Raw genomic sequence first — 55,661 nt, forward strand, 5'->3', positions numbered from 1 at the left:
GCTGCCGCGGTTGCGGCGTCAATTCCGCGTACCATTCCGCGGCCGTGGTCGCCGTCGCCCGCTACCGCGTCCATGTCGCCGAGGCGCGATTCGGCGTCGTGCAGTGCTTTCCGCGCCGCCTCGAGCGCGTCCGCGCAGCTCGCGGCGTAGTTGCGCGAGTCCAGGGTGGCCGCGAAAGCGATAGCCTCAGCGCCGCCGTCGTACGCCTCCTCCGAAAGCAAACCGCCAGCAAGGGTGGCGTTGCCGCGCCGGTAAGCCGGTGTTTCAGCGGGTGCTGTCCACAGCGGTTCGAGTTCTTCGTCGAGCCACGTGATGGTGAGGGAGACGCCGGACATGTCCAGGCTCGTGACCAGTTCGCCGACCTCCGGCATGACCAAGGTGTAGCCGGCTGAGCGCAGCAACGGGGCCACGGTCAGCCACAGGACGAAGAGTTCTTCGTGCTTGGTGGAGCCAAGTCCGTTGAGGATGACGGCGAGGCGGTTGCCCGCTCCGTGCGGGGTTTCCGCCAGCAGCCGAGCGACGAGTTCCTGGCCGAGTTCCTTGGCCGGCGGGAGCTCGGTGTCGAACAATCCGGGCTCGCCGTGGATGCCCAGGCCGAGTCCCATCTGCTTGTCGTTCAGCGTGAACAGGGGCGCTTCGGCGCCGGGGAAGGTGCAGCCATGGAAGGCGCTGCCGATGGTGCGGGTCAGGTCATTGGCTTTGCGGCCCAAGCGCACGACGTCGGCCAGTCCGGCTCCCGCTTCGGCGGCGGCGCCCATGATCTTGAAGACCGTGAAGTCGCCCGCGATGCCGCGGCGTTTCGCGGATTCCGACGGCGGTGCGCTCGCGATGTCGTCCGTCACCAGCACGTTTTCCACGGCAATGCCTTCTGCAGCCAAGCGCTCGCTGGCCATGCCGAAGTTCAGGACGTCCCCGGCATAGTTGCCGTACGTGAACACCACGCCGGCCCCGGAATCCGCAGCCTTGGCCACGGAATAGGCCTGTTGGGCGGAAGGCGAGGTGAAGATGTTGCCCACGACGGCGCCGTCGGCCAGTCCCGCGCCGATGAGTCCGGCGAATGCCGGGTAGTGCCCGGACCCGCCGCCGGCCAGGACGGCCACCTTGGGCTGCTCGGGACGACGGCGGCGCACTGCGCCGCCGGGAACCTGGCGCACCAGGCCGGAGTGGAGGTCGCAGAAGCCGGCGAGGGCTTCGTCTGCGAAATCGGCGGGATCATTGAAGATTTTGGTCATCGTGGGCTCTTTCGGCTACGGATGTGGGGACTGCTAGTGGATGTGGCTTCCACCGTTGATGTCGATGGTGGTGCCTGTGAGGTAGGCGGATTCCTCGGAAGAGAGGAACGTGATGACGGCCGCGATTTCCTCGGTGGTGGCGTTGCGGCCCAGGGGAATCCCGGCGTTGATGGCGGCTTCCTGCTCGTCGGTGCTGCCGACGCGGATGTTCGTGTCCACGGCGCCCGGAGTAATGGCGTTCACGGTCACGCCGGTGGCGCCGATTTCGCGTGCCAAGGCCTTGGTGAAGCCGAGGATGGCGGCTTTTGCGGCGGAGTACGGGACCTTGCCGAAGACGCCGCCCCCGCGCTGGGCGGAGACGGAGGACATGTTCACGATGCGGCCCCAGCCGTTGGCGATCATGTCCGGCAGGAAGGCCTTGGTCACCAGGTAGGTGCCGGTGGCGTTGACGTCCATGATCTTGTGCCACAGTTCCAGCGTGGTTTCGAGGAACGGCACTGGCGAGGTGATGCCCGCGATGTTCGCGAGGGCGCCGACGGCGGGGAGGTTGCCTGCGCTGATCTCGGCGGCGACTGCGTTATACGCCGCGGTGACGGAAGCCTCGTTGGCGACGTCGATCTCGTAGCCGAACGCGGGGACGTTGAACTGGTTGCCGATTTCCGCCGCGACCTTGGCGGACTTCTCGCCGTCGAGGTCCAGGATCACGACGGCCCAGCCGTCATTGGCGTAGCGGCGTGCGGTGGTGATGCCGATTCCCCGGTCCGAGGTTGCCCCGGTGAGGACTGCGGTGCGCTGGATGGTGGTGGTCATGATGCTCCTTGAATTTGTTGGTGTGAAAGTCAGATGAGGTCTGTGATGAAGCTGGCGGCTTTGGCGGCCGCTGCCGGACGCTCGTCGTGGGTGACGTCGCGGGTTTCGAGCTCGAGCGAGAAATGGCCGCTGTAACCGGTGGCTGCGAGCGAGCTGAGTCCGGCGGCGAAGTCCGCCTGGCCGTTTCCGATGCTCAGGTTGATGTTGCCCGGAACGGCGTCCCGCAAGTGGACATGGGCTATCCGGCCCCGATGGCGTTCGATGTACTCCAGCGGATCTTCGCCCGCGGCGACAATGTGGCTGAAGTCCATGACAATCCCGACGCCGGAGCCCGCCAGCCGCGTGGCGAGCTGTTCTGCGCGGTCCAGGTTCCAGCAGAACCGGAGGAAGTGCAGCGATTCTGTCCAGAGTTCGACGCCGAACTCCGCCGCGCGCTGTCCGGCACCGACGAGTTGGGCTGCGATGGTGTCCAGGTCCTCGTCGAGGCCGCGGACGGGATCGTGGGACAACGCTCCGCACGGGAGGACCAAGGCCTTCGCCCCGGTGTTGGCCGTAAGGGTGAGGAGTGCGTCGAGGTGACTTTCGCGGGCGGCGCGCTGGCCGGCGTCGAGTACTGCGTTGAGGTCTCCTATATCGCCGTTGACCGAACGGACCCGCAACCCTGAGGCGACGACCTCCGCGGTCACGGCCGAGACGGCGTCGGAATCAAGCTCATAGGGAACGTGATCGCAGACGCCCGGCAGCGCGCCGAGGTCGATTTCCTCAAAGCCCAAACCGCCGATGGTGCGCAGGGCGGCGGGCAGATCCTGGTGCCGGAAGCTGATGGACGAGCAACCGAGTCGGGAGTTGAACATCTTTGTTTCCTCCAGTCGTGCCCGAAGGCAGTAGTGATGGGAACCACAGTAGCTAAGTTAACTGTTAACAGTCAACCCTTGAAGTTGACTGTTGACAGAAATGGATGATGCAGGTCACACTGGCGTATCATGTGTTAACAGTCGACAGTGCTGAAGCGCCTAGCCTCAGTCGCTCTTCGAAAGGGATTCACCAATGAGCAAAGAAGCTCTGACCATGCGCGGTCCGGTCCACGGCACCAAGGACGCCAGGCGCGTCGCCATCGGCTCCGGAGTGGGCGCGGTTATCGAAACCTATGACTTCATCGGATTCGGCACCGCGGCTGCCCTATACTTCGGAACGGCGTTCTTCCCCACGGGCGATCCCGTGACAGGCACCCTCGCCGCTTTCGCGACCCTCGGCGTCGGCTTCGCGGCCCGTCCCATCGGCGGCATCATCGGCGGCCACCTGGGCGACAAGCTGGGTCGCAAGCCGGTCCTCGTCGCTTCCCTCATCCTGATGGGCGTGGCCACCTTCCTGATCGGCCTGCTTCCCACCTACACCCAAGTGGGCCTGTTGGCTCCGGCACTGCTGGTGTTCGTCCGCATCGTCCAAGGCCTGGCCTTCGGAGCCGAATGGGGCGGAGCCATTCTGATGAGTTATGAGCACGCGCCCTGGAAGAAGAAGGGAAAGTACACCGGCATCGTCCAGGCCGGATTCCCGGTGGGCCTGCTGCTGGCCAACCTGGTCTTCCTTGTCAGCGTCCAGCTCGGCGGCGAACTCGCCTGGCGCATCCCGTTCCTCGCCAGCATCGTCTTGGTTGTCGTTGGCTTGATCATCCGCTCCAAGGTCCCGGAATCTCCCGTCTTCGACGAGGTCAAGGACAGCGGCGCAATCGTGAAGTCGCCCATCGTGGAGGTCCTGAAGACCGACTGGCGCAACATCGTCAAGGGCATCGGCCTCCGGATCGCCGAGACCGCAGGCTACGCCGTCTCCATCACGTACATGATTTCCTACCTGAACAGTCAGCATTTGGCCGATAAGACCCAGACGCTGGTGGCTCTCTGCATCGCTTCGGCCATCGGCATCTTCGCAACCCAGGCCTGGGCGCGGCTCACGGACAGGATCGGACGGCGCCCCGTCTACATCTGGTCCTGCGCCTTCGCCGTGCTGTTTGCCATCCCGATGTTCCTGCTGGTCAACACCGGTTTGTTCATCTTCATCATTGCCACGATCGCCGTCTCCTACGGTGTCTGCCAGAACTCGCTCGCCGGTGCCCAGGGCGCCTGGTTCCCCGAGCTTTTCCAGGCGAAGACCCGTGCCTCCGGCGCTTCACTGGCCTACCAGATCTCGGCCACCATCTCCGGCTTCACCCCCTTCATCACCACCCTGCTCTTCGTCGCCATGGGCTGGATGGGCCCGGCCGTGCTCTTCGGCCTGTACGCCGCGATCGGCCTCTGGGCTGCATTGGCTACCCGCGAAACCTGGGGCAAGAAGGAACGCCAGTTGGCCGATGAGGCCACCAAAAGCACTCCCCAGTCGGTGAATGTCTAATGACGGTGGCGCAGGAACAAAACACGGCAGGACGAATCGGAGAAACCGCGATGGAACGCATCGAACGCGTGCGCGCTGCCGCAACCCGGATCCGGCACCACGCCCTCAACATGGGCGAAGTCCAGGGGCAGGGCTACGTCGGACAGGCACTCGGTGCGGCGGACATGCTCGCCGCGGTCTACGCGGACCAGCTCCGCTACCGGGCCAATGATCCCGAGTGGGAGGGCCGGGACCGTTTCCTCCTTTCCACCGGCCATTACGCAATCGGCCACTATGCAGCCCTGGCGGAGGCCGGAATCATTCCTGTCGAGGAGCTCGAAAGCTACGGCTCGGACGATTCCCGCCTCCCCATGTCCGGGATGTCGACATACACGCCGGGCATGGAAATCTCGGGAGGGTCGCTTGGCCACGGGCTCTCCATCGCTGTCGGAATTGCCCTTGGCCTCCGGCACCGCGCTCCATCGGGAGAGGGCTCCAGCGCGAGGGTGTACAACTTCCTCTCCGACGGTGAGCTTGACGAAGGGTCCACGTGGGAAGCCGCCATGGGCGCGCACCACCACCAGTTGGGCAACCTGACCGCCATGGTGGACATCAACGCCCTGCAGGCGGATGGCAAGACGGACACCGTCCTCCGGACCGAACCCGTGACGGAGAAGTGGGAAGCCTTCGGTTGGTACACGCAGCGGGTGGACGGGAACGACGTCGGTGCGTTGCTGGCTGCGTTCGACAACGCGGCCGGCCAGGCCGCCGCCGTCGGGCGTCCTTCCGTCATCCTGTGTGACACGAAGGTGGGCCGCGGCGTGCCGCTGCTCGAAGAACGCGAAAAGGCGCACTTCATGCGCATCGAAGAACACGAATGGCAGCTCTGCCGCAAGCAATTGACCGCAGGATCCAACGGGAAGGCCGGCCGATGAGCACCGTCACCGCTTCGAAAGGCGCAGCTTTGAAAGGCGCAGCATCCAAGCTGAAAACGTCGGCCATGATCGCGTCCTTCGCCGACCCGGGCCAGAAGACTTCGTCGGCGCCTTTCGGCCACGCGTTGGTGAAGGCCGCCGAGGCCGACCCGCGAATCGTCGGACTCACCGCCGACCTCGGCAAATACACGGACATGCATATCTTTGCGAAGGCGTTCCCGGAGCGGTTTTTCCAGATGGGCATGGCCGAGCAGTTGCTCTTCGGTGCGGCGGCAGGCTTGGCGGAGACAGGTTTGATTCCGTTTGCCTCAACCTATTCTGTGTTCGCCGCGCGCCGGGCCTACGATTTCCTGTGCCTCGACATCGCCGAGCCGAACCTGAACGTGAACATCGTGGGCGGGCTCCCGGGCCTGACCACGGGCTACGGCCCCAGCCACCAGGCCACCGAGGACATGGCGATCTTCCGTGGCATGCCGAATCTGACCATCGTCGATCCGTGCGATTCCGTGGACATCGAACAGGCCGTGCCGCAGCTGGCAGCCAGCGACGGGCCTACGTACCTGCGCCTCCTCCGCGGCAACGTCCCCACCGTGCTGGACGAGTACGACTACACGTTCGAACTCGGCAAGGCGAAGGTGCTGCGCGGCGGAAACGACGTCGTGTTCGTCTCGAGCGGGCTCATGACCATGCGTGCGCTGCAGGCAGCGGAGGCGCTCGCCGCACACAAGGTGGATGTCGCCGTCGTGCACGCGCCCACCATCAAGCCGTTCGACGCCGCCACCGTCCTGGCGGAACTGAACACCGATCGCCTGGCGGTCACGCTGGAGAACCACAGCGTGGTGGGCGGCTTGTTCGAAACCGTGGCCTCGGCCGTGGTCACCGCCGGGCTGGGCAAGCGCGTGGTTCCCGTTGCACTTCCCGACGAGTTCCTCGACGCTGGCGCGCTGCCCACCCTGCACGAGCGCTACGGATTGTCCGTGCAACGGATCGTGGCAAAGGTCCTCGCGGAACTGGGCTGACCCGGTTCTTCAAAGGACGCAGGAGCGCGGAGCAGGCGTGGGCCGGTTCCGCGCTCCTGACGTAAGATCAACAGTTAACACACCGACTGTAAACAGTCGACCACTGACATTGAGGACGGACATGATGGCCGGAGCAACAGCACCCCTCCTGGGACTGGAAAAGAAGAGCCTCCGCGAGCAGGCGCTCTCTGCCCTGCGCACCGCCATCACGAGCGGCGAGCTGGCGCCCGGCCGGCACTTGGTGGAGACCGAGCTGTCGGACATGCTCCAGATCAGCCGCGGAACGCTCCGGGAAGCCCTGCGTCAACTCGAGCAGGAGGGTCTGCTGTCTGCAGGACCCCGCGGCCGGCTTTCCGTCCGGCACCTCGATGCCAAGGAAATCCGCGATATCTACTCCGTGCGGGCGGCCCTCGAGTCCCTTGCGGCGCGCACGCTCTGTGAGCTGCCGGACCGCCAACAGGTGATCACTTCGCTGCGTACCGCCATCGATGCCATGGCGGCCGCCGCCAAGGGAAGCCTCGAGGAACGGATCGAGTCCGATCTGGAATTCCACCGCACCATGTGCCGCCTCACCGGCAACGAGACCCTGCTCCATTCCTGGGAATCGCTGGAGGGATCCATCCGGATGTCCATCATGTTCGCCGGCCTTGAAAAGGGCGTCAAGAACATGAGCGTCGAGCGTCACCACGACATTGTGGCCGCCATCGAGACCGGCGACGTATCCCTGGCCCGCAAAACCATCCTTGAGCACATGGACAGCGCTGCCGCGGAGCTGGTGGCTTAGCGCTCGACGGCGGCACATCGAGTGAGGGCATCTCTGAACCTGTCGCCACAGCGGTGTTACATGTAACATGGATTCCATGGCAGTTCGAGATCGGGTCAGCGAGTACCGTAAGCGGATGCGCGAACACGGCTTCCGCCCAATCCAGGTGTGGGTACCGGACGTTCGGGCCGACGGTTTCGACGCCGAAGCACACCGGCAAGCCGCTGCCGCAGCAGCTGCTGATCGCCAGTCCGATGACCAGGAGTTCATCGAGGCTGTGTCAGCGCCTTGGGACGAAGAGTGAACCGTGGCGAACTCTGGACCGTGGCTGGCGGTGTCTACGCCTCCAAGCCGCGGCCAGCGCTTGTGATCCAGGATGACCGATTCGACGTCACCGATTCCGTCACGGTTCTTCCTCTGACAACAAACCTCATTGATGCACCCCTCCTTCGGGTCAGTGTCTCAGCCTCAGAGCTGTCCGGCTTGCGGCAGGAAAGCCACGTGATGATCGACAAGTTGACGACGGTCCGGCGTTCCAACGTGCAAAGCCGCGTCGGCCGTTTGACATCCGCACAGCTCGTAGAGATTGAAAGAGCTTTGCTGGTGTTCCTTGGACTTGCCGGTTAGCGCATCGCCGGGTGGCGGCACCTCCTTTGGGGGTCACTTCCAGTACCCCTCAAGACAGAGACTCCCTGATGTTCTCAACACGCTGTTTCCTTAAATCATGACTCGTCACGAAACCACGTTGCCGGCTCCGGTTCCTCCCTCGTCCATGGCCGATGCGCCCCGCGCACGGCTCACGCTCATGATTGCGTCGCTGGGATTTTTCCTGATCACCCTCGACATCCTGATCGTCAACGTCGCGCTCACCAGCATCGGCAAGGAACTCGGGGGCGGAACAGCCAGCCTGCAATGGGTCATCGACGGCTACACGCTGATGTTCGCTTCGCTACTGCTGTTCGCGGGTAACCTGTCGGACCGGATCGGCGCGAAAAGAGCGCTGGGATGGGGCATCGCACTGTTCCTGGTGGCGTCGGTCGCGTGCGCACTCGCGCCGACGTCGGAGATCCTCATTGCCGCCCGCTTCCTCCAAGGAGGTGCGGCATCGATCATGCTGCCGGCGTCGATGGCGCTGATTCGGCAGGCCTTTCCCGATCCCCGCCGTCGCGCACATGCGCTGGGGATCTGGGCAGTCGGCGGGGCAGTTGCAGGAGCCGTGGGACCGCTTGTCGGGGGCCTCCTCACCACGCTGGACTGGCGGCTCGTGTTCGGCATCAACCTTCCCGTGTGCATCGCGATGCTGGTGCTCCTGGCTTCCGTTGCCACGTCGCCCCGACGGCCGACTCCGTTCGACTGGGCAGGGCAGGCCGCGGCGATCGTTGCCCTGACCGCTTTGATGTACGGCCTCATCACGGGAGGAACCGAAGGCTTCGGCACGGTGCCCGTCATCGGGAGCCTGGTACTGGCAGCAGTAAGCCTCACGGCCTTCCTCTTGATTCAGGCGCGCGGCCGGCACCCGATGATGCCGCTTGAACTGTTTCGCTCCACCGGCATGAGAATCTCGCTCTCGGTGGGCTTCGCGTTCATGGTGGGCCACTTCGGCACGGTGTTTGTCGTCAGCCTTTTCCTCCAGCAGCACCTCGGGCTGACGCCACTTCAGGCCGGTTTCACGTTCCTTCCGTCCGCGGCGTTCAGCATCGTCGGCAACATCATCAGCGGAACCCTCTCGAACCGGTTCGGGACGCGGGTGCCGGTGGTTGTCGGATTGACGTCCATGGTGGTGGGACTCACCGCGATGCTTCTCACCGCGCCGTTGGGATCGCCGCTACTCGTCGGTGCCTTCCTGATTTTCACGGGTTCCGGCGGATCGATCGCGATGCCGCAGGTCACCGCCGTCGTGCTCGCGAGCGTGCCGAGCGAAAAGGCGGGCACGGCCAGCGCAGTCTTCAATACTTTCCGCCAAGTGGGCGGCGCCGTCGCCATCGCAGTCTTCGGCGCCCTCATCGCCGATCGCAGCAACTTCGTCCACGGGATGCAGGCCAGCTTCATCATCGCGGCGTCGCTGCTCCTCCTTACCGCGTTCGCCAGCCTCTTCCTCCATTCACCGGGCGCCGCCAAAAGCTAGGGAGTGCCCTCCCGCGAGCTCACCGGCCGATGTAGGCCGCCAAATGCTCGCCGGTGAGGGTGGAACGCCCTGCGATGAGGTCGGCGGGGGTGCCCTCGAAAACGATCTGTCCGCCGTCGTGACCAGCGCCGGGGCCAAGGTCGATAATCCAGTCGGCATGCGCCATGACCGCCTGGTGGTGCTCGATGACGATGACCGACTTCCCGGAGTCGACAAGCCGGTCCAGCAAGCCGAGCAGCTGTTCGACGTCGGCCAGGTGCAGACCCGAGGTGGGCTCGTCGAGAACCAGCACGCCGCCCTTTTCGCCCATGTGGGTGGCCAGCTTGATCCGCTGCCGCTCGCCGCCGGAAAGGGTGGTGAGCGGCTGGCCGAGGCTGAGGTATCCGAGTCCGACGTCGGCCAGCCGCTGCAGGATTGCGTGCGCTGCGGGGATCCTGGATTCGCCCGCGGAGAAGAACTCCTCGGCCTCTTTCACTGACATCGCCAACACCTCGGCGATGTTGCGGCCGCCGAGGCGGAATTCGAGCACCGACGCCTGGAACCTCTTGCCTTCGCATTCCTCGCACGGAGTGGAGACCGTGTCCATGAACCCGAGATCCGTGTAGATGACGCCCGCGCCGTTGCAGGTGGGGCATGCGCCCTCGGAGTTGGCACTGAACAGCGCAGGCTTCACGCCATTGGCCTTCGCGAACGCTTTCCGGATGGGCTCGAGCAGACCGGTGTACGTCGCGGGGTTGCTCCGCCGCGAACCCTTGATCGCCCCCTGGTCAATCGAAACGACGCCGTCCCGCTTGGACAACGAGCCGTGGATCAGCGAGCTCTTGCCGGATCCGGCGACGCCCGTGACGACAACCAGGACCCCGAGCGGAATGTCGATGTCGACGTCGCGCAGGTTGTTCTCGCTCGCGCCACGGATCTCCAGTGCGCCGGCGGATGCCCGCACCGTCTTCTTGAGGGTTGAGCGGTCCTCGAGGTGGCGCCCGGTCAGGGTGCCGCTGGAACGCAGCCCTTCGAGGGTGCCTTCAAAGACCACTTCGCCACCGGCGGTGCCCGCGCCGGGACCGAGGTCGACGACGTGGTCGGCGATCGCGATCGCCTCCGGTTTGTGCTCCACGACGAGTACGGTGTTGCCCTTGTCCCGCAGTTGCAGCAGCAGCTTGTTCATGCGCTGGATGTCGTGCGGGTGCAAGCCGATGGTGGGCTCGTCGAAGACGTAGGTGACATCGGTGAGCGAGGAGCCCAGGTGCCGGATCATCTTGGTGCGCTGTGCCTCACCGCCGGACAGCGTTCCGGCCGGCCGGTCGAGCGAGAGATAGCCGAGCCCGATCTCCGCGAAGGAGTCGAGGAGGTGCCGCAGTCCCTTGAGGAGTGGTGCCACGGAGGGTTCGTCGAGGCCGCGCACCCATTCGGCAAGGTCGCTGATCTGCATCGAGCAGGCGTCCGCAATGCTGATTCCCTTGATCTTGGACGAACGGGCCGCCTCGGTGAGCCGGGTTCCGTTGCAATCGGGACAGATCGTGAAGGTGATGGCCCGCTCCACGAAGGCGCGGATGTGTGGCTGCATTCCCTCCGGATCCTTGGAGAGCATGGACTTCTGGATCTTGGGAATCAGGCCCTCGTAGGTCAGGTTGATTCCCTCGACCTTGATCTTGGTGGGCTCCTTGTGGAGCAGGTCGTGGAGTTCCTTCTTGGTGTACTTGCTGATCGGCTTGTCCATGTCGAAAAAACCGGAGCCGCTGAAGATGCGCCCGAACCAGCCATCCATGCTGTAGCCCGGGATGGTGAGCGCGCCCCCGCTAAGTGACTTGCCGGCGTCGTACAGTGCGGTGAGGTCGAAGTCGGTGACCGAGCCCCGTCCTTCGCAACGCGGGCACATGCCGCCGGTGATGCTGAAACTCCGCCGCTCCTTCGTGGTGGTACCGCCGCGCTCGACAGTGACCGCGCCCGCGCCCGAGATCGAAGCGACGTTGAACGAGAACGCCTGGGGCGATCCGATGTGCGGCTGGCCGAGCCGGCTGAAGAGCATGCGCAGCATGGTGTTCGCATCCGTGGCGGTACCCACGGTGGAGCGGGGGTTCGCGCCCATCCGCTCCTGGTCGACGATGATCGCCGTCGTGAGCCCCTCGAGCAGGTCCACATCCGGCCGCGCCATGGTCGGCATGAACCCTTGCACGAAGGTGCTGTACGTCTCGTTGATCATGCGCTGCGACTCCGCGGCGATCGTGGCGAACACGAGGGAGCTCTTGCCCGAACCGGAGACGCCCGTGAACACCGTCAACCGACGCTTCGGCAGCTCGATGCTGATGTCCTTGAGGTTGTTTTCCCGTGCGCCCTGTACGCGAATCAGATCGTGGGTGTCGGCAGTATGAAGCTCAGGCGACTGGGTGTCCGTGCTCGTGGCCGTGCTCATCGTGTCTCCATCTTTTACGCGGGGTCGTCTTCGGTCTTCGTCGGCTATTGCTTGGCTAGTGAGGATCCTGAAGTAGCCCGAGGACATTGCCGTCCGGGTCGGTGACGGTGGCCACCAAACGGCCGCCCCCGACGTCGCGGGCTGCTTCCTTCAGCGTAGCGCCGGCGGCAGTCACCTCTGCCAGCTTTGCCTCGATGTCCGAAACGTGCCAGTAGGCGACGGGCGAGGTCATGGCTTGCGGTCCGCTTCCAGGGACGAGCCCGATGTGCTGGCCCGCGACGTCGAAGCCGACGTAATACGGTCCGTCGGCCTGCGGCGGCGTCCCGAGCAAAGCGGTGTACACCGCCTTCGCGGCGGCGAGGTCGGAAACGGGATGCAGCACGGTCTTGATTCCCTCGTTGGAAGAGTCGCTCATGATCACTCCTGAAGTCATTAGGGGACGAACCTGGCGTGGACGGTGTTGTCCATGACCGCCATTCTAGGCGCGGCCCGGGAGCGGCGCTTCTCCATTCCTGACCGGTCTTGTTGCGGGATATTCGTTGTATGGACATCCCCGGTGAGTGGTGCCACCATGGCCGAATACGGGGCCTTGGCGCCGCGCCAGGGCAAGAGCGTGGCTGGAGGAAGCAATGCCGGAATCCGATCTCGACCTGATGGTGGAGAAGTACCACCGAGCGCTCGATGCATTCATCAAGGGAGACCCGGAACACCAGAAGAAACTATTCTCGAAGCGCGACGACGTCACGCTCGCTAATCCTCTCGGCCCGCCTGCGCGGGGCCCGAGTGCAGTCGAGGCGACCATGGATCGGGCGTCTTCCGGGCTCAGGGAGGGCGAGCCGATCAGGTTCGAGCGAATCTCCGGCGATGCCGGGACGGAGCTTGCGTACATCGTCGAAATTGAATGGGCGCGGGCCAAAGTTGGCGGATCTGATGAGGTGTCCCCGATTCCCCTTCGGGTGACGACGATTTTCCGCCGGGAAGACGGTGAGTGGAAGGTCGTCCACCGGCACGCGGATCCCATTCTTTCCCCGCGGCCAATCGAGTCGCTCGTCCAGAGCTAGTGTGGCCCAAGGTGCCGGATCAACGCGTCGAGGATCGGCACCTGCCCGCTCACCAATTTGGTGCGGGCGACGGCTTCCGTGGCCCACATGGCGTCGTCAATCTCCGGATAGCTCCGGATGACACCTGATCCGCGCGGCCACTCAAGCTCGAACGTGTTGCTCACGATGTTCTCCGGTTCAAAATCCGACTCCGCCGTGAAAGCCGCAACGAGTTTGCCCGACGGTTGCCGGAAGATGCCCAGCTCGTGATAATCGACGGCCGGCGGGGGAGTGCCTATCTCCTCGGCGAATTCGCGCTTCGCGGCCATCAGGGGGTCCTCATCCTCGAGGTATTCGCCTTTGGGAATTGACCAGGCGCGTGCATCCTTGTGGGCCCAGAAGGGTCCGCCCATGTGGGCTATCCATACTTCCAATTCCGTAGTGGAGCTCCGGCGGAACAACAGAATGCCCGCGCTTCGAACTGTCATTTGCCCTCCCAGGCACAGGTTATCCGCCGGGCCGGGAAGCCGGAACCCGCAGTACGCCAACGGCCTCCGCCAGGTAAGGCCCCGGATCCGGATCCGTGCCGGCGGCCCATTGCATCCAGGCCTCGAACGTCGCCCCGAGATAGGCGGCGCACAGATAGCGTGCCGCGCTTTCGCGGACGCCGTGCGCAACGAGGTAAAGCCGTGCCCGGTCCCGTTGTGGAGCCAAGGCATCGTAGCTCCTGCTCGCCAGCTCCGGGTGCTCTGCGATCAGGCGCAGGCGCCCTCGCGTTACGGAAAGATCCGGGATCGCCGAAATTCCGGCGATGGCGGCCGCCCGCAGTCCTGCGAGGATACCGCCGTCGGACGCTCCGCCGTCGGACGGCTCCGCTGTGCGGGCGGCCTCCAGCACACGGCCCGAAGCTTCCACTACCGGTTCCATGCCGCCCCAGACGAGATCAGCCTTGCTGGGGAAGTAGCGGTACAGGCTCTTCCGCCCGATTCCCGCCTCGCGCGCGATGTCCTCCATTGACGTCCGCTCGTAGCCGTTCTCGGCAAAAAGCCGGAGCGCGACGCCGGCCACGGCGTCGGGATCAATCGTCGCCGGGCGTCCGGTGGAGCGCCCGATGACGGGCTTCGTATGGTCTGAGGGCATCTCTCCAGTATCCACTCTTACATAATGACACGGAGTGTCATAAAGTGGACGGAAAGCCACCAGCACCTTCAGGAGGAACAACATGGGCAACGAAACTCCATGGCAGGAAGCCGCCATCAATGGCCGTTTTGCCGGGAAGACAGTCATCGTCACCGGAGCTGGCTCGGGCATCGGCCAAGCTACGGCCCTGCGCATCGCGAAGGAAGGCGGCAGGGTCATCGCCGCCGACATCAGCAAGGAGCGCCTTGACGCCTTGGTGGAGGAAAACAGCGGCCTGGACCTGCTGCCCGTGGCCGGCGACATCTCAACCGAGGAGACCGTTGCCGCCGTCGTCGTCGCTGCCGGCGGCCGTGTGGATGCCCTCGCCAACATCGCCGGGATCATGGATAACTTCACCCCGATCCACGAAGTGGACGACGCCATGTGGGAGCGCGTTTTCCGGATCAACGTCACAGCCCTCATGCGCCTGACCCGCGCCGTGGTGCCCTTGATGTTGGAGGCCGGCACCGGCTCCGTGGTCAACGTCGCCTCCGAGGCCGGGCTGCGCGGCTCCGCCGCCGGCGCGAGCTACACGGCCTCGAAGCACGCCGTCGTCGGACTGACCAAGAACTCGGCCGTGATGTACGGGCCGAAGGGGCTTCGCTTCAACGCCGTTGCCCCCGGGCCAACCATCACCAACATCGAGGCAACGTGGGGCTCCCAATTGGCCGCCGAACGCCTCGGTCCGCTCATGCAGGCCACCGTCCCCACGCCGGCGACGGCCGCCCAGTTGGCGGCATCCATCACCTTCCTGCTCAGCGACGACGGCACCAACGTCAACGGCGCCATCCTCGCGTCCGACGGCGGCTGGTCGGCGCTGTAAGGCGGCTCTCTAGGCAAGACGACGACGGCGGGAGCGTCCCGCCGTCGTCGTCCTTCGTTTCCTGCGGCTTCAGCCCGTGTAGCCCTCCACCTGCTTTGGGGGCCGTGGCTTGGCCTCGTTCGGGTTCTCGCCGTATTGCCTCTTGGCCCGCCGCTGGCGCAGCAGGTCCCAGCTCTGATCCAGGTCCTGTTCGATGCGCTCGAGCCTTGCCCGGTCGGGGGCATGCGCAGGACCCGGCGGGGCCGCCTCTGCCTTCTCCCGGAGTTCCCGCTCCTCCTCCACAAGTGACTGGATGTGGTGCAGAATGCCCTGTTCGTCCATGGTTACCTCTTCCTGAACTAGCCGTTACCAGTCAGGTTAGTGAGCTGCGCTAGGCGTGAACAGAGGCGGTGTTTGTAAGTGCCATCCCGCCAATGTCCCATTTGCGGAATACTTGGACGCAGATCCAGGATTTCCGCAAGCGAAGGCGGTGATTAGCCGTGAACGGCGAAAACGGTGCGTTCAAGCGCCGGCTGGAGCGAGCCATGGAGCTGCGGAATGTCCGCGCCACCGGCATGACGGCCGGGGAAGAAGCGGAACTCGAGGCCGCCGACGACGAAGAGCGGCGGAAACGCAAGAAGGTGGACGACGCCGCTCGGGTGGAATACCTGATCCGCGACGCCATGGCGCAAGGGAAGTTCGACAATCTGAAGTACGCAGGCAAGCCGATACCAGGGCTGGGGGAGCGCTACGATCCCGATTGGTGGGTCAAAGGCCTCATCCAGCGCGAACATCTCAGCGGCCTCGGCCCAAAAGCCATTCTGCTCCGCACCGAGGATGCCGAATTGGATGCGAAGCTTGACGCCCTGTATTCGGAAAAGCAGGTGCGCGATCTGGTGGAGGACTTCAACGCCCGGGTCATTGACGCGCGGCGCCAGCTCCAGGGCGGTCCTCCAGTAATCACGAAAACCCGCGATATCGGCGTCGAGCTGGAACGCTGGCGCGAGCGCCGTGCTGCGGCTGCCGAGGCAACCGCGGCCCAGGAAGCCGTGAACCAGGAGCTTGTGGACACGCGCCCGTGGTGGCGCCGCATTTGGAGCGGCTCGGGGTAAGTGGGGACCTCAGCGATTTCTGCCGGTGTTGAACGCAGGCGTTCCGGCCAGCCGGCCGCCGTCGACTGCGAGCACGGTTCCAGTGACGAACGAGGACTGCTCCGAGCAGAGCCAGACGGCGGCAGCGGCAACCTCGGCCGTGGAGCCGATCCGCCCGAGCGGCACGGCGGCGGCCACCCGATCCTGGGCGGATTGGCCGGCCCCGGCCAGCCGCTCGGTGAGGATAGGGCCGGGAGCGATCGCGTTGACCCGGATCCCGTGCGAAGCGTAGTCGAGCGCGGCCACCCGGGTCAGGCCGCCGACGCCGAACTTGCTCGCCACGTAGCCGCTCATGCCGGCGACTCCTTGTTCGCCGGCCGTGGAGGACATGTTGACGATCGCTCCGCCGTTCCCGCTCGCCAGCATGAGCTCGATTTCGTATTTCAGGCAGAGGAACACTCCGCGCAAGTTGACTGAGATGGCGCTGTCGAACTCCGCGCTCGCCCATTCGGCCAGGGGCGCCGGCGTCCGCCCGCCGCCTGCGGCATTATTGACGGCGACGTCGAGCCGGCCGAAGCGGTCCAGGATCTGGGCCAGCAGCGTCTTCACCGAATCCTCATCGCCCACATCCACGGACATCGCTACCGCTTTCCCGCCACCCGAGCTAATGGCGGCGAGCTGCCGAGACAGTCGAGCGCTGTCGCGGGAGGCAAGGACGACGTCGGCACCGGCGCCGGCCAGCGCAGCCGCGATCTCCGCACCGATTCCCCGGCTCGCTCCGGTCGCAAGCGCGACCTTGCCTGACAGGGGACGGGTGGGATTCGCCGTCGTCATGGCGTTGTCCGGGTTGTCCGCGGCGTATGCGGCCGGGGCTCTTGGTTCGCGGCCGCCCGGTTGCGGGGGAGCAGGAAGCCTGCGGCAACCAGCCAGAGCAGCCCGCCGAAGCGTCCGAGCGGCAGAAGGAACTGAAGAGGCTCGATCGCCATCGACAGGAAGCTCAACTCTGACAGTGCGGCGACGACCAGGCCGGTCCAAGCCAACCAACGGGGCATGAAGCCAAGGATCAGGGCCGGGACGGCGATTCCCGCCATGAGGAGGCCGGTTCCGACGACGAAGCCGACCCCACCGGTTACGAATGCGAGGAACGTGAGTGCGTGCGTCAGCGTCACATCCGTGGTGATTTCCGGCCGGCTCAGCAACCAGGTCAGGGAGCCCGACACCATGAGGAAGATGGCCGCGCTGACTCCGCCAAAGAAGCTGATGGCCGGTCCGGGAACGCGTACGCCGAGCCGGAGCTGCCGGGCGTAGACGGTGGCCGCGTAGATCCCCAAGGGCACGGCAGAACCGAATTGGAGCATGCCGCCGACCCGCACCGCGGCGACGTTTTGCTGGAAGAAAGCGGCCACCTGTCCGGTTGAAGCAAAGGGCGAGACGAACGTTTGGCCGCCTGTCAGGATTGCGGACGTGATGAGGCTGGCGAGGAAGATGCCCAAGCTGACCAGGGCGAGAATGCCGGGGTGCGGGCCGCCTGACCTGGCTGGACGGCCGCCCTCGCCGGGAATCGAACGACTACTCATGGCTGAACCTTTCCTAATTGAATCACTACTGAAATAGTTCACCTATAGAATTATTCTGTCAAGCATGTATTCTGAATCCATGGACTTAGCCACACCGGGCCGGCCGAACCGGACCGCTTTTCTCTTGTCGCAGTTAGGCGCGGTCGCGTCGTCGCGCTTTGCCGACCGCACACGGGAGATCGGCCTCACGCCAAGCGACGCCGGCGTCATCCGCCTGCTCGGACGCGCCCCCGGGTTGAGCCAGCGCTCCCTCGCGGACAGGCTCGGCGCCGTCCCCAGCCGGGTGGTTTCACTCATCGACTCGCTGCAGGAGCGCGGCCTTGTTGAGAGGATCCGCAGCAGTACGGACCGGCGGAACTATGAACTGCACCTCACGGACGCCGGCAAACGCGTGTTGCGTGAACTGCGAGGTATCGCGGAACAGCATGAAGCGGAGCTTCTGGCCCCGCTGACAACGGAGCAGATTGGCCAGCTTGACGTGCTTCTCGCGCAACTCGCCAGCGGCCACGGGCTGGACAAGGACCTCCACCGCGATGTCGGCCGCCAGGCCGGAAGCGATGCCGGATCCGACGGCGTACGCAAGGCCTGATCGGGCGCCCGGGTCCCGTGCCGCCGTCGGGAGCTCTCATGACGATCGGGCCACGATTTTTGCCACTATGTGGGGAATAGCAGCTGAATGGTGTATGTTGCACATTCGCCAGCAAATATACAAGAGAAGAGATAACCCCAGGTGGCAACCGATTACGACGAACTCCGCTCCGACGTCGCGGAATCCCAAAGCACGTCACTCCAGGCCCTGCAGTCTGCCAATGCTCCGGACGCCCGCAGCGTTGTTCGGGAGCTGGACGAGGCCGATGCTTTTGAAGGCAATGAGGTGCCAGGCGGCGAATTCGTAGCCGAGGAACTCATCATTGCAGTCGTTCCCCAGAAGGAAGACGAGTTCACCTGCTACTCGTGTTTCCTCGTCCGTCACCGCTCCCAGATTGCCCGTGAAAAGAACGGCCACGCGTACTGCGTGGAGTGCGAAGGCTGAGCCTCTGAGGCCCAGCCCCGTGCCGCTTAGCCGCCTTTCCCGCAGTTGCGTTCATCACAGGGAATTCAGGCGCTTCTTGGCGAGCTTTTCATAGCGGGCCCCGGAGTCCGCTGCTCGCTGCTCTTCGGCAGCGAGCAAGGGAGCGAATGGTGAGTTGTCCTCCACCGATCCGTCGGTATCGCTTGCGAGCCGGAGCAGTATTGAGCGGCTGACAACGCTGTCCTGGTGCTCTCCCAGGACCTTCTGGATCTTCTGGGCATTCCGTGCCAGCTTCACGGCGGGTTTCTTGTGGACGTCCGCCAGTGCTTCGGCCGCATGGCGCAGCCGTTTCGCGTCTTTGCGGACCTGATGCAATGCCCTGTCGCCTTCGACGCCGGTTTGCCCTGCGGCTGCCTTCTGGGACCGGCGCAGCCGCTTGATCGCCCTACCGGCCAGCTTGGCCGTGACGGGACGGGCCTTCTTCCCGGCGCGAGGCTTCGTGGGAGGCTCGTCGCGGAATTCCTCAAGTGACTCCAGGAGCCGGAAATAGCGTTTCGTTCCTAGAGAGCGGAGCATGTTGCGATACCCGGAGTTGAAGGCTGTCTCAAGTTCGTCATTGATCCTGCTGGCAGCTGAAGCGGGCACTAGGCCGTCGGGTTGCTCATTCATCAGTTCCCCGATCCGGTCGCGCAGCACCTCGGCATCCCGGGCCTTGCCCAGGACCTTGCCCAGCCATTTCAGTTCGGTCTTGAGCTGATCCGCGGCGTCGGCGTCGAAGAGCTTGCCGTAGGCGGACAAAGTTGAGCGGAGCCTCCGCGTAGCCGAGCGCATGCCGTGAACGGCGTCGTCGGCGCCTTGCCGGACTCCGGAGTCCAGTTGGGTGATTTCAGCTATCTGCGCGGCGATGTAGGAAACTATTGCATCCCCGGCAGAGCCCTTCGGACGGGCTTTGGGCGGCGCCGGTACCGCAGCTGGCCAGGACGTTCCGAATGCGCGGGCCAGCTTGGACGCGTGCCCCGATGGGGTTGCGCCGGCCCCGGACAAGACGCGGTCCGCGCTCTCAAACAGGGCTTCATCGCCGTGCACCAGCTCGATTTCCCATTCCCGCCATTGCCTCTCCAATTGAGTTGGGTGCAAGGTCTCGGCGGTCACGTGGTCATCCACGAAGTCGGCCAGGGTGACGTCCTCGCTTCCGTGTAGCCGGTGAAGAGTGCGGCGGGTGTGGATCCGGGCCACAGGCCTGAGCTCATCGCCGCGGGTGAACACAAGGAGCCTCTCCGCGAGTTCCTCGGGGACAATCTCGGGCTGACCCAGCGGCGCATGGATCTCCACGCGATTGTCCCGCTCGGCCGGCAGTTTCAGGTGCCAGCCTGAATCGGTGCCGCCGGTGCGGCGCCGCAAGGTGATGCGGTGCTTGGCAAGGATGAGGCCTTCGGTGTCGAAGTAGACGGCTTCGAGCTGATGATCTGCAGGGTCTGCGACCTGTTCGACGCCGGCAATGTCCTCGAACGCGGGAAGAGGCGTTTCCAGGTCAGCGTCGTACTTGCGTTCTGTTTCCACGGATTCCTGGGTCGACATTCCGTTTCCCGTCCTTCTCGTAGTTGCTCGCGCCTATAGGCATCCTCCCACCAGGCCTTCTGCAGGGAAAGACCAGGCGAAGGGATCTCATCGGGTCCCTTGCGGGCGCATCGATCTGGGGAAGAATGTGGGGCATGACTTCGACGCCGAGCCTTGGTCCGTTCGTCCATGATTTCTTCGGGGACGCCTCGTGAGCGCGTTCGTGCTGGTGAACGCAATGATTCCCAACCCGGGTGAGACCCCTGGAACATGGTGGGACAACACCGGCTGGGAAGACGCACGCAAGCGTGCCGCCGCGGCCGGCGGTTACGGCAAAGAGTTCGATGTGAACGAGTACTTCATCCATGACGTTTCACCGGAGGTCGCGGCCGAGGGAAAACCGCACCAGCGGCCCGAGGCAAACGCAGTCTTCGCGTCGAGCTGCGACTTCGTGGAGTGGCCGGCCGTGCCCATCAGGGTGCTCAGCGGCGCGGGGGACCGGTTCTTCCCGCTCGAGTTCCAGCAGAGGGTCGCGCGGGATCGCCTCGGGCTCGAGCCGGATGTGCTGCCCGGCGGGCATCTCCTTGGGCTGTCGAATCCGGTTGGGGTGGGCGACTACCTCTTGCACCGCTGAGCTTTTATCACTCCGGGCGTCCGATTCCCTAGACCGGAATCGACGCAAGCCCTAAGATCACTCTGACGGCACCAGCCCTGGCTGATCGATGTCCGTCGCGGTCTCACCCTTTAGCGTGAGCGCCGGGTCCGTTCCGCGACTCCTGGGTCTTCGAACGGGCCCGGTCGACCTCCGCTGGGACCATCTATCCAGGGGAGGCCTTCCTATGAGTGAAGCCAACAAGGAACTGGTACGGCGCCACTTCCAGGAAATCTGGAACCAGAGACAACTGGACGTTTGTGAGCAAATCATGGCCGATTCATACGTCGAGCACGCCCAGGCTCCTTTCGGGACGACCGAGCCGGGCGCCGTCGTCGGACCCCAAGCGATGCGCGCGACCGTACAGTGGCTACTTGCCCAGTTTCCCGACATGACCATGACGCATGTCCGCGCGTCAATCGCACTGGTTCAGGATCGAGGACGGCAAGCTGGCTGAGCATTGGGCCACTCGCGATGACCTCACCGCAATGCTCCAACTTGGCGTCGTCAGGCAGCTTGGTCCGCCTAAAATCGTGACGATCATCCAGCGAATAGCAGGGCGCAGAAGCGGGACATGACCCAACGCCCTCGCTGCGTTCGACGCAACCTCGCGATAGTTAGAGAGTAATTACTCGTAGAGGGTGACTGCGGCCTTCCAACGGAGGATGCTTGATTGTTGGGAGGGAAAATCATGACACGAGATGTGACTCATTTCGAGCGACTTTCGGCGTGGACCGAAAACGACATGAAGCCAGCCGTCGGCAAGTTGTTGCGCGGTGAGGGTTTGCCTGCCGAAGCCCGGGAAAGCAACCATCCCTCGCCCCTGGATTTCCAGATCCCTGAGGAACTGGACCGTGCCTTGGAGTCGGCTTCGCAAACGCTCAGCCTCACGCCCAGCGAGATCCTGCGCGAGGCCCTGTCCGAATGGCTGGGGAGCCACGGACAGCCAGCCACGGGCCACCATCCGTTCGGGAAGCACACCGCGCTTTAACGTGCGCTGGGCTGCGGGTTGCGGAGCTGCAGCTGTTACTGGTGGCTGCCCTGAACGGCGTCTCCGTGCCGCGCAGAGCGGAAGGGCGAGGCCGCCCGAGGACTGGGCGGCCATGCCCAGTCCTCGGGGAGGTAATGCAAACTGTCTTTAGCCGCCGCAATACTTGCTGTAATTGGTACCCGCGTTCTGGTAATCGTTCTTCATGGCATTGAGCTTCGCGGTATCCGGGTTGTCCTTCGAGGACTCGTCCAGGTAGTCCACAAGCGTCTTCAGGGTGGGCTTCAGCTCATCCGAGGACACGGCTTCGATCGGGCGGAGCTGGTTGGCTACCCGGATGGTTCCCGTTTTGTCCGTGGTGTTCGTGGGGTTCGAGATGACGGTCTTGACCCTGCTGCAGGTGTCCGCGGTGCTCAGCTGCTGCGATGCCGAGCAGGCTGAAGCGGAGAGGAGGAGCCCGGCCGCGAGCAGGGTTGTGGTGATTTTCTTCATGGTTCCCTCAGTAGTTGCTGACGTTTGATTGTAAGCGGACGGGGCGTCGCGCCCAATGCAGGCTTAGCCAGCGGACCGGTCCATTTCGTCCAGCCCAGGGTCGGATGAGTACAAGGGAGGGGCCCCTCGGCCTTCCGGCCGTGGAACCCCTCCAATGATTTGAGCGCGCTGGATCAGCGCTGGGGGAGGGTTTTGGTCCCCTCGATCTGCACTGCCTGCAGCTTGTTCGGGTCCAAGCCAAGCGTCTTCAGGATGGTCGGCGCAATCTGCGTCGTCTCGACCGCGGTGGTCACGGTCCGGGCGTGTTCGTCGTTGGCGCCGGAGACCACGAGCGGCACATCGCGGTCGTCCGCACTGGCTCCGCCGTGTTCGGCGATCTTGGCCTTGCCGCCGGTGTAAACCACCCCGGTCTGCGCGATGCCGAGGATGTCCGGGTAGCGTGCATCGCTGGTTTGGGTGCCGAAGTAGTTTGCAACTTCGCTGCCCGCATAGACCTTGCTCAAGCCTGAGGTTGTCACGGTCTTGGCGGCGCCGTTGATGTCGTTACCGGCGGCAGGGTGCGCTGCCAGGTAGTCCTTGGCGAACTGCGCTGCGGCCTGCGAGTGGTCCGAAAGCCAGAGCTGCATGATGTCGTCGTCGGTGGAGAACGCCACGAGGTCTGCGGAGCCGGGGTGGGCCGACTTCCACGTTGCGTTCAGGCCGTCGATGATTGCGCTGTCAGGCACCCTCGTCAGCGTCGAAGCGTCCATCGGCGACTGCCCGTGCTTGGCAGAAAGGATCACCGTGGTGTCCTTTGCGTGGCCGGAGGCGGCAAGCGCGGACTCGAACTTACCGACAGAAGCGTTGACGAAGTCAAGGGCTTTGCTCAAGAGCGGCCCGGGAACGGTGCCGCCCTGGAGGTAACCGCCGGTGAGGCCGTCCGACGTCGGGAGCTTCTGGGCCGTCGACACGGCCTGGAAGTTCATCCCGAAGATTCCAGGTACTGCGGCCGTCTTGGTGCCGGAGTGGTCCTTGCCGTCGATTTCGTTCAGCACGGCCTGGACCTTGTAGCCGTCGTACTGCTGGGTTGCGGCGTTGTCCTTGGTCCAGTCGCCATTGAAGGGAGCGGGGGCGATGCTGTTGATCTCAGGGGTGAACAGGTCATCCAGGCCCTTGCCTGAAGGGCCGTTCAGGATCTCGTAGGCGGGGTGCTTGTCCGACCACGCCGTGGTGAGGCCGGCGCTCTTCGCCACCTCGAAGACCGTGTTCACCTTCAGGTACTGGTGCGGATAGACCGGCTTGCACGTCGCCGGGTCAACCGGGAGGGTGGCCGGGTCGAGGAGTGCGCCGGGCTGCCCCGTCATGTTCAGGATGCTGGCCGGAAGCCCGGCCAGGCCTTGGCCGGCGTCGAGGGCGTTCTGGTTCCTGTCCGCGGCTTCGGTGAAGGCCACTTCGGCGCCGGGCGCCGTGTTCTTGCAGTCCGTCGTGCCGGCCGGCAGGAGCGCCCTGTTGAACGTGTCGTCATAGTAGACGCCGGTGGTCCCGGGATTTCCGCCGGTCAGCTGGCCCACCATACCGGGGAAGGAGTCCGAAGGCACGGGAGTCTGGGCGTGCGTGTAGCTGGTGCCGTGGTTGACCAGCGACGCCAGTGCCGACGTCGGGTGGTTCTGCACGTACAAATCCAGGTCCTTTTGGTGGAGGCCGTCCACCGAAAGCAGCAGGACGTGCTTCGATGTTTCGCCCTGGCCGCCCTGGCCCTTGCTGTCTGATCCTTGCTGGCCCTGGACATCCTGGCCGCCGCGTGAAGCGTCGTCGGCCATCGCCGGCGCCACCGCGGATCCGGCCATCAGTATGGCGCCCAGAACCGCTGCTGTGGCAAGCCCGTTTTTCTTGGCTGTCTTCATCAAAATAAGATCCTTCGCTTTTGCGTTCTTATCGATCGAGAATGCGTCCCCGGATGATTCTTGTTGCGGGGAAGGGATCCGTCCCGCCGATTGGGCCCCGCTGCTGAAACGTTCATGACAGGTTCAATTGCGGGTAGCCGAACTCTTCCGAAACTCACAGGAAATCTGCGTACCCCGGGGGTGCGGATGGGGGTACGCCGGCTTCTGTCATCGGTACGGCCCCGAGAAAGACGTCGTTAGGGGCGGCCACCCAGCCAGTGGGCGGCAAAGTACCTCTGGACCCGATATCGTGGCAATCGCCGTGCATCAGTGGGCCTGGCTTCGTCCGCAGCGAGCAATTCTGCCAGCGCGAAGGCGAGAACTTCGGCGCTGAACCGGCTCCGCTCTTCGGAGGAGTTTTCAACGGAGTTTGAGACCGTCGACACTCAATGATCCCTCTCGGCACCACCTAATTTGCCCCTTTTTGCCACTCAATTGCGGGGAAACACCACTCAGTGGCCCAATTGCGACCTTAGTTTCTTGTTGGTTGCACACCGCGCGCCGGTGTTCAAGGGAATGTACCTGTCCCTTGCCGATGCAGTCACTCGCACTGTCGGCGAACCCGCCGACAACCTCGTGAAAGGAACTCCTCTTGACTACCAAACTTCGCTCCGGTCGTAAGCGTGCCCTGCTAACCGGCGGTTCGCTGCTGGGCGTCACCGCGCTGCTGACGGCTGCTGCGTTCACCGACTTCGCCAACCTGAACATTGGCAACGGATCCGCTGATTCCGGCGTTGGCGGCAACAACCGCTTCAACATCCAGGTGGTTGGAACGGACACCGCCGGCCTGCCTGTTCCGGGCACATGGCAGGAAGCAAACACTGCCGCAGGTGTGAACGTCAAGGTTCCCGGCGCGGACCTGATCACCCCGGGCGACACCGTGTCCGTGTCGATTCCCTTCCGCAATGAGAGCCCCGCCCTCGGTGCAGCAATCACCTTCGGGTTGCAGGACCGCGCTGGCTACACCTCCAGCCCCGCATTGGTTAGCGCCCTCCGCTACAGCGTCACCTTGGACGGCAAGGCAATCGCTACCAACGTCAAGCAGGCCGACGTGACCGCCCTCGACCTGGGCACCTACACCGCCGGGAAGGAAGGCGTCCTCGGCGTCAGCATCAACCTCCCCGACCAGGGTAGTGCAGCTGCCAACAACGCACTGCAGGGCCAGGTCTCCTACGTCCAGGCCCACTTCGACGCCTCCTCCGTCAAGTAGTCGGAACGACAACAGGTGGGGGCCTTCGGGTCCCCACCTGCACTTGGCCTACGGGGCCTCAATGAACGGAGCGCTCGGACCCATGAAGGACACAGTATGAGGACTCAACGCCGCGGGCGGGTGCGGCTATTACTCGCAACCGGATCTCTGGTTGCGGCGGGTACGCTGATCACCGCCGCCTCATTTACCGACAGCGCTGACGTTGACGTCGCACTGGACGGATCCCGCAATACTTTTGACATTGTGGCCGCAGGGAAAGCTGATCCCTCATGGCTGCCGACGCCCGCAGATTGGGACCAAGCCAACCCGCGAGGATTGCGCATCATCCTGACCGGAGATAACAGCGGGTACACCATGGCCCCGGGCAGTGTCCTGGATTTGAGGATCGCGGCGAAGAACAACAGCCCTCGCCTGTCCAGCCTCATTGGCCTGCGCATCCTCGACCCGCTTCCACGCGGCGCTGAGAAAAATCCGCAGACCGGCACCTACCTGGAACTCTTCGACCAGCTGGTTTTCACAGTTTCGGATGGTGGCAAGGTTCTCCTTGACCACGTCCCTGCAGGGCAGTTGACGGCAATCACCTGGCCTGATCCATTGCGTGTCGGCGAATACAAGCTTCTCGATGTTCGGGTCGAACTTCCGGACACGGTGGACAACCGATGGCAGATGGCCGCAACAGATATCCAGTTCAACTTTGAGGCGGTGAACCCATGACCAGGAGGACGGTGAAGCGTGACGGATGGAAGCGGCTGACCCTTGGGCTCGTGGCAGGCGTGCTGGTTCTCGGCGCCGGCACCACTGCGGCCGCCTTTACGGACTTCGCCCGCGTGAACCTGGGGACGGGCATCGCTGGTTCAGGGCTCGGCAATCCGAATCGCTTCGACATTGCGGTAAGGGACAGCACGGGAGTGCTTCGCGATGCTGATACGCCGGAGACGGCCGTTGTCCTGCCGCTGTCAGCGGGAACGGTCTTCTCTGAAAGCAAACCTGTTGAGTTCGATGTATCGGTAACGAACCGAAAACCAGGGGTGAACGGCAATTTGACGGTTTCCCTGTACGATCCAGACCCACAAAGCGGTGATCTGTTCGGCACGCTGCTTTTCACGGTCTACCTCGACGGCGCAGCAACGCCCGCGATCGCAAACGCCACCGCACAGCAGGTCAACCAGGCTGGCCTCACGTTCCAGGACGTCGCTCCGGGTGAACAGCGTGCTGTCCGCGTATCAGCGGTCCTGGCGCCCAACAGTGGGGCACAGGCGAGCGGAAAATCCACCCAACTTGGCGTACTGACCAACGGAGAAAGCAAATGATCGCGCCCCGTAGCATCCGCGCGCTGATCGCGGTGATTGCCGCGGTCTTCCTTGGACTTGTGCAGTCTGCCGGCGCCTCGGCTGTGGCATCGGATCTCATCGATACGGCACCGACGTCGCTAGTTATTGACGCTCCGGCTCCTGGGGAATCTCAGAAATGGGACATGTCCGTCAAGAATCTAGTCGACTCACCGGTGCCGCTTGCATTGGAGATTTCGGGACGTTCCGATGTCCTCTTCTCCGGAGCCGCGCCGATGGAACTGACGATGAATACTCCAGATGGCACTGCGGTCGTCGAGCGGATCCGTGTTGGAGAAGTGCTCGGGCGCACGATCAGACTGCCCGAACTTCAAGCCGGCGCCTCATACAACTTGGTGGGGACTGTGACGCTTCCACGCGACGCTGACAATTCCTACCAAGGCGCTGGCGGGAACCTGAAATTCCACTTCGTCACAAGCATTGATCGACCCAATGTCACGCCAGAAAAACCCGCGTCTGGATCCGATCTTGCGCATACAGGCCTCAGGAACTTGATTCCAGTCGGTGTCGCGGCCGCGCTCCTGCTGGCCGTCGGCTTTGGCCTCATCCTCGTTCGTCGAAAGAAGCCCGCTCATGAGTAAGCCTTCAAACATTTCTCGTCGGCAATGCCTCGCGGCGACGGGCCTGTTTGGGCTCGCCACGTTTGTCGGTGCTGCTCAAATTCCCGTAGCCACAAGTGCCGCGTACAAGGATAAGACGCACGCCCGTTCGGAGGCCATCCCAGCGAATGCCGGGCCTCCGTTTGCCGTCGGCGTCTCCAAGAACTCCCGCATGGTAGATACAGGGATGGGAGTCGGAAACGACGGAAACGTCTACGTGTGGGGCCTTACGTTCTACGAGATCAACGGCGATATTCCCACCTCTGGGTGGCAGAAGCCGCCGCAGAAGGTCGCCGGCATTCCCGACGGAATTGTTCGGCAAGCGACCGGCCAGATATACAACGCCAACGCACTGGACAAGGACGGCACGGTCTGGGGATGGGGCTCTTACAACTTCCGTGACGGCACAGACGCGCCGAAGCCCAATGGCAACGCGAAGCAAGTCCGGATAAACACGGCGTGGAATGGTTCCGGGGCAATCCTGGATAAAATCATCGCGATCTCCTCCACTGAATATGCCGGTGCCGGAATCCGAAGTGATGGCACCATCTGGCATTGGGGGTATCCCCTTGGCTACGGCGGAAACGCTGCCCCGGGTGCAAGCCAGCTTGCCGGACTGCCGGACCCCTCGGTCGCTGGTAACCGGCCTATTTACCTCAAAGGCGCCTACACCAACTTCTTCCTCATTCTGGAGCGCGGCGACGTCTACTATTGGGGAGGCATAGGCGGAAACAGTCTGCCCTCGGGCCTACTCGACACAGGTGCGACGCCCAGGCTCGTAAGTCCGCTTGCGCCTTGGTTCAAGCGAAACGTGGCGCCTGGCGCTCCATATATTGTTGCGGTCGACGGCGGCATCAACATGGGTGGTGCCCTGCTCTCCAACGGACAGGTACTGAGCTGGGGAACTGACGCTAGCCGTACCGGGCGAGGTCCAACCACCACACCGACGGTGCCCACTGTGGTTCCCTCGCTGTCCCAGATTAGATCCATGCAGTTCGGGTTCACCGGTGTTGCATTGCTCAACGGCGACGGAGAGCTCTGGGGCTATGGCGCCAGCGACGATTACGGTCAATTCCCGCAAAACCCGACCCGAATCGATACTGGCGTTGTGCAGTACGGATCGGGCCAAGGGTTCTACCTCTGGCAAAAATCTGATGGTTCCTTCTGGGGCAGGGGATACAACCCCCAAGGAGCGATTGGGCTCCCCATCGGAACTCAAATCGCCAACCGCAAGGTCTCGTGGGATCTCGGAATGGTGACGAAATGAGGAAGCTGACTATGAAACGACCGGTATGGCAAGGGGTGGGGCAACGGAGCGGGAAACTCCGGCTCGCAGTCACGGCAGGCGCACTTGTCGCGGCGACCGTTACGGCCACGAGCGCTGCGGCATACGACTTTGCCAATCTAAACATCGTCGGCGAGGCCCTCATCGAGACTCCGCGCTTTGATATTGGCGTTGTGCGGGACAACGGAACCGTGGAACAAGCCGATACGGAAGCCGGATTTGATTGGGCCGTCGCGGGAGCGGCTGACCTGATACCTGGCAGGTCGGTCGTCACCATGATCCCGGTGTTCAACAACACTTCTGTCTTCAAGGCGGATACGAGTTTCAAAATCATCCTTCGAAACGGCGATGGGACGGTTGCTGCAGGGGTACCGAATATTCTTCCGTTCCTGACGTTTACCGCAGCGGACGAAACGGGCAAGGTGCTGTTCACCAATGTCAGGTGGGACCAAGCAAAGGGATCGCTGGGTGTCCTTGAACCTCGCTGGGGTGCGGTGTTGAACCAGGGAGATGCTTACACTCCTGCCGCGGACGGTTCTTCGAAGAAATTGAAACTCACTATCACCTATGTAGACGGCCCGGACGTGGAGAAGTACAACGGTGGACAGACGGCGCTCGCCGTGCACTTCGACGCGGTTTCAGTTGCCCCGTGAACACTCGTAGTGGAAATCCGGAAACGCACCGGTTGAAGGGAAGCCAAGAGGACCAGGTAGGCGCCCGGATGGGCAGCCCGGCGGACCTTGAGGAAGAGCACGGCGGGATTGATGAACTGCGGAGCGAGGCAGGGGGTGAGCCGGCAAAGGGAGAATTCCGGCAGGAGGAGGTCCCTGAGGAGACGTCGGAGCAAGTGCGCCAGCATCCTGCGTTCCGGGCTTACGGTGCTTTCCGCTCGATCCTCTTGTCGCTCGGTGCGCTCCTGGGTGCCGCTTGTATTCTTGTGTTCGCTGTCTCGCTACTCTTCGGAATTCGGCCCCTTGTTGTGGTTTCGGGATCAATCGAACCGACAATACCGGTGGGGTCGGTCGTCTTGTCGCAACAAGTACCTGCCGGCGAAATCGAGGACGGCAGCATTGTCACGGTGGAGCGTCCACGCGGCTTGGGTTTGGTTACGCACCGGCTGGTCAAGTCCGTTCAACCAACACCAGACGTCTACGAGTACACGCTCAAGGGGGATGCAAACACCCAGAACGACCCCGAGCCCTACAAGGTGACTACTGCCGGAAAATACATCTGGCACATCGTTGGGCTTGGTTATCTGGCAGCCGTCCTGCAGTCCTCATACGGCATCTTCATCGCCGGCGCGGCCGGGCTTGCGTTGCTGGCCCTGTTCATTCTGGACCCGGCGCGATTGGCACAAGGTTCTGCTGCCAGAGCACGCAGGCGGAAGTGCTGATTAAATTGCAGGATCAGCTACTCCCCGGGGCCCGAATGAGTCATGTTCATGACTGGCTTGTCCGCTCCCGTCTTTCGGGACGGAGCGGACGCCACAGGTCCCCCACGGCTTCTGGTTTGCCAGCCCTTTCCTTGCTGCATTTCGCTGACAAGTACTCTGCCCGGGCTGGCGAAACCGTATCCTTCACTGCATTGATCCATAACGCTTCACAGGGGCCTGTCGCAGCAGTGGAGCTTATTTCGCGTTCATTGACCAACGCCAACGTTGAACAGCTGGCGTTCGATTCCCAGCCCGGCCCTGAGCGAATGACCATTCCATATCTCGGATCTGGCGAAAGCGTGAGCTTGGACTTTGGCTATATCGTCCGCCAATCCGATGTTCTCCATGGCGGCGAGATCGTCAGCGCCATGGAAATACGATTCGCAACGGATTGCGGATGGGCCTGGGACACATGCGAGGCCGTGGTCAACATGCGCGGTTCCCATCGCGGTAGTTGGCTGCAAGGCCCGGAGCAGACAGCCTCCAGTGATCTGTGAGTGATCGTCATAATTTCGTCCTGGTTGCCTGATTCCGCATGGAAGCGCCGCAATCTTCAGTCCGCGCCTCCTTAGCGTGTTTGAATGTTCGGGCCGGACTCGTCTCGATATCCGTGGTGAAGTACTTGCCGCGGGTTCAAATGGTAGTGGGCGGAGAGTTAGGAGTCTTCAGTGTTCCAGGAAGAAATACGCCGGGCACTAGGCTTTGCTAAACGTGGGGTTAGCGTGCGAATTGTTGGTCGCGCTGGAAGCGGGCGGTCGACTGCAATCCGCGAAATCATCACGGAGCTGGAAAAGACCGGCGCCGAGGTTTACAGCCTGTTTGGAGCCCGCCTTCTCCAACAGACGCCGCTCGCCGGAATCGCTTCCCTTGGCCTGGATATGCGAGGGCGCCATACGGGCCCTTTGGGCATGGCTGACGTTCTCGCCGAACAACTTTCGCAACGCGGATCAAGGATCATTGTGGTCGACGATATCGACCTGCTTGATAATGAGTCCCTCGCTGTCCTGGACATCGCGCAAAGACGGTCCCAGAGGCCGCTGATCATGTCGATGGACGATTCGCCCATTTATCCGAGGACCTCCGTGCTCGTCCCGGAACGATGGCCGGAAGCACAAGTCCGGCTCCCATCACTCCGCTACGACCAAGTCAATCAGCTTATCGCCGAAACACTTTCTGCCCCCGCGGACGTCGATGTCACCGCCCACATCCTGATGAAGTCCGCGGGCAACCCCAGGTTGGTGGTAAGGATCGCCCAAAGCGGCGTCCTCAACAAGCTGCTAACGCTCTGCGAGGGAGAGTGGCGAATGACCGGCCATACCCTTTGGAACGAGGATCTCCGCGGAACGGCCGAAGCACTCCTCCAAGGCCTCGAACCCGATGAGCTTCTCGCGCTGGACGCATTGTCGATGCTAGGCACCCGGTCGGTGGCTTCCTTACATTCGATCGTTGCCACAACAATGCTCGACAGGCTCGAAGGGCGTGGTCTGGTCGCTGTGTCCGAAAACATCGACGGAGAGCTCTGCGTGGCCTCAAATCCGCCCCTCCTGGTTGATTACTTTCGTGATAATCACGTTTTGTACTCTCGTCGGGTACTGGTCAAACGGATCGAAAACGTTGCCGAGGCGCTCGCGCCCGCCCCCGGGAATGGGCGATTCATGACGCCCTCCGTTGCTGCCGCCGTCGGGCAGCTGAGGGAAGAATCAGGAGCGGGGGGCACGCTGGCTGCCCGTCACTTCCAAGAACAGCTGCGCGTGCGGGAGGAAGCCCATTACGAACAGTGGGAGGCGGACCCAAGCATGGCCAACTCGGCCGCGTTCCTCAAGTTCTACTGGGGCGGACCCATAGACCCGGAGCGGATCGAACACGTCTTTGCCCACACCGTCATGGTCAACGGCAAAGCGGAGGACTCCCTTTTCTTCACTATGACGCGGGCGCTCTGGGCAATCACTCGCGGTGATGACGTAGCAGCAGCTCAAGGTATGCTCTCCGAACTTGCTGCACTCAGTCCCCAGCAGGAGGCCGAGGCCGAGGGTTTCGGCCTGTTCCTCGCCGCCTCGTATGACCGAATGCCGGCAAACCTGGGCGAGATCCTGGACAGCTACGGAAACGCGCATCCGCAGAGTGGGGTCCTGACCGTGGTGCGGGCCATATTGGAGGTCTACCGCTTCGATGGACTGGCAGCACTCAAGGCACTGGAGTCAACTGATGATTTCGGTTTGGCGTCGGGCATCGAGCCATTCGTCCGGGGACTGGCCCTGCTTGTCGCGGGGCGCTTAGACGAGGCTTTGGTGTTCTCCCTGAACAGACGCATCGAGGCCCGCCGCGGCCTTGACCGGTTCGGCTTCGTCGCGAACAGTTACGTGGCCGCGCTGGCGCTTACACAATCGGGGTTCGGCCAGCATGCCGATCTGATGATGAGCAGCGTGTTCGCGCTCGGCCGCCCAGGATTCCTCGCAAGTGCCCTGCATGACGCCATGCTTCGACTTGTGGGACTCCGGGCTTTGATGGACGAAGAGAAAGAGCCCGCCTCGGTGGGTGCCCAAGCCAGGACGCATGTAGCCGATATCGGCCCTCTTCCGGGGACTGGCAAGGGCGTTTTTGACCTCTTTGCCCAGCGGTACGACGATCCGCAGTCGTTTGACGCGAGTGCCATTACCCTCATCGACGCCCAATTGGATCGCGGCTTCCTCACGGAAGCCGCCTACACTTCGGTTTTCATCATGTGCCTGCTTCCGAGCCGTGAGGTCCTTGAGAGGGCGGAACACGTCTTTCGGAACTCGAAGGTCACATCCCACAACCAGTTTTTGGCCATAGCCGAAGCAGTGGTAGACGATGACCACGGGCTGCTCAAGGTCCTCTTGGACAAATACCGGCCGGATGCTGATCTGCACGCTGTCCGGTTGCTGCTCAAAGGCGCATCCAAGCGTCGTCTTTTGGAACGGGTCAGGACGGCGGCTGCTGCTATGCAGCAGGCAGAACGGCATTTCGACGGCAGGTTTCCGATGGCAGGCGAACACCTCAGCCTCAATATTGGTCATGAACTGTCGCCGACCTTGTCGGTCCGGGAGACCGAAGTCGCAATACTTGCCGGCAGTCAAACAAACATCGAGATTTCTGCCCGGCTCGCGATTAGCCTGCGCACGGTCGAGAACCACATCTCGAGGGCGCTGAAGAAGACAGGCATGACCACCCGTCAAGCCTTGTACCGCTACGTGCAAGGCTCGATTCGTGAGTGACCAGCCACCCGGCGTCGACGTCTCCGAAGTGACGGTCCGTGCTACTGGACAGGAATTCTGAAACTCAGGGTGAAGGACTCGGCGTGGGCGTCCCGACCATGGACGCAGGTGGCACCGGGAAGGCTGTTGCCGGATACAGCCCGGCGACCTGCGTCATGTAGTTGGCCCATTGCGGCCCTGCCAGCATGTAACCGTCGATGGCGGTGTAGAACTTGCCGTTGATGGTGACGTTCTGTCCGGCCCGGCTCTGTCCTGCCATCGTGTCGCCGAAGAAGGACGCCGTCGCGAGCCCGGTGGTGTATCCGACCACCCAAGTAGAGCCATTGCTGTTGTTCGTTCCCGTTTTTGCCGCGGTAGGGAACAAGGCCTGGACTTTCGGTTGAATGTAGATACCGGATCCCCGTTTCAGGACGTCTTGGAGAACCGAGTTGACGCCGCGGGCAACGTCGGGCTTGATGGCCGGGCGGCAGGAACTGGCTTGGGCCGGCAGCTTCCCGCCGGATGGATCCGTGATGCCCACAATCGCGATCGGCCCGCAGTACGTGCCGTCATTGGCGAAAGTGGCAAAGGCATCGGCCATCACGAGTGGGGACACCTCGGTGCCGCCGAGGAGATTGCCCAATTGGTGCATGTTCACGGGTGCAGTGTCCACGCCACTGTGGAGACCCACCGCATCCACCACTTTCTGGATGCCGCAGAAGTCCAGTTGGCTCGCCTCGGCAAAAGTTGCGGTGTTGATGGAGTTGTAGAGCCCGTAGTTGACGGGCATCGGGCGGTAGTAGCCCTCGTCGTTGTTGCGGAGATCGTCAGCCGTGCCAAGGCCCGCGATTTTCTGGGCCGTGCTGTAGCCGCCGAGTACCTTCCCGCAGCTGTCCCTCCAAGGGAATCCGAGCGGATAGACCCTCCGCGACGCGTCCACCACCGTGGTCAAGGACTTGCCCTCGTTGAGCCACTCCGTGAAAGTGAATGGCTTCATTGCGGAACCTGGCTGGAAGCCCCCGGCTCCGTTGAGGTCATTGCCGTTGGCGTCAACGGAATCAACGTTGAAGTTGAGTTGGGTATCGAATTTGCCGGGCTCGGCCAGGAACACCGTGTTCTGTGCCATGGCCAGGATCTTTCCCGTGCCGGGCTGCACCGAGACCAGGGAGGCGCCCCATTTGTCCGGGTTCGCTCCTGCCGTGGCATCGACCTGCTGCTGGGCCACCGCCTGCAAGCGGCTGTCCAAGGTGGTGCTGATCGTCAGGCCGCCGCGATACAGGAGCTCTTCCCGGTCAGCCACGGTGGCACCGTATGCAGGGTCGTTGAGGATCAGGTGGGAGATATAGTCGCAGAAGTACACTGCCATGTCCGCAGCCGCGCAGCCCTGCTTCCCCGGCGTGATGTTGAGCTTGAGGGGAGTGGCCACCGCGGCCGCGTAGGCTGCCTGCTGGATCTTGTGCTGGGCGAGCATATCGGCCAGCACCAGGTTGCGCCGTTTGATGGAGTTGTCCGGATGGACGGACGGGTCGTAGTAGCTGGGGCTGTTGACCAGGCCGGCGAGCAGGGCCGCCTGCGGAAGGCTCAGGTCCTTCGCGGAAACGCTGAAGAAATGCTCCGCCGCGGCTTCGATGCCGTACGCGTCCCGGTTGAAGAACACGATATTGAGGTAGCCCTCCAGGATCTGGTCCTTCGTGAACTTCTTCTCGAGTTCGACGGCGAGTTTCATCTCCCGCACCTTGTCACCCAGGGTTTTCTGGCCGCTCAGCACCACTTGCCCGGTCTGGCCTGCCGCCAAACGGGACTCGTTGAGTACGTTGGTCACGTACTGCTGGGTCAGAGTCGACGCACCCTCGTTGGTGCCCTTGGTGAAATTCGAGGCCAATGCCCTGAGGATCCCCTGGGGATCGATGCCGCCGTGCTCGTAGAAGCGGTTGTCCTCGACGGCTACAATCGCTTCCTTGATGTACGGCGACATCTGGTCCAGGCTGACCCGGACACGGTTCTCCGCATAAAAGGTGGCGATCGTCTTTCCGTCTGCGCTGAGCACTTTGGTGGACTGCGACGGCGAATTGACCACCAGATCACCCGGGAGGTTGTCGAAGTACTGGATCGAACCACTGACGGCCATCCCGGCCGACGCCACGCCGGGGACTACTAGCCCGGCGGCCAAGACGCCACAAACAGCACTCACCAGGAAGAATCCGAAGATCCTTCGCAGGACCCTGGCCAAACCATTTTTCGGGTTGTTTTTCCGAGCCATTTTTCCAGCTATCAACCGTGCGTCTTTTCAGATTACGCCGCCATTCCACCCGTCACATAGGCTCCCGAATCCGTGGCGACACGCCCCCCTTGGTTATGTTCGTCACTTCGCCCGCGCGCTGGCCGTGTCCGGCGTTTTTCCGGATGCATACTGAAGTTATTCGGGCGCGGTGATGGAAGGCAGGTGGCAGCCGGTGGAGACGCTGATGGCTGTTGTGAGGAGCGAGTATTTTCCGGCGGGAGCAGTGCTCGTGGGAGTGGTTTTGTTCTGGACAATCGGCTTGCTCGGCGGCCTCTCCTGGTTGAGCGGAGCGCAGCAGCCCTTGGCCATCCTGACGTGGATGATCTTCATCTACGGCGTGGTCGTGCTGTCTCCCCTCGCCGGAATCTGGGCCGCAGTGGACCTTGCCCGCCGTTGGCTGCGGAACCGCCAGGCCCGCCGGCAACAGCTCGGAACGGCCGACGTCGAGTCCCTCTAAGCGTGGGCCCGGTAAGCGATAGCCTGAGGCTAGCGCCTGCCCAGGATCTGACTGCACGGAACGAGGACCTACCATGATCACACGCGTCGACGTCGATGAAGCTGCCGCCCGGATTGCGGGGAGGGTCCGCCGCACGCCCGTTTTCGAGGCGGATGCCGGGACGGTGCCAGGGCAATTGTGGTTCAAATGCGAGTTCATGCAGCACACCGGGACGTTCAAGGCGAGGGGTGCCTTCAACCGCGTGCTTGCCGCCCGGGAGCGCGGCGAGCTGAAGGACAATGTTGGAATCGTCGTCGCCTCGGGAGGCAATGCAGGGCTTGCGAATGCCTACGCCGCGGCGCAACTCGGAGTGCCCGCAACCGTTTTTGTCCCCGAAACCGCACCTGCCGTGAAGGTCAAGAAGCTCAAGGCCAGCGGAGCCTCGGTGGTCCAGCGCGGCAGCGAATACGCCGAAGCGTTTGAGGCCGCCCTGGACTACGCCGCGGAAACCGGCGCCGTCTACTGCCATGCCTACGACCAAGCCGAAATCGCCGCCGGCGCCGGCACTGTCGGCTCGGAGCTGCTGGAACAGCTGGGAGAGGTGGACACCGTTGTAGTGGCCGTTGGAGGCGGCGGGCTCATGGCAGGAATCGCGGCCGCCGTCGAAGGTCACGCCAGGGTTGTCGGAGTCGAGCCGGACAACGCTCCCACCCTCTATTCGGCCCTCGCTGCAGGGGAACCTGTTGATGTGGCCGTCTCCGGGATCGCCGCGGATTCCCTGGGTGCCCGGCAGATCGGCAGGATCGGTTTCGAGGTGGCCGTCCGCACAGGCGTCCGGACGGTCCTGGTGTCCGACGACGACATCGCCGCGGCGCGCTCACTGCTCTGGGAGCAGTACCGGATTGTCGTGGAACATGGCGCAGCCGCCGCTTTCGCGGCCGTGAACTCCGGAGCGTATGTTCCGGCAGCAGGGGAACGGGTGGCCGTGATCCTGTGCGGTGCCAACACCGACCCCGCGACGGTCTGAAGCACGCTGCCTTGGCCCTGCCGCGAGCGCTCCACAGTTGCTAAGCTCGAGCCACAATGCCGGGGCACGCAAACCGCTTCACGAACGGACAGTATCATGACGCGATTGATCATCATGGGCCCTCCTGGCTCGGGCAAAGGTACCCAGGCTGAGCACATCGCCGGTCATTTCGGCATACCTGCCATTTCCACGGGAGACATCTTCCGCGCGCACGTCGGCGGCAAGACGGAACTCGGAGCCGAGGCCAGCAAGTACATGGACAGCGGCGAATTCGTGCCGGATCACGTCACCAACGCCATGATCCGCCAGAGGCTTGGCAACACCGACGTCCTGGCAGGATTTCTCCTTGACGGATATCCCCGCACCACGGCGCAGATCGAGGCTTTGGACGGCATTCTGGCCGGCAACCGGCAGCAGCTGGATGCCGTCGTCGAACTGGCGGTCGACGACGACGAGCTCGTCGCGCGGATGCTCCGCAGGGCACAGGAGCAGGGCCGAAGCGATGACACAGCACCGGTGATCCGGCGTCGCCTGGAGCTCTACCGCAACGAGACACAGGCGGTGGTCGAGCGGTACTCCGAGCGTGGGATAGTCCTCGCCGTCGATGGCTCCGGCCGGCGGGAAGAGATCACGGCCAAGGCCATAGCCGCCATTGAATCAGCACTAGGAAAGGGACAGTGAACGGTCAACCGCCTACCGGCCAAAGAATCGAAGACTATGCGATGATCGGGGACCTGCACACCGCAGCCCTGGTCAGCACGGCGGGCTCCATAGACTGGCTGTGCCTCCCGCGCTTCGATTCGCCGGCGTGCTTCGCCGCGCTCCTGGATTCCCCCCAAGCGGGGCGTTGGCTCCTGGCACCTGAAGCCGGGGGAATTTGCACGCGCCGCCAGTACCGGGACGGGACCCTCATCCTGGAAACAGAGTGGGAAACCAAAGAAGGGCACGTCCGGGTCATCGACTTCATGCCGCCGCGCGACGCCGTCGCGGACATCGTGCGCGTGGTGGAAGGGATCCGCGGGACGGTCAAGATGCGCGGGGAACTGATCCTGAGGTTCGACTATGGGCACGTGGTGCCCTGGGTCCGCCGCGACAGGCACGGCCTCCGCGCGGTTGCCGGTCCGGACTCCGTCTACCTCAAGACCCCTGCGCCGTTGGTAGGCAAGGACTTCACCACGGTCAGCGAGTTCACCGTGAACGCGGGTGACCACGTGCCCTTCGTCCTGACGTGGGCGCCCAGCCACGAACGGCGGCCCCGCACCGTCGAGGCGGATATCGCCCTCGAAGACACCTCGGCATTCTGGACGGATTGGTCCAAGCGTTGCAACGTCCGGGGGCCGTACCGGAAAGCCGTCCAGCGTTCCTTGATCACGCTGAAGGCCCTCACCTATGCGCCAACCGGGGGCATCGTTGCCGCCGCCACTACTTCGCTCCCCGAACAGATCGGCGGACCGCGGAACTGGGACTACCGTTATTGCTGGCTGCGTGATGCCACGCTAACCCTTCAAGCCTTCCTGGCCGCGGGCTATACCGAGGAGGCCAGCGCGTGGCGGGATTGGCTACTCCGCGCAGTGGCAGGCGACCCGGCCGACCTCCAGATCATGTACAGCCTGCACGGTCGCCGGCGGTTGCCCGAGACGGAGCTGACGTGGCTTTCCGGATACCAGGGTTCCAAGCCGGTGCGCATCGGGAATGCGGCAGCGGAGCAGCTCCAGCTGGACGTCTGGGGAGAAGTCCTGGACTGCCTGTCCCTGACCCGGGCATCGCTGATGACCGTCGGCGATGAGTCCTGGGCCATCCAGACCGCCCTCATGCGCCACCTTGAGAGCACGTGGGACAAGCCGGACAACGGGCTCTGGGAAGTACGCGGCCCGCGGCGCCACTTCGTGCATTCAAAGGTGATGGCCTGGGTTGCGGCGGACCGCATGGTCCGCGGAATCCGTGAAGCCGGGATGCCCGGTCCGCTGGATCGCTGGGAGGCTTTGCGGGACACCATCCACGACGAAGTCATGACCCACGGATTCGACGCGGAGCGCAACACGTTCGTCCAGTCCTACGGGAGCAAGGAGCTGGACGCGAGCCTTCTCCTCATCCCCAAGGTGGGCTTCCTGCCGCACGACGATCCGCGCGTGATAGGCACCATTGACGCCATCCAGCGTGAGCTGACCGAAGACGGCTTTGTGCTGCGCTACCGCCCGCAAGACAGCAACGACGGACTGCCGGGCGGGGAGGGCGTCTTCCTTGCGTGTTCCTTCTGGATGGTGGACGCACTCTTGGGCGCCGGGCGCCGGGCAGAGGCGACAGCCCTCTTCGAGAGGCTCCTGGCCCTGCGCAATGACGTGGGCCTGTTGAGCGAAGAATGGGACGCACACGCGGGCCGGCAACTTGGCAATACTCCCCAGGCCTTCAGCCATTTCGGTTTGGTGCTCAGCGCCTTGCAACTTCACCACGGCAAAGCGCACCACAGCAATGTCCCGATCGGCGGGGTCCCGGCGTCGGGCGCTTCGGCAGAGGCGCAAGAGCCGTCGTCGGCCTCAGGAGCGGTTTCGCCCTGACGTTCCGGAGCGCTTGGGCCATCGGAAGATCCGGCCTGCCAAGGCCAGGCCCGCTCCGAGATTGAGCGTTGGCAGGTAGGCCCGTGCCACTGCGGTCCCAACGGCAGGCAGGGAAGCGGCGTCGGGGTAGAGCATGTAGAGCGGCTCGTATCGCGGCCGGAATTTTGCTTTGAATGCCAAGAGGGACCGGAATCCGTAGACCGGTTCCAAAGTCGCCCCCAACCAGTCGAGCAGGCGGTCGAGGTTGCCGGGAGGGCGGGATCGCGGCTTCGGGCGAGGCATCTCGGAAGGGTCCTCTTCGGCCCGAGCCAGAGGCGCACCGGAGAGGCTCACGAATTCGCATCCTTCATCCTTGAGGCTGAGGGCCGCGGACGCGATGAGGAATTCGATGCTGGCCCGGAAGCCGCCGCTACGGCGACGCATGAAATCGAGGGTCCAGCCGACGATGTGACCGTTGCGGTATACAGGCAGCCAAGAGGTGACTGCGTGGACCGTGTGGCGTTTGTCGATTGCAAGGAGGCAGCGCACCTCCGGATCGTCGAGTTCGTCGAGGCTGCCCAAGGTAAAGCCCATTTCGGGCATGTTCCTGTCTGCCACCCATTCTTCGGAGATTTCCTCGATCTGGACCTGGACCGAGAAGGGAGCCGAGGCATAGCTCGTCCATTCGTAGCGGATGCCCGCCTTCGATGCGTTGTTCAACGCCGTACGGATGTCCTGGAACTTCTTTCCCTTGAAGGAGACCGAATGCAATGGCAGGACCGTTTCCTGGGCTACCTGCGCAGAGCTCCAACCGGCGGAATCCGCATGGTCGCGCAACTCTTGGGGCACCGAGTAGAAACACGGCGTCCACCCATTGCCCCTGCAATAACGGGAAAATTCTTCGAAGACGGCGGTCTTCTCGGATGTGGGTCCCACCGGGCCGCCGAGCGTGAGCGCGACCCCCGTGCTCACGCGGTAGGCAACAAAGGACTGCCCGGAAGGGGAGAACCAGTACATGTTTCCCGGCCACGTGGTCATCCAGGACAGTGAGCTTCCCTCCCACGTCTTGATGACTTTCCGGGCACGCTCCGTACTGGCGTCGTGCCGGGTGTGGGCCTGGTGGAGGAAAGTCCTGAAGATCAGGACACCGGCGACCGCCCAAAAGACGACGCCGACGCCCTCGTACACGAGAACGGCGGCCGTGCCTTGGGGGAAGATCGCCGGGGGAACATCCAGGACGAAGCCCAGCGGAAGGAAGCGGTCCGGGACATCCGCCAGTAGTTCCGGTAGTCCCGGAACGGGGGAGAAGTCCTGGGCGAGCAAGAGGCCGGCGCCGACATAGACGGCACTGAGCACGGCAGCCATCGCAAGTACACGCACCGCGAGGCGCCGGTAGGTCCCTTTAGGGGCCTGGACATGAAACAAGCGCCGGGTCGCGAGCAGAATGATGGTCAGCGCAAGGGGCAGGAGCAGCGGCAGGGCAAAAGTGAACGGCTGCGAGGAAGCCGATCCTTCGATTGCGACAATCCCCTCGCTGGCGCCGGTGTCTGAAGTAGTCTGCTGCAAGACTCCGGCGAGTGCGATTCCGGCGAGAACGGAAAGCCCCACCTGGATCAAAAGGGTCCCCACCCAGGCAAAGCGCCGTCCGCGGCGCAGGCCCTCCGCAAGCAGCAGCAAGAGGAAGGACGGAAGGATGGCCATGAAGATCCCACCGGCCCCGGCACGTAATTGCAACTGCGCGACCGCACAGTCCTTCGCTTGCGCCGGATCGGAGCAGACGTTCTGGAGTGCTTGGGGATCGACAGGCTGGATGTTGGTGAACAGGAAACGCAGGATGGACAACGGCCCCACCGCATGCGGGATGAGGCCGGCGACTACCGGACCGATCGCCGATGCGGCAAGGAGAAGCGAAAGGAGCACCCGGCCTTCGTGCCGGGAACTGACCGGGCGTGCAAACCTCGGCCGGCGGCCCATGAGCAGGGGCCCGAGAACCGTGCCCGCGGTTGCGGCGCCGAGCCTGACCAAGTCCGCAAACCCTCCGCTGTAGAGGGCCAGGAGGAGCAACAAGGCGAAGACGACAAGCCGGATCCGGCGCCTCCACAGGGTTGCCATGGACGCAGTACCCGCCATGGCGGTACCGATGATGAACGCACTCGGACCCACGAAGAGGTGGCTGCCTATCTCGGCTGTCCAGTTCCCGAGCAAGCCTTGGGCCAAGGCAAGGAATCCCAGGGCAATGCCAACGCCCAGAATCTGGCTGGAGACCGCAGCGATTGCGTACGCCCGCTGTCCCATCCGGCGTTCCAGCGGCAGGCCCAGCAACAGCACCAAAGCTGTTTCAAGCACATAGCCCGTCAGGTCCCTGGCCCAGAAGGCGGACGTCGCCGCGGCCCACCAGTGATCAGGTACGGAGCGAGGCGTCAGTGCGAAATTGAGCCGCAATTGAGCGTCCGGCCCCGTGGCGAGGCTGGAGGTCAGCGCTCCCAATCCCCAGAAAACGATGACAAATCCCAAGGTGAGCTGCGCTGAGCGCAGTCTTTCCGTCCATGATCGCCGCGAACGGACATCGGGGACGGAGCGGGTTTCCGGCTCGGGCGCCGGTGCGTGCACGTGGTTCCTATCTGTGCGTCGGAATGATGGGGGTGCGAAATGAAATTCTTCCACACCGGCCATCCGGCGAGGATAATTCCCACCTCGCCGTGACCTTCCCCGTCCCGATCCAATAGACTCCGACGTAGGCAGGCTGTCGGCTCGTTCCGCCACCGGTCTATGAGCAATGGAAAGTTGCTTTTACAGCGCTAAAACGAACAGAAAGCAAGCCCGGGACAGGCCGATGCACAAATCTCGCATATTCCGCTCCGCCGCAGCCGTGATCGCAGCCGGAGTACTTTTGGCAGGCTGTTCGCAGGCGCCTGCTGAACCGGGCGACTCATCCAGCGGCAGGCAGACAGCGGCACCCGTTGCACCCTCGGGTAGTCCAGCCGCAGCGGGCCAGAGTCCCAAGAAACCTGAGTCCGGACAAGATCCGTCAAAGCTTCCCGTGGGGTCCTTGTACAAGAACCCCAGCAACAACCGGAACGAAATCATCCTCGCGGACGTCCGGCACACCGCCGTCCTCATCGGGGACTCCCAGTCTGAGCCCCTGGGCTCATGGCCCCGGGGGGCTTTGGGCTCGCTTGGTTACAAGGTGTACTCCGTGGCCCGGGGCGGTACAGGATACGTCGCCGCGACGAGCAGCAGCGGAAACTATATCGATGCGCTGCAGCGCGGAGACTGGGTGCTGCCCTACGGGACGCCGCCGCTGATCGTTGTCGAAGGTGGAGGCAACGATGCCTCCCACAACGCCAGCGACGAGCAGATCACGGCCAACGCCAACAGGCTCCTCGCCGCCCTCAAAAAGAGGTACCCGCAGGCGAAGCTCGTGATGATCGGAACCCTTGCCAGGGGTGCCAACGCGGGCGGGGGGCGCCGCACCGAGGTTGACGCGTTGCTGGGCAATATTGCGGCCAAGGCCGGTGCTCCGTTCTTTAGCGTCGGGGACTGGATCAGCAAATACCAGGTTGCCGGGGACTTGGTGGACGGCGTCCACTTGAACGCTGCCGGGCACGCCAAACTCACCGGTGTACTCGCGGCGGACATGGCCGCAGCGGGACTTAGCCTGCAGCCGGGCCCGAGGAGTGCATCATAAGAGTTACGGCCACCGGAGGAAGCCGGAAACTGCTTCCGGCTGGTGTCCGGACCGGACCGAGGTCTGGCAGAACGTCGCGAGCCGGAGAACAATTGATCTATGGTCAGCTATTCAGCCCTTGAAGACGCGTCCAGCAAGAATCCGCATGACTGGGGCCGGGCGATGGCAACGGCGATGACAAAGCTCCTGGATGCGGCGCGCATTGACGGACGGCATTTTGAACACGAGTTCCTCTATGGCGAGGAACTGCGCTTGAGGATCGACGAGAACAACGACGGAGCCACGGTCAAGCTCACGTGGACGCCCGCCGACCAGGAACCCGAACAGGAGAAGTCTCCGGCCTGAGTGATTCCTGTCGCCGGATTGGCCCTGGCGCCAAGGACAGTGCTCCCGATCGACAACGTGGTTACTCCGCGCTCCCGTTGCTTCCGAGCAGGCTACGAGTCAGGGCCTCGCCGTCGGCCATGAGCTGTCCCACCGCGGTGCCCAGGTGCGGGTCTCCGGGAGTCTCGTCTGCCAGCGCGGCGGCGACCACCGAGCGTCGGATCAGCTCCTTCGCGAACGACGCCGTGGTGCCGGCGGTCCGGCCTGCCGCGGCTTCGATCGCCGAGGCGGAGAACGCGATTCCGTTGGAATACAGCCGCAGAAGTTCCACCCGCTCGTGCTTGGACGGAAGCGGGATTTCCACTGCCAGGTCCACGCGTCCTGGCCGCTGGGCGAGGGCCCGTTCCAAAAGTTCCACCCGGTTGGTGGTCAGAACGAACGCGACGTCGGCGTCGTTGTCCAGCCCGTCCATGGCGTCGAGTACCTCGAAGAGCAACGGTTTGGGCCCGTGGCCGAAGCTGCGGTCCTCGGCGATCAGATCGCAATCCTCCAACACCACGATGGACGGCGCCAAGGCCCGCGCGATCTTGGCCGCCTCGGAAATTCTGGCGAGTGAGCCGCCCGAGAGGAGCACCGCCGTCGTACCTTCGCTTTGGCTCAGCAGGTACCGGACCGTGTGCGTCTTGCCCGTCCCGGGCGCTCCATAGAGTAGGAGGCCGCGTTTGAGATGCTGACCGTGTGCCGCAAGGATGTCCGCTTGCCGTGCGATGCCAAGGGTGTGGCTCTCCACCTTGCTGAGGAGCCCGTCCGGAAGGACCACGTCACTGTTGGCGAGCTGCGGCCGCCGGATGAAGGTCACTCCGCTGATGCCCGGCCCGTAGTCGCTGACGGAGAGCGAGATGACTTGGCCTTTGAAAACGCTCTTGTGCTCCATTTCGCGCCGCACCTCGGCCAGGAACCTCGACGCGACGGCAGGGTGGGTGGCCAGGACTTCGAGCGACGCAGTCTGCCGGCCACGCTCGATCTTGGCACCACGTTGGAGGACCGCTATGGGCGATCCGGCGTAGCTGAAGAGCCAGAGCCCCAGCGCAACGGCCTGGCGCTGTTGGTCCGGACCGGTGGCCAGGTTGCTGTAGTCCGGCTGGCTGAGGGGAAACCTCGGGTAGCTGCGGGATTGCTGCAACATGTCGCTGAAGGACATGTGGTGGCGCTGATCGCCGCCGCCGATTCCTACCAGCCGCCGCTCGGGGTCGCGGCCGGCCAGCCCTTCCATCACGATGTCCACATCCACCAGACGGTGCTGCGGGATCTCCTCCGTCACGACGGACAGTTCATGGGCGGGAACCGCGAGGTGCCCGGTCAGTGCCTGTAGAAGTTGTTCGCCGTCGTCGCCATGGTCAAAGCCAAGCTGGGAGAGCCTTGTCAGTGTTCCGAAGTCCTCGATGAATTTCCCCAATTTTTCATCCATGCACAGACCCTAGCAGGATGCGTCGTGACTCAGCACAGCCCGTTCATCGTGGCGATGGCCACCTGCCGGAGCTGCTCGAACTCCGCTTGGCCGCTGCCATCCGTCGATTCAATGTGTTTGTCCGTGTCGGATGGATAGGCGAAGCTCATGGCTATCTGGCGGCTCCCGTCGCTCGTGGACAACGCGATGCTCGCAAACCAGGTGCTGCCGCCGTAGCCGTAGTAAAAGCCGTTCGTGCATTCGTCATTCCAACGCTGCAGCCCGAGTCCGTGGTTCTCCTGCCACAGGGTTTGCATGTCGCGGAGGGTGCTCGCCGTGAGGAGCCTGCCCTGCATGAGCGCTGCGTAGAACGTGTTGATATCGCCCACCGTGGAGATGACGCCCTCTGCGGGGGAACCGACGAGATACTCCGGCTGCGAGGCGTTGACGCGCTCGCCGTCGATGAATTCATAGCTCTGGATCATGTCGCGCGCATCCCGGTCAGGTTCGGATGCCAGCGAGGTGTGGCTCATTCCCAGCGGCACGAAGATATCTGACTTCAGGACATCGCCGATCGGCCGGCCGCGGAGCTTCTGCACTATCGCCGCCAAGGCGAAGTAGTTCGCATCCGAGTAGCGGAAGAGCTGGAAGTTCGCGTGCGTCCACGGCACGGTCCCGGCCATGCGGAGGTAGTCCTCGATGCTGAACCTCGTGTCGATGGCCCGCTTGGTCGGCATGGCCTTCAGGATGGCAACAGGCGCGTCGGGCAGGCCGGAGCTGTGGTTCAACAGGGAGCGGACTGTGACGGGGCCCGGCGGATGGACGAGCTGCCCGAATTCCGGGAAGTACTGAGTGACAGGGTCCTCGAGGCCCAGCTTTCCTTCCTGGACCAGCTTGAGCACCGAGACCGCCACCATGGACTGGGTGATGCCTCCGGCCTGGATCCGGTCGGTCACGGCCACCGGTTCGCCGGTCTCGACGTCTTGGCTGCCGTAGGCCTGGGACCATTCCCGGCCCCGGACTTTGATCTGGACGACGACGGCCGGCGCACCCCGGTTGAGCATTTCATGCGCGAAGAAATCCGCAACGGGGGATTCGGGTACTGCCCCTTGGGAATCGGACGACGAGGTACTCGCCGGGGGTTCAGCCGTCAGAGGGTAGGTGCATGAACCGGACGCCAGGATCAGAGCCAGGACGACGGCCATCCGCGCTCGCCGCGAAGTCCGGGATACGCGGGAAGTCCGAGAGGCCCGCGCCGCCTCCATGGCTGCCTCCTGAAGCTACGCTGCGGGGCAACGGGCCAGGCGCCCTTGCCCCCGTAGTTTCGATCGTCCTCTTCGGAAGCGAGGGGGTCAACGCCGAAAACGCGGGCGCGGCCCCAAACCCAACTGACTCGCAGTAGGTGTCGTTATGAGCGCTCATAACGACATTAACTGCGAGTCAGTTGGGAAAGGAGTGCCTTAGGTCAGCTTGACCTGACGGTTGACGTCCTTGTAAAGCAGGTAGCGGAACGGACCCGGGCCGCCGGCGTAGCAGGCCTGCGGGCAGAAGGCGCGCAGCCACATGAAGTCTCCCGCCTCCACTTCGACCCAGTCATTGTTGAGCAGGTACATGCCCTTGCCCTCCAGGACGTACAGGCCGTGTTCCATGACGTGGGTTTCCGGGAACGGGATGACCCCGCCGGGCTGGAACGTCACGATGTTCACGTGCATGTCGTGGGCCAGGTCGTTGGGGTCCGCGAAGCGTGTGGTTGCCCAGACGCCGTTGACGTCCGGCATTTCGCCGGCCTCAACTTCGTCGTCGCTCGTGACAAAGGACTTGGCTTCGTAGCCCTCAAGGCGTTCGTAGGCCTTGCGGATCCAGTGGAAGGAGACGATGTCGTCCGAGACGTTCTCAAGGCCCCAGTTGGAACCGGCAGCGAGGTAGGCGTAGCCGCCCTCCTCGAGCTGGTGCAGTTCGCCGTCGAGGGTCAGGTTGACCTTGCCCTTGGTGACGAAGACGACGCCTTCGACGCCGGCCTCGAACTCGGCCTTGGGAGCGCCCCCACCCGGGCCGATCTCAACGATCAGCTGGGAAAACGTGGTGGCGAATCCGGAGATAGGGCGGGCAATGATCCAGGAACGCGTGTTCGAGAAGCCCGGCAGGTTGCTGGTTACGATGTCGGTCAGCACGCCCTTGGGGATGACCGTGTAGGCCTCCGTGACGATTGCGCGTTCGGTGGTGAGGTGGGTCTGCGGCGGCAGGCCGCCCTGGGGATAGTAGTACTTGCCCATCATTGGATCCTTACTTGGAGGTGGTGTGTGCGAGCCGCGGATGCGCCAGTGCAGTCAGCCGGGGGAGTTCGACGCCGGCAAGCGCCAGCACTTCTTCGGAACCCACCGCTCCACACTGGACGCCGCGCAGGACGAAAGCGGCCAGGGCCCGGGCGGTGGCGGGTTCGTCCATAACGCCGCCTTCGGTACGCTCCACATAGTTGCGGAGGCGGGCCGCGGCGGCGGGCAGGCCCTCCCGGTAGAAGGCATACGTTGCGGCGAAACGGCTCGGCAACTGGGCAGCGTGCAGGTCCCAGCCCTGGTAGTAGCCGCGTTCAAGGGAGCGGCGGACCAAGCGGCCGTGCAGCTTCCACGCGTTTTCCACGTTATCGCCCACGGGGATGATGTTGGTGGAGCCGTCGGAGAGCCGGATGCCCGTTCCCGCAACGGCCAGCTGCATGACTTCCTTCGCGAAATCCGCCACCGGGTGCTCCATGGACTGGTACTCCGCGGAGATCTGCAACGAAGCGGAGTAGTCGTAGGTGCCGTAATGCAATGCGCTGATGCGGCCCGAAACTGCGTGGGGAAGCCGGGCCACGGGGGAGGTCCCCTCCGGGCCGAGGATCAGTTGCGGCGTCTCCACCTGGACTTCGAAACGGAGCCGGCCCGCCGGGAGCGTGTGGATCTCCTCCAGTCGGGAGACCGCGAAGTCCATGGCCTGCACCTGGGCCACCGTGGTGACCTTCGGCAGGGTCAGGATGAGTCCCTCGGGCAGTTCTCCGGCCGAGGCCAAAGTGGAGACGAACAGGTCCAGGGTCTTCAGGCCACGTGCCCGGGCGGGGGCCTCGAAACACTTGAACCGGATGCCGATGAACGGCGGCGCGGACCCCGCGGCAACGGCTTCGCTGACAGCCTGGGCAGCCGCTACGGCCGCGACGTCTTCTGCTTCGTCGCCCCGGTCGCCGTAGCCGTCCTCGAAGTCGAGGCGCAAGTCCTCGATCGGTTCACTGCGCAACTTGGCAGCCACACGGGTGGCGACGGCGGCAGCCAGTTCGGGCTCCTGGCCCAGCAACGTACCGAGCCTTTCGAGACCGCCGTGGGCCTCCGCCGTCGTGATCGCCTGGGCGCCCCATTCCGCGGAGAGCGACGGCGTGAAACGGTCCGCCGGGACGTACACCGTGTGCACGGGCTGGCGGGTGCCGTCGTCGCCGGGGTAATTGCGCTCCAGCAGCTGGTCGGTGGCGGCAAGTTGGGAGTCGATGGCGGCGAAATCGGCCGCAGAGAAGGAGGATGCGGCCATTCCTACACCAGCTCGTAGGCGGGAGTGGTGAGGAAGTCCGTGTAGTCCTCGGAGAGACAGATGTCCGCGATCAGGCGGCTCGCCGGCTCGTAGAACTTCTCGAAGGACTCGGCGTCGACCTCGCTGCGCAAGCGGTCGGTCTCTTCGCCGAGGATCCGGGTGACCAGCTCACGGGTGACCGTGTTGCCGGTGTCGGCCAGGACCGACTTGTTGCGGATCTGCTGCCACACCTGGGAACGGGAGATTTCCGCCGTGGCGGCGTCTTCCATGAGGTTGTGGATGGCAACGGCGCCGCTGCCCGAAAGCCACACCGCGGTGTACGCGACGGCGACGTAGAGGTTCAAGCGAAGCCCGGCCTCGGTCACGTGGCCACCGGCGGAGGAGATGTCCAGCAGCTGATCGGCGGTCACGGAGACCTCCGGGCGCTGCTTGTCCAGCTGGTTCGGCTTGTCGCCGAGCACGGAGTCGAACACTTCGCGGCACGTGGAGACGAGGTCCGGGTGGGCCACCCAGGAACCATCGAAACCGTCGTTCGCCTCGCGGGTCTTGTCCGCGCGGACCTTCTCGAAGGCCTGGGCTGTGACTTCGGGTTCGCGGCGGTTCGGGATGACGGCAGCCATGCCGCCCATGGCGAAGGCGCCGCGCTTGTGGCAGGTCTTGACCAGCAGTTCCGTATAGGCGCGCATGAACGGGGCCGTCATGACCACGGACGCGCGGTCCGGCAGGATGAAGGACTCGCCGGCGTCGCGGAAGTACTTCACGATGCTGAACAGGTAGTCCCAACGGCCGGCGTTCAGGCCGGACGCGTGGTCGCGCAGTTCGTAGAGGAACTCGTCCATTTCGAACGCGGCCGGAATGGTTTCGATCAGCATGGTGGCGCGGACGCTGCCCTGCGGGATGCCGAGGTAGTCCTGGGCGAAGACGAAGATGTCGTTCCACAGCCGGGCCTCGAGGTGGCTTTCCATCTTGGGCAGGTAGTAGTACGGGCCGTGGCCGTTGAGCAGGAGCTGCTTGGCCACGTGGAAGAAGTGCAGGCCGAAGTCCACCAGCGCGCCCACGGTGGGTTCGCCGTCGAGCAGCAGGTGCCGTTCGTCCATGTGCCAGCCGCGGGGGCGGGCGACGACGACGGCGAGCGGCGCGTCCGTGCGGAGCCGGTATTCCTTGCCCTCCGGGGAGGTGTAGCTCAGGGTGCCCTGGGCTGCGTCGCGGAGGTTCAGGATGGCGTCGATGACGTTCGCCCACGTCGGGGTGCTGGCGTCCTCGAGGTCGGCGAGCCATACCTTGGCGCCGGAGTTCAGGGCATTGATGGCCATCTTGGCCGGGGAGGCCGGGCCGGTCATCTCGACCCGGCGGTCCTGCAGGGCCACGGGTGCTTCGGCGACCTTCCAGTCGCCGTCGCGGATGTCCTGGGTTTCCGGCAGGAAGTCGAGGCGGCCGGTGCGGGCCACTTCTTCGCGCTTGGCGACGCGGGCCGCGAGGAGCTCGGTGCGGGTGCCCGCGAAACGGCGGTGCAGTTCCTCCACGAAGGCCAACGCCTTGGGAGTCAGGATCTCCTCGGCTCGTTCGATCGGCCGGGGGTCTGTGACTGTGAGAGCCATGGGGTGGTCCTTTCCTAGAGAGCGCGAGCGGCCTGCGTTTGCTGCTTCCGCGCGTTTGCTGCGTTTGCTGCATTTGCTACGGCTGCGGCGACGTCGGCTGCAACGTGGGGGTCGAAGACGCTGGGGATAATGTAGCTCGCATTCAGTTCATCATCTGCGACCCGGTTGGCGATAGCCTCTGCCGCGGCCACGAGCATTTCCGGGATGATGTCCGATGCTCCGGCGTCGAGCAGTCCGCGGAAGAAGCCCGGGAAGGCCAGCACGTTGTTGATCTGGTTGGGGAAGTCGCTCCGGCCGGTGGCCACCACCGCTGCGTGCTTGGACGCGATCACCGGGTCGATTTCGGGGGTGGGGTTGGCCATGGCGAACACGATCGCGTCCTCGGCCATCGAGGCGACCTGCTCTTCGCCGATCACGTGCGGAGCGCTGACGCCGATGAAAACGTCAGCACCCTTGAGGGCTTCGTGCAGCGTGCCGGAGAATCCGGCCTCGTTGGTGTTCGCGGCGATCCAGGAACGGTGCTCGTCGTCGTACTTTTCGCCCGAGTGGATGGCGCCGGAGCGGCCGGCGGCGACGATGTGCTGCGCACCCTGCGCCTTGAGGAGCTGGATGATCGCAGAGCCGGCAGCGCCGACGCCGGAGACAACGATCTTGACCTCGGACAGCTTCTTGTCCACCACGCGCAACGCGTTGACGAGGGCCGCGAGGGTGACAATTGCCGTTCCGTGCTGGTCGTCGTGGAAGACGGGGATGTCCAGCTCGTCGCGGAGCCGCTTCTCGATTTCGAAGCAGCGCGGGGCGGCGATGTCTTCAAGGTTGATGCCGCCGTAGACCGGAGCCATGGCCTTGGCGATCATGATGATTTCTTCAGTGTCCTGGGTGTCCAGGCAGACCGGCCAGGCGTCGACGTTGGCGAACTGCTTGAACAGCGCGGCCTTGCCTTCCATGACAGGCAGTGCCGCGGCCGGGCCGATGTTGCCCAAGCCAAGGACGGCCGAACCGTCGGTGAGGACGGCGATGGTGTTCCGCTTGACCGTCAGGTTGCGGGCAGCTGCCGGGTCCTCGGCGATGGCGAGGCAAACGCGAGCGACGCCGGGAGTGTAGGCGCGCGAAAGGTCGTCGCGGTTGCGCAGGGCCACCTTCGGGACGACCTCGAGCTTGCCGCCCAGGTGCATGAGGAAGGTGCGGTCCGAGACGTGCTGGACCGTGACGCCGTCGAGCGCGTTGAGGGCGTCCTTGACGCGGTTGGCGTGGTCTTCGTCCGTGGTGTTGCAGGTGACGTCAACAACCAGGGTGTCGTGGTGCGACTCGGTCACATCCAGCGCGGTGACGGCCGCACCGGCAGCGGCGACCGCAGCGGCCAGCTCGCTCGTGGCAGTGAAGCTCGACGGCGCGGCGACGCGCAGGGTGATCGAATTTCCGGGGCTCGGGTTCGCCATTGAATTTCCTCCTCGTACAGGCCCATAGCGGGCCTCCGCTCAAACCGAATGTTTTCGTATTATGGATATTATTATCTACAAAGTGGAAACACAAGCCCTGATCGGCAGGCAAGCATTCCGGCGTCGCGTGCTGTATCTTGAGTGTTCTAAGCAATTCTTTTCACGATGCGGATAAGAGTTGTCGGATTCCGAGCCATAGGAGACAACGGAATGGCTGAAAAGCCCTCGGGAGGCGTGCAGTCCGTCGAGCGCGTCTTCGAACTGCTGGAACTCATCACCGACGCCGGCGGAGACGTCACGTTGAGCGAACTATCGTCGTCGACAGACCTGCCGCTCCCCACCATCCACCGCCTGCTGCGCACTTTGGTGTCCCTCGGCTACATCCGGCAACTGCCCAATCGTCGCTACGCGCTGGGCCCCCGGCTCATCCGGCTTGGCGAAGGCGCCAACAAGCAACTCGGAGCACTGGCCCGCCCCCAGCTGAAGTCCCTCGTGGACCGGCTCGGCGAAACGTCCAACATGGCCGTGCTGGATTCCGACATGGTCATCTACGTTGCCCAGGTTCCGTCCCTGCACTCCATGCGCATGTTCACCGAGGTGGGCCGCCGCGCCCATACGCACGACACCGGCGTCGGCAAGGCCATCCTGGCCCAGTTGGACGACGAAGTGGTCCGCGGGATCGTGGCCCGCACGGGCATGCCGACTCCCACGGCCAAGAGCATCGGGGACATCGATTCCCTGCTCGCCGATTTGAACCGGATCCGCGAACGCGGCTACTCGATCGACGAGGAAGAGCAGGAGATCGGCGTCCGTTGCTTCGCGATGGCTGTGCCCAACGCTCCGACGCCCACGGCTATTTCGGTTTCCGGACCGGTGTCCCGCGTGGACCAGCACTTCGCCGACCGCGCCGTGCCGCTCCTGCGCGAAGCCGCGCTCGCGATCTCGGCCGAGCTGAACCAGAACTAACCGTCCCGGACGCTCGCTCACCTATGTCGGGTTTTTGGCGGACGCTCGCTCACCTATGTCGGGTTTCGGGCGGACGCTCGCTCACGGGGTGAGCGAGCGTCCTGGAATTTGGCCCTATAAGTGAGCGAGCGTCCGGCGGTTTCTGTTTGATGACGGCGGGCGCTCAGGCGAGGGCGCCGTCGTTCACTTCGACGCCGTTAGGCTCCAGGTTGATCATGGGGGATCGCTTTTCGAAGTACCAGAAGGTCAGCAGGCCCAAGGCACAACCGAGGAACCAGCTGTAGTTGCCGATCCAAGTTGCGTTGACTGTGGTGGCTCCGGAGTCAAGGAGCGCTTTGGGAATCAGGACCGAGGCGATCGACACTACGCCGCTGATGGCCACTGACTTGACCGCGTTGGGGTTGTAGCCGTTGCGGAACCAGTACTTGCCGCTTGGCTTCATCGTGTACATGTCCTCAACCCACACCTTCTGCTTTCCCACGAGGTAGTAGCCGGCGATGAGGATGCCGAAGAGCGGGCCGATGAGCGCCCCCAGAACGCCGAGCGTGTAGTGGATGGCGTCGTCGTTCGAGTACCAGTTCCACGGGGTGAGGATGACGGATCCGACGGCGGCGATCATGCCGCCCATGCGCCAACTGATTTTCTGCGGGCTCACGTTGGAGAAGTCGAACGCCGGCGAGATGAAGTTGGCCACGATATTGATGCCCACGGTCGCGATGACAAAGGTCAATCCGCCGAGCAGCACGGCGAACACCGAATCGATTTCCTGCACGGTCTTGACCGGGTCCGTGATGAGGTGCCCAAAGACCGGGGTGGTGGCCGACGCCGTGATGACCGTGAGCAGCGAGAAGAACAGGAAGTTGACGGGCAAGCCCAGGAGATTGCCCTTCTTGACGGCCTTGAAGCTCTTGCCGTAACGCGCGAAGTCGCCGAAGTTGAGCATGGGGCCGGAGAAATACGACACCACCAAGGCGATCGCGGAGATCATGACCGGGATGGACGCAGCGAAGTCGAGCGGTTCGCCGGCGGAGAGGTTGAGGCTGATGTTGCTGACGCCGGCCTTGGATACCAAGTAGATCGCAAGAACCAACATGACAACGTAGACGGCCGGTCCGGCGAAGTCGATGAATTTGCGGATGCTTTCCATTCCGTTCCAGAACAACGCGGCCTGGGCTACCCAGAGGATTCCGTAGCAAATCCAACCCAGGGCAGAAAGGCCAAGGAAGCCGTACTGATGGACGTCGTACAACGGCTTCATGGCCGGGAAGAACTTCAGGAACACGATCACCAGGGCTTCGGAGGCCAGGAAAGTCTGCACTCCGTACCAGGCGACAGCGATGAGACCGCGGATGATGGCCGGGATGTTGGCACCTTTGACGCCGAAGACGGCCCGGTTGATCACGGGGTAGGGGACGCCGGTCTTCTGACTGGGCTTCGCCACGAGGTTGCAAAACACCTGGACAATCACGATGCCCACCAGCAGGGCCACCAACACTTGCCAGCTCGCCAGGCCGAGGGCAAAAAGGCTGCCCGCCGTCACATAGCCGCCGATGCTATGGACGTCCGACATCCAGAACGCGAACAGGTTGTAGCTGCTCCAGCGCTGGTTGTTCAGGGGCACCAGGTCTTCGTTGCTGAGCCGCGGGTCACGGCGTGCGGCGGCTTCATCAATCGGGTGGCCAAGAAGGGTGCCGGTCTTCTCTGGGGCGAGTTGTGCTTCGGCCATCGGTTCCTCGAATCAGGGTTTTCCACGACCGGGGCAGTCGTTTCACTGGTTCAATTCAATGGAACAGATGTTTCAGTTCAGTTTCCGGACCGCTAACTCTTCTTTACGCTTGGCGCCGGGCCCGGCGAGCGAGCCGAGCACGGCCGCCTTCGGACTACCGTCGCTCGATCTCTTCCAGTGAGTCGAACAGCCCGGTGATTTCCCGGACGCGATCCCTTCCTGAACGGCCCTTCGCCGCCAACACGCCGTTCGCGAGGACGCTCACGAGGCTCATGGCCGACGCATAGCTGTCAAAGGCGGCGCTGCCCTCCACAGGGCATTCGATCCAGACGGAGGCGTCGGCCGCCAGCCAGCGCGCGCTCGGGTCTCCGATCAAGATGGTGCTCGCGCCGGTGGCGGTAGCGGCCTTCAGGACACGGTCGAAACGGTCGGGCCTGCGCCGGAATCCAAGCAGAACCACGACGTCGTTCCCGTCCAGTCCGGCGAGCTCCTCGCCCACGCTTTGGCCCGGCTGAGGGGCCAGAGCCACCGACGAACGGCACTGGAGAAGCTGCTGCCGGAAATGGAGGGCGACAGGGAAACTGTTGCGGAAACTGATCAGAAGGACATTCCGGGCCTCAGCCAGTTGTTGTGCCACCTTGAGGAGGCGATCGTCGTCGAGCGTATCGAAAAGGCGGTCCAGGTTCTGCTGCTCCTGTGCCAAATGCAGGGGGATCCCGCCGTCGGCCTCCTGCCTGGCGAGCGGCACTCCGCTGGACCTCAGGCTCCGGGTGTGGTCCTTGACCTCGTTGAAATCGGCGAATCCCAGGCGGCGGAAGAGCCTGCTCATGGTGGCCTTGGAAACGCCGCTTAGCTGGGCGAGCTCGGCCGCGTTGTAGACCGCAAGGTCGCCCAAGCGGTCCAGCAGGGTATCCGCGGCCTTTTGCTCCTGCGGCCCAAGCTCCGAGTAGTGTTGTTCGATTCGCTCATCGATCCTCATGAAACAACCGTCTCACGCGGACCCGTAACTAGCGCGAAATGGCAGGTGTTGCCCTTCTTGAGGAAGAGGGGCAACACCTGCCAGTTCGGCGCAGAAAGGCGCTTTAGAACCGTCAGTGCTCGACGGCGGTGGACGACGTGAGTGGCACTTCCTTGCCCTCGGCGTCGATCAGTTTGCCGTTCTCGAAACGGTCGCCGTTCGCAAGGCACGCAATGTCCGATTCGGTGACCACGCGTCCCGTGCCTGCGACGAACACGGACTGGTTGTCCGAGTTGCCGGCCTTGAAGTGGTTGAAGAGCACGTTCAGCAGGATGGCCATGATGGCGGCCGAGCTGATGCCCGAGTGGAAGATCGTGGAGAACCAGGACGGGAACTGGTCGTAGAACTTCGGGGCGGCGATCGGGATCATGCCGAAGCCGATGGATGCCGCCACGATGATCAGGTTCATGTTGTTGCGGTACTCCACCTTGGAGAGCGTGCGAATGCCGCTTGCGGCCACGGTTCCAAAGAGTACGACGCCGGCGCCGCCCAGGACGGGCGTCGGAACCGCTGCGACTACTCGCCCGAGGACCGGCAGCACGCCGAGGACCACCAGGATGAGTCC

The 55,661-nt window shown here is 63.7% G+C and carries 56 protein-coding genes (1 of these 56 cut by a window edge); 31 read left to right on the plus strand and 25 right to left on the minus strand.

Annotation, left to right across the window (positions count from 1 at the left end; translation table 11 throughout):
- The 3 genes from AC3WJU_RS07875 to AC3WJU_RS07885 all read right to left on the minus strand — a co-directional run.
- Positions 1 to 1,232 (minus strand): dihydroxyacetone kinase family protein (locus tag AC3WJU_RS07875; RefSeq protein WP_492259586.1); only part of this gene is annotated, 1,232 nt, incomplete at its 3' end.
- 33 nt (positions 1,233 to 1,265) lie between these two features.
- Positions 1,266 to 2,042, minus strand: coding sequence for an SDR family NAD(P)-dependent oxidoreductase (locus tag AC3WJU_RS07880; protein WP_284989908.1), 777 nt, complete (start codon positions 2,040 to 2,042; stop codon positions 1,266 to 1,268).
- Between the two features lie 29 nt (positions 2,043 to 2,071).
- Complete coding sequence (locus AC3WJU_RS07885; RefSeq protein ID WP_492259587.1) at positions 2,072 to 2,896, minus strand: sugar phosphate isomerase/epimerase family protein; 825 nt, start codon at positions 2,894 to 2,896, stop codon at positions 2,072 to 2,074.
- Between the two features lie 193 nt (positions 2,897 to 3,089).
- On the opposite strand from AC3WJU_RS07885, the gene AC3WJU_RS07890 reads away from it, so the two are divergent.
- From AC3WJU_RS07890 to AC3WJU_RS07920, 7 genes are all read left to right on the plus strand, one after another.
- Positions 3,090 to 4,427: an MFS transporter gene (locus tag AC3WJU_RS07890; RefSeq protein WP_059389415.1), complete on the plus strand. Its 1,338-nt coding sequence runs from the start codon at positions 3,090 to 3,092 to the stop codon at positions 4,425 to 4,427.
- 50 nt (positions 4,428 to 4,477) lie between these two features.
- Positions 4,478 to 5,341: a transketolase gene (locus AC3WJU_RS07895; protein ID WP_253257432.1), complete on the plus strand. Its 864-nt coding sequence runs from the start codon at positions 4,478 to 4,480 to the stop codon at positions 5,339 to 5,341.
- Complete coding sequence (locus AC3WJU_RS07900; protein WP_284989912.1) at positions 5,338 to 6,360, plus strand: transketolase family protein; 1,023 nt, start codon at positions 5,338 to 5,340, stop codon at positions 6,358 to 6,360. Before AC3WJU_RS07895 ends, AC3WJU_RS07900 begins: the two co-directional genes overlap by 4 nt.
- A gap of 124 nt (positions 6,361 to 6,484) precedes the next feature.
- A complete protein-coding gene (locus AC3WJU_RS07905) occupies positions 6,485 to 7,144 on the plus strand; it encodes a GntR family transcriptional regulator (protein WP_284989965.1) in 660 nt (219 codons plus the stop codon).
- Between the two features lie 76 nt (positions 7,145 to 7,220).
- Positions 7,221 to 7,427, plus strand: a complete 207-nt coding sequence (locus AC3WJU_RS07910) for an antitoxin MazE family protein (RefSeq protein WP_059389418.1) — start codon at positions 7,221 to 7,223, stop codon at positions 7,425 to 7,427.
- Entirely contained in the window at positions 7,424 to 7,750 is a 327-nt protein-coding gene (locus tag AC3WJU_RS07915) for a type II toxin-antitoxin system PemK/MazF family toxin (RefSeq protein WP_284989914.1), read from the plus strand. The genes AC3WJU_RS07910 and AC3WJU_RS07915 overlap by 4 nt, the downstream gene beginning before the upstream one ends.
- A gap of 97 nt (positions 7,751 to 7,847) precedes the next feature.
- Positions 7,848 to 9,248, plus strand: coding sequence for an MFS transporter (locus AC3WJU_RS07920; protein WP_492259588.1), 1,401 nt, complete (start codon positions 7,848 to 7,850; stop codon positions 9,246 to 9,248).
- Between the two features lie 19 nt (positions 9,249 to 9,267).
- Here the strand turns inward: AC3WJU_RS07920 and AC3WJU_RS07925 are convergent, their stop codons facing one another.
- Both AC3WJU_RS07925 and AC3WJU_RS07930 read right to left on the minus strand, forming a co-directional pair.
- Entirely contained in the window at positions 9,268 to 11,658 is a 2,391-nt protein-coding gene (locus tag AC3WJU_RS07925) for an excinuclease ABC subunit UvrA (RefSeq protein WP_284989917.1), read from the minus strand.
- A gap of 55 nt (positions 11,659 to 11,713) precedes the next feature.
- Positions 11,714 to 12,073, minus strand: a complete 360-nt coding sequence (locus AC3WJU_RS07930) for a VOC family protein (protein WP_492259589.1) — start codon at positions 12,071 to 12,073, stop codon at positions 11,714 to 11,716.
- 214 nt (positions 12,074 to 12,287) lie between these two features.
- On the opposite strand from AC3WJU_RS07930, the gene AC3WJU_RS07935 reads away from it, so the two are divergent.
- Positions 12,288 to 12,719 carry a YybH family protein gene (locus AC3WJU_RS07935; protein WP_059389424.1) on the plus strand — a complete coding sequence of 144 codons (432 nt, stop codon included), beginning with the start codon at positions 12,288 to 12,290 and terminating at the stop codon, positions 12,717 to 12,719.
- Here the strand turns inward: AC3WJU_RS07935 and AC3WJU_RS07940 are convergent.
- Together AC3WJU_RS07940 and AC3WJU_RS07945 are read right to left on the minus strand one after the other, a co-directional pair.
- On the minus strand, positions 12,716 to 13,186 hold the full coding sequence (locus AC3WJU_RS07940) for an NUDIX hydrolase (RefSeq protein WP_306961909.1): 471 nt from the start codon (positions 13,184 to 13,186) through the stop codon (positions 12,716 to 12,718). The two genes, AC3WJU_RS07935 and AC3WJU_RS07940, sit on opposite strands and share 4 nt — an antisense overlap.
- 19 nt (positions 13,187 to 13,205) lie before the next feature.
- On the minus strand, positions 13,206 to 13,838 hold the full coding sequence (locus AC3WJU_RS07945) for a TetR family transcriptional regulator (RefSeq protein WP_441437793.1): 633 nt from the start codon (positions 13,836 to 13,838) through the stop codon (positions 13,206 to 13,208).
- Between the two features lie 82 nt (positions 13,839 to 13,920).
- On the opposite strand from AC3WJU_RS07945, the gene AC3WJU_RS07950 reads away from it, so the two are divergent.
- Positions 13,921 to 14,700, plus strand: a complete 780-nt coding sequence (locus tag AC3WJU_RS07950; RefSeq protein ID WP_306961905.1) for an SDR family NAD(P)-dependent oxidoreductase — start codon at positions 13,921 to 13,923, stop codon at positions 14,698 to 14,700.
- A gap of 69 nt (positions 14,701 to 14,769) precedes the next feature.
- Here the strand turns inward: AC3WJU_RS07950 and AC3WJU_RS07955 are convergent, their stop codons facing one another.
- Complete coding sequence (locus AC3WJU_RS07955) at positions 14,770 to 15,021, minus strand: DUF2630 family protein (protein ID WP_059389430.1); 252 nt, start codon at positions 15,019 to 15,021, stop codon at positions 14,770 to 14,772.
- Positions 15,022 to 15,179: 158 nt separating this feature from the next.
- Here AC3WJU_RS07955 and AC3WJU_RS07960 point away from each other — a divergent pair, with 158 nt between their 5' ends.
- Positions 15,180 to 15,791, plus strand: coding sequence for a DnaJ family domain-containing protein (locus tag AC3WJU_RS07960; protein WP_284989927.1), 612 nt, complete (start codon positions 15,180 to 15,182; stop codon positions 15,789 to 15,791).
- A gap of 9 nt (positions 15,792 to 15,800) precedes the next feature.
- Here AC3WJU_RS07960 and AC3WJU_RS07965 read toward each other — a convergent pair whose 3' ends face one another.
- Together AC3WJU_RS07965 and AC3WJU_RS07970 are read right to left on the minus strand one after the other, a co-directional pair.
- On the minus strand, positions 15,801 to 16,604 hold the full coding sequence (locus tag AC3WJU_RS07965) for an SDR family NAD(P)-dependent oxidoreductase (protein WP_492259590.1): 804 nt from the start codon (positions 16,602 to 16,604) through the stop codon (positions 15,801 to 15,803).
- On the minus strand, positions 16,601 to 17,347 hold the full coding sequence (locus tag AC3WJU_RS07970) for a hypothetical protein (protein ID WP_492259591.1): 747 nt from the start codon (positions 17,345 to 17,347) through the stop codon (positions 16,601 to 16,603). The genes AC3WJU_RS07965 and AC3WJU_RS07970 overlap by 4 nt, the downstream gene beginning before the upstream one ends.
- Positions 17,348 to 17,426: 79 nt before the next feature.
- On the opposite strand from AC3WJU_RS07970, the gene AC3WJU_RS07975 reads away from it, so the two are divergent.
- Entirely contained in the window at positions 17,427 to 17,936 is a 510-nt protein-coding gene (locus AC3WJU_RS07975) for a MarR family winged helix-turn-helix transcriptional regulator (protein WP_059389432.1), read from the plus strand.
- Positions 17,937 to 18,077: 141 nt separating this feature from the next.
- Positions 18,078 to 18,380: a DUF4193 domain-containing protein gene (locus AC3WJU_RS07980; RefSeq protein WP_059389433.1), complete on the plus strand. Its 303-nt coding sequence runs from the start codon at positions 18,078 to 18,080 to the stop codon at positions 18,378 to 18,380.
- 54 nt (positions 18,381 to 18,434) lie between these two features.
- Here AC3WJU_RS07980 and AC3WJU_RS07985 read toward each other — a convergent pair whose 3' ends face one another.
- The gene (locus AC3WJU_RS07985) at positions 18,435 to 19,937 is read right to left on the minus strand and encodes a CYTH and CHAD domain-containing protein (RefSeq protein ID WP_441437792.1); all 1,503 of its coding nucleotides are present in this window, start codon (positions 19,935 to 19,937) and stop codon (positions 18,435 to 18,437) included.
- A 190-nt stretch (positions 19,938 to 20,127) separates the two neighbouring features.
- Here AC3WJU_RS07985 and AC3WJU_RS07990 point away from each other — a divergent pair, with 190 nt between their 5' ends.
- The 3 genes from AC3WJU_RS07990 (at position 20,128) to AC3WJU_RS08000 (ending at position 21,559) form a co-directional block, all read left to right on the plus strand.
- Complete coding sequence (locus tag AC3WJU_RS07990; RefSeq protein WP_492259592.1) at positions 20,128 to 20,550, plus strand: hypothetical protein; 423 nt, start codon at positions 20,128 to 20,130, stop codon at positions 20,548 to 20,550.
- Between the two features lie 205 nt (positions 20,551 to 20,755).
- Positions 20,756 to 21,025 (plus strand): nuclear transport factor 2 family protein, encoded by a 270-nt coding sequence (locus AC3WJU_RS07995; protein WP_307053902.1) that lies wholly within the window; start codon positions 20,756 to 20,758, stop codon positions 21,023 to 21,025.
- A 234-nt stretch (positions 21,026 to 21,259) separates the two neighbouring features.
- Positions 21,260 to 21,559, plus strand: a complete 300-nt coding sequence (locus AC3WJU_RS08000; protein ID WP_172465630.1) for a ribbon-helix-helix domain-containing protein — start codon at positions 21,260 to 21,262, stop codon at positions 21,557 to 21,559.
- 147 nt (positions 21,560 to 21,706) lie between these two features.
- Here the strand turns inward: AC3WJU_RS08000 and AC3WJU_RS08005 are convergent, their stop codons facing one another.
- From AC3WJU_RS08005 to AC3WJU_RS08015, 3 genes are all read right to left on the minus strand, one after another.
- Entirely contained in the window at positions 21,707 to 22,048 is a 342-nt protein-coding gene (locus tag AC3WJU_RS08005; protein ID WP_059389438.1) for a hypothetical protein, read from the minus strand.
- A gap of 173 nt (positions 22,049 to 22,221) precedes the next feature.
- The gene (locus tag AC3WJU_RS08010) at positions 22,222 to 23,931 is read right to left on the minus strand and encodes an alkaline phosphatase family protein (protein ID WP_492259593.1); all 1,710 of its coding nucleotides are present in this window, start codon (positions 23,929 to 23,931) and stop codon (positions 22,222 to 22,224) included.
- 236 nt (positions 23,932 to 24,167) lie between these two features.
- The gene (locus AC3WJU_RS08015; RefSeq protein ID WP_492259594.1) at positions 24,168 to 24,356 is read right to left on the minus strand and encodes a hypothetical protein; all 189 of its coding nucleotides are present in this window, start codon (positions 24,354 to 24,356) and stop codon (positions 24,168 to 24,170) included.
- A 206-nt stretch (positions 24,357 to 24,562) separates the two neighbouring features.
- On the opposite strand from AC3WJU_RS08015, the gene AC3WJU_RS08020 reads away from it, so the two are divergent.
- The 9 genes from AC3WJU_RS08020 to AC3WJU_RS08060 all read left to right on the plus strand — a co-directional run bounded on the left by AC3WJU_RS08020 (position 24,563) and on the right by AC3WJU_RS08060 (position 33,081).
- A complete protein-coding gene (locus tag AC3WJU_RS08020) occupies positions 24,563 to 25,180 on the plus strand; it encodes a type 2 periplasmic-binding domain-containing protein (RefSeq protein ID WP_284989934.1) in 618 nt (205 codons plus the stop codon).
- Positions 25,181 to 25,276: 96 nt separating this feature from the next.
- Positions 25,277 to 25,894 (plus strand): hypothetical protein, encoded by a 618-nt coding sequence (locus AC3WJU_RS08025; protein WP_492259595.1) that lies wholly within the window; start codon positions 25,277 to 25,279, stop codon positions 25,892 to 25,894.
- Positions 25,891 to 26,490: a hypothetical protein gene (locus AC3WJU_RS08030; protein WP_148667644.1), complete on the plus strand. Its 600-nt coding sequence runs from the start codon at positions 25,891 to 25,893 to the stop codon at positions 26,488 to 26,490. Before AC3WJU_RS08025 ends, AC3WJU_RS08030 begins: the two co-directional genes overlap by 4 nt.
- A gap of 164 nt (positions 26,491 to 26,654) precedes the next feature.
- On the plus strand, positions 26,655 to 27,110 hold the full coding sequence (locus tag AC3WJU_RS08035) for a hypothetical protein (RefSeq protein ID WP_332602992.1): 456 nt from the start codon (positions 26,655 to 26,657) through the stop codon (positions 27,108 to 27,110).
- Entirely contained in the window at positions 27,103 to 28,395 is a 1,293-nt protein-coding gene (locus AC3WJU_RS08040) for an RCC1 domain-containing protein (protein WP_284989937.1), read from the plus strand. The genes AC3WJU_RS08035 and AC3WJU_RS08040 overlap by 8 nt, the downstream gene beginning before the upstream one ends.
- Before the next feature lie 11 nt (positions 28,396 to 28,406).
- Positions 28,407 to 29,066, plus strand: a complete 660-nt coding sequence (locus AC3WJU_RS08045) for a hypothetical protein (protein WP_307053897.1) — start codon at positions 28,407 to 28,409, stop codon at positions 29,064 to 29,066.
- Entirely contained in the window at positions 29,063 to 29,806 is a 744-nt protein-coding gene (locus tag AC3WJU_RS08050; protein ID WP_492259596.1) for a signal peptidase I, read from the plus strand. Before AC3WJU_RS08045 ends, AC3WJU_RS08050 begins: the two co-directional genes overlap by 4 nt.
- Before the next feature lie 116 nt (positions 29,807 to 29,922).
- Entirely contained in the window at positions 29,923 to 30,342 is a 420-nt protein-coding gene (locus AC3WJU_RS08055; RefSeq protein ID WP_059389446.1) for a hypothetical protein, read from the plus strand.
- A gap of 225 nt (positions 30,343 to 30,567) precedes the next feature.
- Entirely contained in the window at positions 30,568 to 33,081 is a 2,514-nt protein-coding gene (locus AC3WJU_RS08060; RefSeq protein ID WP_332602995.1) for a LuxR C-terminal-related transcriptional regulator, read from the plus strand.
- 64 nt (positions 33,082 to 33,145) lie between these two features.
- Here AC3WJU_RS08060 and AC3WJU_RS08065 read toward each other — a convergent pair whose 3' ends face one another.
- Positions 33,146 to 35,320, minus strand: a complete 2,175-nt coding sequence (locus AC3WJU_RS08065) for a transglycosylase domain-containing protein (RefSeq protein ID WP_306961877.1) — start codon at positions 35,318 to 35,320, stop codon at positions 33,146 to 33,148.
- A gap of 205 nt (positions 35,321 to 35,525) precedes the next feature.
- Between AC3WJU_RS08065 and AC3WJU_RS08070 the strand changes: the two genes are divergently transcribed.
- From AC3WJU_RS08070 to AC3WJU_RS08085, 4 genes are all read left to right on the plus strand, one after another.
- Positions 35,526 to 35,798 carry a hypothetical protein gene (locus tag AC3WJU_RS08070; RefSeq protein ID WP_253257435.1) on the plus strand — a complete coding sequence of 91 codons (273 nt, stop codon included), beginning with the start codon at positions 35,526 to 35,528 and terminating at the stop codon, positions 35,796 to 35,798.
- 73 nt (positions 35,799 to 35,871) lie between these two features.
- Complete coding sequence (locus AC3WJU_RS08075) at positions 35,872 to 36,804, plus strand: threonine/serine dehydratase (protein WP_284989942.1); 933 nt, start codon at positions 35,872 to 35,874, stop codon at positions 36,802 to 36,804.
- Between the two features lie 96 nt (positions 36,805 to 36,900).
- Positions 36,901 to 37,485, plus strand: coding sequence for an adenylate kinase (locus AC3WJU_RS08080; protein ID WP_284989943.1), 585 nt, complete (start codon positions 36,901 to 36,903; stop codon positions 37,483 to 37,485).
- 41 nt (positions 37,486 to 37,526) lie between these two features.
- A complete protein-coding gene (locus tag AC3WJU_RS08085; protein ID WP_492259611.1) occupies positions 37,527 to 39,359 on the plus strand; it encodes a glycoside hydrolase family 15 protein in 1,833 nt (610 codons plus the stop codon).
- On the opposite strand, the gene AC3WJU_RS08090 is transcribed toward AC3WJU_RS08085, so the two are convergent.
- Complete coding sequence (locus tag AC3WJU_RS08090) at positions 39,339 to 41,948, minus strand: bifunctional lysylphosphatidylglycerol flippase/synthetase MprF (RefSeq protein WP_492259597.1); 2,610 nt, start codon at positions 41,946 to 41,948, stop codon at positions 39,339 to 39,341. The genes AC3WJU_RS08085 and AC3WJU_RS08090 overlap by 21 nt on opposite strands.
- Positions 41,949 to 42,378: 430 nt before the next feature.
- Between AC3WJU_RS08090 and AC3WJU_RS08095 the strand changes: the two genes are divergently transcribed.
- Both AC3WJU_RS08095 and AC3WJU_RS08100 read left to right on the plus strand, forming a co-directional pair.
- On the plus strand, positions 42,379 to 43,026 hold the full coding sequence (locus AC3WJU_RS08095; RefSeq protein WP_441433292.1) for an SGNH/GDSL hydrolase family protein: 648 nt from the start codon (positions 42,379 to 42,381) through the stop codon (positions 43,024 to 43,026).
- Between the two features lie 99 nt (positions 43,027 to 43,125).
- A complete protein-coding gene (locus AC3WJU_RS08100) occupies positions 43,126 to 43,371 on the plus strand; it encodes a hypothetical protein (RefSeq protein ID WP_059389455.1) in 246 nt (81 codons plus the stop codon).
- A 61-nt stretch (positions 43,372 to 43,432) separates the two neighbouring features.
- Here AC3WJU_RS08100 and AC3WJU_RS08105 read toward each other — a convergent pair whose 3' ends face one another.
- The 6 genes from AC3WJU_RS08105 to AC3WJU_RS08130 form a co-directional block, all read right to left on the minus strand.
- A complete protein-coding gene (locus tag AC3WJU_RS08105; protein ID WP_492259598.1) occupies positions 43,433 to 44,818 on the minus strand; it encodes an AAA family ATPase in 1,386 nt (461 codons plus the stop codon).
- A 29-nt stretch (positions 44,819 to 44,847) separates the two neighbouring features.
- On the minus strand, positions 44,848 to 46,002 hold the full coding sequence (locus AC3WJU_RS08110) for a serine hydrolase domain-containing protein (protein ID WP_492259599.1): 1,155 nt from the start codon (positions 46,000 to 46,002) through the stop codon (positions 44,848 to 44,850).
- 255 nt (positions 46,003 to 46,257) lie between these two features.
- Positions 46,258 to 47,070, minus strand: a complete 813-nt coding sequence (locus AC3WJU_RS08115) for a bifunctional allantoicase/(S)-ureidoglycine aminohydrolase (RefSeq protein WP_284753733.1) — start codon at positions 47,068 to 47,070, stop codon at positions 46,258 to 46,260.
- Between the two features lie 10 nt (positions 47,071 to 47,080).
- Positions 47,081 to 48,349, minus strand: a complete 1,269-nt coding sequence (locus tag AC3WJU_RS08120) for a DUF6986 family protein (protein ID WP_492259600.1) — start codon at positions 48,347 to 48,349, stop codon at positions 47,081 to 47,083.
- 2 nt (positions 48,350 to 48,351) lie between these two features.
- A complete protein-coding gene (gene aceB / locus AC3WJU_RS08125) occupies positions 48,352 to 49,947 on the minus strand; it encodes a malate synthase A (protein WP_306961862.1) in 1,596 nt (531 codons plus the stop codon).
- Between the two features lie 14 nt (positions 49,948 to 49,961).
- Entirely contained in the window at positions 49,962 to 51,386 is a 1,425-nt protein-coding gene (locus tag AC3WJU_RS08130; RefSeq protein ID WP_307053887.1) for an NAD-dependent malic enzyme, read from the minus strand.
- 210 nt (positions 51,387 to 51,596) lie between these two features.
- Between AC3WJU_RS08130 and AC3WJU_RS08135 the strand changes: the two genes are divergently transcribed.
- Entirely contained in the window at positions 51,597 to 52,352 is a 756-nt protein-coding gene (locus AC3WJU_RS08135; protein WP_059389461.1) for an IclR family transcriptional regulator, read from the plus strand.
- Between the two features lie 163 nt (positions 52,353 to 52,515).
- Here the strand turns inward: AC3WJU_RS08135 and AC3WJU_RS08140 are convergent, their stop codons facing one another.
- The 3 genes from AC3WJU_RS08140 to AC3WJU_RS08150 form a co-directional block, all read right to left on the minus strand.
- A complete protein-coding gene (locus AC3WJU_RS08140; RefSeq protein ID WP_284989951.1) occupies positions 52,516 to 54,078 on the minus strand; it encodes an NCS1 family nucleobase:cation symporter-1 in 1,563 nt (520 codons plus the stop codon).
- A 154-nt stretch (positions 54,079 to 54,232) separates the two neighbouring features.
- A complete protein-coding gene (locus AC3WJU_RS08145; RefSeq protein WP_492259601.1) occupies positions 54,233 to 55,057 on the minus strand; it encodes a MurR/RpiR family transcriptional regulator in 825 nt (274 codons plus the stop codon).
- Positions 55,058 to 55,169: 112 nt separating this feature from the next.
- On the minus strand, positions 55,170 to 55,661 hold the 3' portion of the coding sequence (locus AC3WJU_RS08150) for a nucleobase:cation symporter-2 family protein (protein WP_306961853.1). Its footprint extends 999 nt past the window's final position; only the last 492 of its 1,491 coding nucleotides appear in the window; its start codon lies beyond the right edge, outside the window; it ends in the stop codon at positions 55,170 to 55,172.

The sequence above is a fragment of the Arthrobacter sp. FW306-1B-F12A genome, assembly GCF_058781865.1.

Excerpts from the sequence above, each read along its gene's own strand:
- AC3WJU_RS07880 (WP_284989908.1), bottom strand. The coding sequence starts at position 2,042 with ATGACCACCACCATCCAGCGCACCGCAGTCCTCACCGGGGCAACCTCG.
- AC3WJU_RS07885 (WP_492259587.1), bottom strand. The coding sequence starts at position 2,896 with ATGTTCAACTCCCGACTCGGTTGCTCGTCCATCAGCTTCCGGCACCAG.
- AC3WJU_RS07890 (WP_059389415.1), top strand. The coding sequence starts at position 3,090 with ATGAGCAAAGAAGCTCTGACCATGCGCGGTCCGGTCCACGGCACCAAG.
- AC3WJU_RS07895 (WP_253257432.1), top strand. The coding sequence starts at position 4,478 with ATGGAACGCATCGAACGCGTGCGCGCTGCCGCAACCCGGATCCGGCAC.
- AC3WJU_RS07900 (WP_284989912.1), top strand. The coding sequence starts at position 5,338 with ATGAGCACCGTCACCGCTTCGAAAGGCGCAGCTTTGAAAGGCGCAGCA.
- AC3WJU_RS07905 (WP_284989965.1), top strand. The coding sequence starts at position 6,485 with ATGGCCGGAGCAACAGCACCCCTCCTGGGACTGGAAAAGAAGAGCCTC.
- AC3WJU_RS07910 (WP_059389418.1), top strand. The coding sequence starts at position 7,221 with ATGGCAGTTCGAGATCGGGTCAGCGAGTACCGTAAGCGGATGCGCGAA.
- AC3WJU_RS07920 (WP_492259588.1), top strand. The coding sequence starts at position 7,848 with ATGACTCGTCACGAAACCACGTTGCCGGCTCCGGTTCCTCCCTCGTCC.
- AC3WJU_RS07925 (WP_284989917.1), bottom strand. The coding sequence starts at position 11,658 with ATGAGCACGGCCACGAGCACGGACACCCAGTCGCCTGAGCTTCATACT.
- AC3WJU_RS07930 (WP_492259589.1), bottom strand. The coding sequence starts at position 12,073 with ATGAGCGACTCTTCCAACGAGGGAATCAAGACCGTGCTGCATCCCGTT.
- AC3WJU_RS07935 (WP_059389424.1), top strand. The coding sequence starts at position 12,288 with ATGCCGGAATCCGATCTCGACCTGATGGTGGAGAAGTACCACCGAGCG.
- AC3WJU_RS07940 (WP_306961909.1), bottom strand. The coding sequence starts at position 13,186 with ATGACAGTTCGAAGCGCGGGCATTCTGTTGTTCCGCCGGAGCTCCACT.
- AC3WJU_RS07945 (WP_441437793.1), bottom strand. The coding sequence starts at position 13,838 with ATGCCCTCAGACCATACGAAGCCCGTCATCGGGCGCTCCACCGGACGC.
- AC3WJU_RS07950 (WP_306961905.1), top strand. The coding sequence starts at position 13,921 with ATGGGCAACGAAACTCCATGGCAGGAAGCCGCCATCAATGGCCGTTTT.
- AC3WJU_RS07955 (WP_059389430.1), bottom strand. The coding sequence starts at position 15,021 with ATGGACGAACAGGGCATTCTGCACCACATCCAGTCACTTGTGGAGGAG.
- AC3WJU_RS07965 (WP_492259590.1), bottom strand. The coding sequence starts at position 16,604 with ATGACGACGGCGAATCCCACCCGTCCCCTGTCAGGCAAGGTCGCGCTT.
- AC3WJU_RS07970 (WP_492259591.1), bottom strand. The coding sequence starts at position 17,347 with ATGAGTAGTCGTTCGATTCCCGGCGAGGGCGGCCGTCCAGCCAGGTCA.
- AC3WJU_RS07975 (WP_059389432.1), top strand. The coding sequence starts at position 17,427 with ATGGACTTAGCCACACCGGGCCGGCCGAACCGGACCGCTTTTCTCTTG.
- AC3WJU_RS07985 (WP_441437792.1), bottom strand. The coding sequence starts at position 19,937 with ATGTCGACCCAGGAATCCGTGGAAACAGAACGCAAGTACGACGCTGAC.
- AC3WJU_RS07995 (WP_307053902.1), top strand. The coding sequence starts at position 20,756 with ATGAGTGAAGCCAACAAGGAACTGGTACGGCGCCACTTCCAGGAAATC.
- AC3WJU_RS08000 (WP_172465630.1), top strand. The coding sequence starts at position 21,260 with ATGACACGAGATGTGACTCATTTCGAGCGACTTTCGGCGTGGACCGAA.
- AC3WJU_RS08005 (WP_059389438.1), bottom strand. The coding sequence starts at position 22,048 with ATGAAGAAAATCACCACAACCCTGCTCGCGGCCGGGCTCCTCCTCTCC.
- AC3WJU_RS08010 (WP_492259593.1), bottom strand. The coding sequence starts at position 23,931 with ATGAAGACAGCCAAGAAAAACGGGCTTGCCACAGCAGCGGTTCTGGGC.
- AC3WJU_RS08025 (WP_492259595.1), top strand. The coding sequence starts at position 25,277 with ATGAGGACTCAACGCCGCGGGCGGGTGCGGCTATTACTCGCAACCGGA.
- AC3WJU_RS08030 (WP_148667644.1), top strand. The coding sequence starts at position 25,891 with ATGACCAGGAGGACGGTGAAGCGTGACGGATGGAAGCGGCTGACCCTT.
- AC3WJU_RS08035 (WP_332602992.1), top strand. The coding sequence starts at position 26,655 with ATGTCCGTCAAGAATCTAGTCGACTCACCGGTGCCGCTTGCATTGGAG.
- AC3WJU_RS08040 (WP_284989937.1), top strand. The coding sequence starts at position 27,103 with ATGAGTAAGCCTTCAAACATTTCTCGTCGGCAATGCCTCGCGGCGACG.
- AC3WJU_RS08045 (WP_307053897.1), top strand. The coding sequence starts at position 28,407 with ATGAAACGACCGGTATGGCAAGGGGTGGGGCAACGGAGCGGGAAACTC.
- AC3WJU_RS08065 (WP_306961877.1), bottom strand. The coding sequence starts at position 35,320 with ATGGCTCGGAAAAACAACCCGAAAAATGGTTTGGCCAGGGTCCTGCGA.
- AC3WJU_RS08070 (WP_253257435.1), top strand. The coding sequence starts at position 35,526 with ATGGCTGTTGTGAGGAGCGAGTATTTTCCGGCGGGAGCAGTGCTCGTG.
- AC3WJU_RS08075 (WP_284989942.1), top strand. The coding sequence starts at position 35,872 with ATGATCACACGCGTCGACGTCGATGAAGCTGCCGCCCGGATTGCGGGG.
- AC3WJU_RS08080 (WP_284989943.1), top strand. The coding sequence starts at position 36,901 with ATGACGCGATTGATCATCATGGGCCCTCCTGGCTCGGGCAAAGGTACC.
- AC3WJU_RS08085 (WP_492259611.1), top strand. The coding sequence starts at position 37,527 with ATGATCGGGGACCTGCACACCGCAGCCCTGGTCAGCACGGCGGGCTCC.
- AC3WJU_RS08100 (WP_059389455.1), top strand. The coding sequence starts at position 43,126 with ATGGTCAGCTATTCAGCCCTTGAAGACGCGTCCAGCAAGAATCCGCAT.
- AC3WJU_RS08105 (WP_492259598.1), bottom strand. The coding sequence starts at position 44,818 with ATGGATGAAAAATTGGGGAAATTCATCGAGGACTTCGGAACACTGACA.
- AC3WJU_RS08110 (WP_492259599.1), bottom strand. The coding sequence starts at position 46,002 with ATGGCCGTCGTCCTGGCTCTGATCCTGGCGTCCGGTTCATGCACCTAC.
- AC3WJU_RS08115 (WP_284753733.1), bottom strand. The coding sequence starts at position 47,070 with ATGGGCAAGTACTACTATCCCCAGGGCGGCCTGCCGCCGCAGACCCAC.
- AC3WJU_RS08120 (WP_492259600.1), bottom strand. The coding sequence starts at position 48,349 with ATGGCCGCATCCTCCTTCTCTGCGGCCGATTTCGCCGCCATCGACTCC.
- aceB (WP_306961862.1), bottom strand. The coding sequence starts at position 49,947 with ATGGCTCTCACAGTCACAGACCCCCGGCCGATCGAACGAGCCGAGGAG.
- AC3WJU_RS08130 (WP_307053887.1), bottom strand. The coding sequence starts at position 51,386 with ATGGCGAACCCGAGCCCCGGAAATTCGATCACCCTGCGCGTCGCCGCG.
- AC3WJU_RS08135 (WP_059389461.1), top strand. The coding sequence starts at position 51,597 with ATGGCTGAAAAGCCCTCGGGAGGCGTGCAGTCCGTCGAGCGCGTCTTC.
- AC3WJU_RS08140 (WP_284989951.1), bottom strand. The coding sequence starts at position 54,078 with ATGGCCGAAGCACAACTCGCCCCAGAGAAGACCGGCACCCTTCTTGGC.
- AC3WJU_RS08145 (WP_492259601.1), bottom strand. The coding sequence starts at position 55,057 with ATGAGGATCGATGAGCGAATCGAACAACACTACTCGGAGCTTGGGCCG.